This window comes from Lachnoanaerobaculum sp. (assembly GCF_057250505.1).
Window position 1 is genome coordinate 48122 of sequence record NZ_DBHIEQ010000009.1, and the last position, 46329, is coordinate 94450.

Here is a 46329-nt window from a genome sequence, read left to right on the forward strand (position 1 = left end):
TCAATCAGCCAATCACCGCCACGGGAAGAATCTCATCTACAGACCCGAACCTGCAAAATATTCCTGTAAGGACAGAGATGGGAAGCAAAATAAGAGATATCTTTGTACCTAAAGAAGGCTATGTGTTTGTGGATGCGGACTACTCACAGATAGAACTTAGAGTTCTGGCTTCAATGTCGGGAGATGAAAAGCTTATAGAAAGCTATCATATGGCGACAGATATTCATGCGGCTACGGCTGCCAAGGTATTTCATGTGCCTCTTGATGAGGTGACACCTGAACTTAGAAGAAATGCCAAGGCTGTAAACTTCGGAGTGGTATACGGCATATCGGCATTCGGACTCTCCGAGGACCTAAGTATTTCAAGGAAAGAGGCGCTTGATTATATCAACAATTATTTCAAAATCTATGAAGGTGTAAAGAAATTCTTAGACAAGCAGGTGGCTGATGCCAAGGAAAAGGGCTATGTAAAGACTATGTTCGGCAGAATAAGGCCTATACCTGAGATAAAAAGCTCAAACTTTATGACAAGATCCTTTGGTGACAGAGTGGCGATGAACTCGCCGATACAGGGAAGTGCTGCCGATATTATGAAGATTGCTATGATAAAGGTGGATGAGGCGCTTGATAAGAGCGGATATGATGCGGATATTGTACTTCAAATCCACGATGAGCTTTTGGTGGAAGTAAGAGAAGATGAGGCCGACAAGGTAAAAGAACTTGTGGAAAAGTCAATGAGAGAGGCTGTCAGTCTTAAGGTTCCGCTTGAGGTGGACGCACATATCGGCAAGACATGGCTGGAGGCAAAGTAATGAATATTTTGCTCTTGGGAGGTATCGGTTCAGGTAAAAGTGAAGCATTAAAGATACTTAAAGAAGAACATAACGCAAACATTATTGAGGCCGATAAGGTGGCACATTTTTTGTATGAAAAGGATAGGGCAGGATACACTGCCCTAAAGTCTTTATTCGGCGATACTATATTGGACGATAAAAAAGATATTGATAGAAAAAAATTAGGTGATATACTTTACTATGATAAAGACAAACTACGTAAAGTAGATGAAATAATACATCCGTTAGTAAATGCTGAAATAAAAAAAAGACTTTTAGATAACAGGTTGAATGTGGTGGAGCAGGCGCTTATGCCTGATGAAAACTTCTATGATTCTGTCTGGTATCTGTATACAGATATAGAGATAAGAATAAAAAGACTGATGTTATCAAGAGGTTTAAGCAGAGAAAGAATAGAGACAATAATATCAAAACAGCCTAAAGAATCTGATTTTGAGTCTATTGCCGATAAAATTATAAAAAATAACGGAGACAAGTCTGAATTGGAGAAAAATATAAGAGAGGCTTTGAGGTGACGTATTGAGACTGGTAAGCTTGGCAAGCGGTAGCGACGGAAATTCCACATATATCGGCAGTGAAAAGACGCATATATTGGTAGATGCCGGTATATCAAATAAGAAAATAGAGACAAGGTTAAATGAACTTGGGCTTTGCAGCAAGGATATCTCAGGAGTATTTTTGACACATGAGCACAGTGACCATATAGCGGGACTTGAAGTATTTGTAAGAAAAAATGAGATACCTGTTTTTGCATCAAGGGGTACACTTGATTATTTGAAGGACAGAGACAAATACTCAAGGATTTCAGATTATTTTAATATCGTAGATTCAAAAAATAATATCATTTTGGGAGACCTCAATATAAAGGCGTTTGATATTGACCACGACGCAAACGAGCCGTTCGGATACAGAGTGGAATGCGGTAATAAAAAGATAGCCGTGGCTACAGACCTTGGAAGATATACAAAGGATATTGTAAAAAATCTTTCAGACTTGGATGCACTGCTTGTAGAGGCGAACCACGATATCAGAATGCTTGAGACAGGTCCGTACCCTTATGAACTTAAGAGGAGAATCCTAAGCAATAAGGGGCATCTTTCAAATGAGAATTCAGGTAAGTTGATATGTGAGATATTAAATGATAAGATAAAAAAGATTTTCTTGGGACATTTGTCGGATAAGAACAATCTGCCTGAGCTTGCGCTTGAAAGTGTAAGGTTTGAAATTTTTGCAGATGACAGACACTACAATCCTAAGGATTTTGATATAGAAGTGGCAAAAAGAGATGCGCTCTCGGGAGTTTGCTACGTGTAGTGATATTTAGAAATGGAGAAGTTTATGAACAAGGTAATAATAACTGTAGTAGGTAAGGATACAGTAGGTATTATAGCGAAGGTATGTACATATCTGGCTGAGAATAAGATAAATATACTTGATATATCACAGACCATAGTAAGCGGCTACTTTAATATGATGATGATTACAGATATGGAAAATGCAAGTGTGGACTTTGAAAAAACAGTGGAAGATTTGGATGCTCTTGGGGACGGTATCGGGGTAAAGATAAAGGCACAAAAAGAAGAAATTTTTGAATCAATGCACAGACTCTAGGAGGAAACTATGTTTGATATGTTTGAAGTAATAGAGACCAACAACATGATAGACAAAGATCTGTTGGATGTCAGAACTATTACAATCGGTATAAGCTTACTGGACTGTATTGATACAGACCTTAATAAACTTTGTGACAATATTTATAATAAAATTACAAATGTGGCAAAGAACCTTGTAAAGGTGGGAGATGATATCTCAAGAGATTTCGGTGTGCCTATTGTAAATAAAAGAATATCGGTTACCCCTATGGCTTTAATAGGCGGCAGTGCCTGTAAGAGTGTAAACGACTTTGTTAAGATAGCAAAGACTCTTGATAAAGCGGCAAAGGATACAGGTGTAAATTTCCTCGGAGGATATTCGGCCGTAGTATCAAAGGGTATAACTGCGGCGGACAGACTTTTGATGGAGTCCATACCTCAGGCGCTTAATGAGACTGATTTTGTATGCAGCTCGGTAAACTTAGGTTCTACAAAGACAGGCCTTAACATGGATGCTGTCAGACTTATGGGTAAGATAGTAAAAGAAACAGCAAAGATTACAGCGGACAGAGATTCTATCGGATGTGCAAAGCTTGTGGTATTTTGCAATGCTCCTGATGACAATCCGTTTATGGCAGGGGCATTCCACGGGGGGACCGAGGCGGGGGGCGTTATAAATTTAGGGGTGAGCGGGACGGGAGTAGTAAGAGCGGCTCTTAAGCAAGCCAGAGACAAGGACTTTGAGGTACTTTGTGAGACTATAAAAAAGACCGCGTTTAAGATAACCAGAGTCGGACAGCTTGTGGCAAGAGAAGCTTCAAAAAGGCTCGGAATACCTTTCGGAATCATCGACCTTTCACTTGCACCTACTCCTTCAGTAGGTGATTCCGTAGCGGAAATCTTACAGGAGATAGGTCTTGAGAGAGTGGGAGCGCCGGGAACTACGGCGGCACTTGCTCTTTTAAACGATCAGGTCAAAAAGGGCGGTGTAATGGCTTCTTCATATGTCGGAGGACTTTCAGGTGCGTTTATACCTGTTTCTGAGGATCAGGGTATGATTGACGCGGTGAATGCAGGTGCTTTGACCTTAGAAAAGCTTGAGGCGATGACCTGTGTTTGTTCTGTAGGTCTTGATATGATTGCAATACCGGGAGATACTTCGGAAGAGACTATCGCGGGAATCATTGCGGATGAGGCCGCTATAGGTATGATAAATCAAAAGACTACAGCTGTCAGAGTAATCCCGGTTATAGGAAAGGGAGAAGGAGAAGTGGTTGAGTTCGGAGGACTTTTAGGTTACGCTCCGATAATGTCTGTAAACGGCTTTTCCTGTGAGAAGTTTGTAAACAGAGGAGGCAGAATACCTGCTCCTATACACAGTTTTAAGAACTGACATAAAACAAAGGCTGTTGCAAAAAGTGCAACAGCCTTTGTTTTACTTTATCATCTTAAATCCCGGGAAGTAGCGGAAGATTACCTTTGCGATTATCTTATCCTTGTGTACAAAAGGGTGGACCCAACGCCTTGAGTCCGCGGAATTGTTCCTGTTGTCTCCCATACAGAAGTATGAGTCTTCAGGTACTTCAAAGTGCATCGGTGCCTCAGGAATCATAGGCTCTTTTATATAATCTTCTTCAAGCGGAGTCTCGGAGTTGTTTAAGTATACCTTGCCGTCTTTTATATCAACAACATCTCCCGGCTCACCGATAATTCGCTTCACATAGTAAAGACTCTCATCGTCAGGGAACTTGAATATTATAACATCACCGCGCTTAGGCTCCTGGAAAAGATATGTAAGTCTGAAGCCGACCACTCTGTCACCTGTCATTATTGTGTTCTCCATAGATGCTGAAGGAACTCTTGAGTTTGCTATAATAAAGAGGTTTAGAACCAGCGCTATTACGGCAGCCACCACTATTATGGAAATCCAACTGAAGATTTCTTTTACAACATCAAAATCTGAATTCTTATTCATTATCTTCTCCAATCCGTTTTTAACATAGTCTTTAAAACTTCTACTATTTTACGCTAATTAAAAGTAGAATACAACCAAATGATAATATAATTATGAAAATAGTAATAAACATTTTTTTAAAAACGCAAGTATAAAACATTATATGATAATAATCACATTTATATTGAGTAGCTTATAACATTTGCTTTTAACTTTGGCAAAAGAATAGTATAATCTATATAAATGTTATGGAGAGGATAAGCGGCAGTATCTTATCTGAACTATTACTCATATTGTAGGAAGAAAGGTTAGGCTATGGATAAGAATTTATATGATTTGATGGATTGGGCAGCAATAGAAGAAATCACTTATTCTGAATGTGACAGACCGAAAAAGATTCTTGGTTCACATAAGGTGGAAAACGGTTTTTTGGTTCAGACTTTTATACCTCATGCAAAGAGTGTTGAATTGTTGATTGACGGCAATAAAAATCCTGTTGCTATGGAATGTGCGGATGAAGCGGGATTTTTTGCATGTCTTGTAGGTAGAAGCAAGGAGTTTAAGTATCAGTTTATAGTGACATATGATAACGATACCGTGCAAACAATCTATGATCCATATTCTTTTGACAGTATTTATACAGAGGAAGATTTGTCAAAGTTTGAGGCGGGAATAAACTATGAGATTTATGAAAAAATGGGTGCCAAGCATATGACGCTGTCAGGGGTGGAAGGCGTAAATTTCTCGGTTTGGGCGCCTGAAGCTATGAGAGTGTCTGTAGTAGGTGATTTTAACCTGTGGGACGGCAGAAGGCATCAGATGAACAAGCTTGGAGACTTCGGAGTATATGAACTGTTCATACCGGGGTTGAAAGCCGGAGACCTTTATAAGTTTGAAATAAAAACTATGAAGGGAGAGCCGATGTTGAAAGCGGATCCGTATGCTTTCTACTCCGAACTTCGCCCGAATACTGCAAGCATAGTAGCCGATATTTCAGGATTTGAATGGAGCGATGAGGACTGGATGAAAAACAGAGATGTATTCCAGTCCACAGAGACTGATAAATCTCCTGCAATGAATATATATGAGTTGCACCTCGGCTCATGGATAAGAAAAGAGATGCAGTATGATGAAAGCGGTGAAGAAGTAAACGGTTCGGTATTCTATAACTACCGTGAGATAGCACCGAAACTTGCCACCTATGTTAAGAAGATGAACTATACACATATAGAGCTTATGCCGATTATGGAACACCCTCTTGACGGAAGCTGGGGATATCAGGTGACGGGATATTACAGTCCTACAAGCAGATACGGTACTCCGGATGATTTTATGTATTTTATGAACTATATGCATAAGAAGAATATTGGTGTAATACTTGACTGGGTTCCGGCACATTTCCCGAGAGATCTGCACGGACTGGGTTGCTTTGACGGCAGCCATGTATATGAACATCCGGATCCTAGAAGAGGTTCACATCCGCACTGGGGTACTTTGATATACAACTATGCAAGACCGCAGGTCAGCAACTTCCTTATTGCAAACGCACTTTTCTGGGCTGAAAAGTACCATGTGGACGGTATAAGAATGGATGCGGTAGCTTCCATGCTCTACCTTGACTACGGCAAGAATGCCGGAGAGTGGTTGCCGAATATATACGGCGGCAATGAAAATTTGGATGCGATAGAGTTTTTGAAGCATCTTAATTCAATATACAAGAAAAAACATCCTTCAAGTCTTTTGATTGCCGAGGAGTCTACAGCATGGCCGAAGATTACAGGTGATTTAAAGGACGGCGGACTCGGATTTGACTACAAGTGGAACATGGGTTGGATGAACGACTTCCTTGAGTTTATGAAGCTTGACCCTTATTTTAGAAGCGGAGACTACAACGGACTTACATTCTCATTACTTTATGCATACAGTGAGAACTTTATATTGGTACTCAGTCATGACGAGGTGGTACACGGTAAGGCGACTCTTGCAGGAAAGATGCCGGGTGCAACTCAGGAGGAGAAGTTTAACAATCTGAGAGTGGCATACGGATTTATGATGACACATCCCGGAAAGAAGCTTTTGTTTATGGGACAGGAGTTCGGACAGATGAACGAGTGGAATGAGGATGTATCACTTGAGTGGAATCTGCTTGAGTATGAAAACCACAAAAAGATGCAAAGATACTCAAAGGCACTCAATAAGCTTTATCTGGACTATCCTGCACTGTATAAGCTTGACTACAATCCTGACGGATTTGAGTGGATAAACTGTACTTCAAAGGATGAGACAATTGTAGTATTCTTAAGAAAGACCGAAAAAGAAGAGGATACTCTGGTAGTGGTATGCAATTTCACACCGGTAGTATATGAAAGAGAAATAGGAGTTCCTTATAAGGGTACTTATACGGAGATTTTCAATTCGGATGATAAGAAGTTTGGCGGAAGCGGAGTAGGAAATAAGAGAGCGAAAAAGTCCGTTAAGAAAAAGGTGGACGGAAGAGAAAACTCCCTTAAGATTAAGGTTCCTCCAATGGCAATGGTAGTATTTAAGTGGGATAAATAGTGATTTTTAATATTTTTAAATTATGTAGAGCCGGGATTTGTCTGACAAGCGTGACGGATTCCGGCTTGCCGAGTATATCGGAAAGTGATGTGGCGGAATCTGTAGCCAATGATATTCAAAAGCTTAAGCCGAGTGTGATGATGGAAACCTTAAAGAAGTTCTATCCTTTCTTTCTTGCACTGGTATATGACATAGTAATAGTGATTATTACATTTTTTATAGCAAGTCAGGTTATCAGACTTTTATCAAAGATGCTTGATAAGTTCTTAAAAAAGATAAATATTGATATAGCCGTAAGGATATTTTTGTTGTCCACAATGAAAGTGGCACTGTATGCCTTGGTTGTACTGGGACTTGCGGAAAGAATCGGTATAAGCAGTGCGTCCATAGTGGCAATACTCGGTTCTGCAGGTGTTGCGATAGGTTTGGCATGGCAGGGCAGTCTAAGTAACTTTGCCGGCGGAATGATTATACTTTTCAGTCATCCTTTCAGCAGAGGAGATTATATCATTACCCCGAAGGCCGAGGGTATTGTAGATACCATAGGTATAATATATACGGTACTTTTGACACCGGATAACAAAAGAATATCCATACCCAACGGTGCGTTGGCAAATGATGTCATCACCAATGTTACGGCAAACGATATCAGGCGAATAGATATAAAGGTGGGAGTATCATATAACACCGATATCAGAAAAGCGAAAAAGCTTATAAAAGAAGCATTTGATGAAAACGGATTGATACTTAAGGACAAGGATATAGTTTCGTATGTGGATGATTTGGCATCTTCCGCCGTTATGCTTGGCGGTATGGCATGGTGCAATACAGGAGACTATTTGACTGCAAAGTGGGCAATAGTCGAAGAAATCAAGATAAAGTTTGATAAAAACGGTATCGAGATACCTTATGACCAGCTCGAAGTACATATAAATGAATCAAAGGGATCTACAAATCAGAACAAAGTAGAATTACTTTAGTGTAGTAGAGAAATAAAGTGTTGACAGATATACTTTAGTGTGCTACCATAAGAAAGTGTTAAGACAAAGCAACAAAGCAAAGAAAGTAATGAGGTGTATTATGAAGAAAATTTATTTGTTTGGAGTATTGGCGGCACTTATGTTGGCAGGTTGTTCTACCGCAAAGACAACCGAGAGCACATCTGCATCTGCAGAAACAAGTAAAACTGCAAGCGAGAGCAGCGAAGCAGTGAAAACGGACAGTAAGAATACTTTTACTGTAGGATTTGATCAGGACTTTCCTCCGATGGGATTTGTAGGAGATGACGGACAGTTTACAGGATTTGACCTTGAAGTGGCTGCCGAGGTTGCAAAGAGAATGGGCAAGGAGATAAAGTATCAGCCTATAGCTTGGGATGCAAAGGATATGGAGCTTTCATCAGGCACTATAGACTGTATTTGGAACGGCTTCAGTATACAGGGAAGAGAAGATAAGTATACATGGTCAAAACCTTATATGAAAAACGATCAGGTATTTGTAGTAAAATCCGATTCGGGTATAGATTCAATAGAGGATCTTGCAGGTAAGAAGGTTGAAGTACAGACAGATTCTTCAGCAGAGGCCGCATTAAAAGAAGACCCTGATATGGTAAAGACATTCGGAAACCTTCAGACTGTAGCTGATTACAACACCGGATTTATGGACCTTGATATGGGCGGCGTTGATGCTATAGCAATGGACAGTGTGGTAGCAAACTATCAGATTACAAAAAGAGGCGGAAACAGCTTTACAGTGCTTGATACACCGCTTGCAAGTGAAGAGTACGGTGTAGGATTTAAGCTCGGTAATGAGGCTTTGAGAGATGAAGTTCAGGCAAAGCTTGATGAGATGAAAGCCGATGGAAGCTTGAAGACTATTTCAGAGAAGTGGTTTGGTAAGGATGTTACTACTTTAGAGTAATGTAAGAGACGCTGACAGTTCATCTGCCGGCGTTTTTTATGCACAATATATCTTATAGGAGAATTTATGAATGTTCTTAATATTGCAGCAAAGCTTGCACCGGGTATGCTTGTAAGTATACAGATATTCCTGGTCACATTGATATTTTCGCTTCCGCTTGGACTTTTGGTTGCATTCGGAAGAATGAGCAAAATAAAAACGGTATCTTATCTGTGTAAGATTTATATATCTATAATGCGCGGTACGCCGCTTATGTTACAGCTTATGGTGGTGTATTTCGGACCTTATTATATCTTCGGAGTATCAATTTCGGGAAGCTATCGTATGGTGGCTACCATAATAGGTTTTGTAATAAACTATGCCGCATACTTTGCGGAGATATACAGAAGCGGAATCCAGTCAATGCCTGCCGGACAGTATGAAGCTGCAAAAATATTGGGATATAGTAAATCTCAAACCTTCTTTGTTATCATATTGCCGCAGGTGATAAAGAGAATATTGCCTTCTGTAACCAATGAGGTAATAACCTTGGTAAAGGATACTTCACTTGCATTTACAATAAGTGTGGCGGAGATGTTCACTATGGCAAAGGCGCTGGCAAGCAGTACTACAAGTATGTATCCTTTTGTATGTGCGGCACTGTTTTATTATATATTTAACGGTATCGTTGCATTTGTAATGGAGTTTATTGAGAAGAAATTGGAATATTATAAGTAGGTGATTATGTCATTATTAAGTATGAAGTCGGTAAAAAAGTCCTTTGACGGAGTGGAGATATTAAAGGATATTTCACTGGAAGTCGGTGAAGGTGAGATTTTAAGTATTATAGGTCCTTCAGGTTCAGGTAAGTCTACACTGTTACGCTGTGCCACACTGCTTGAAAATATGGATGACGGTGAACTTAGCTACAACGGAAATTCGGTTTGTAAAAGTGTGGCCGGAAAATCGGTTTATGAGAGTCCTGCAACTTTGAAAAAGATTTCAGAGTGTTTCGGGCTTGTATTTCAAAACTTCAATCTTTTCCCACATATGAATGTACTGCAAAATATCTGTGATGCACCGATAAGAGTACAAAGAAGAGATAAAGCAAGCGTGAAAAAAGAGGCTTTTGAACTACTTAAGAAAATGGGACTTTCAGACAGAGCCGATGCTTACCCGTATCAGCTTTCAGGCGGACAGTCACAGAGAGTGGCGATAGCCAGAGCATTGGCACTCAATCCGAAGATTTTGTTTTTTGACGAACCGACCTCGGCGCTTGATCCGGAGTTGACAGGAGAGGTTTTAAAGGTTATAAAGCCTTTATCGGATCTGAATATTGCAATGGTCATAGTCACTCATGAGATGGCTTTTGCAAAAGAGATTTCAGATAAGGTTATTTTCATGTCGGGAGGTGTTATAGTGGAATCCGGAACTCCGGATGTGGTATTTGCATCGGACAATGAAAAGACAAAGAACTTTATAGGGGCATTAAACAAATAGACGGAAGGTGAAGAAATGAAATATATAGTGGTACTTGGCGACGGAATGGCCGACAGAGATATAAAGGAGCTTGGCAATAAGACAATACTTGATGTGGCAAAAAAGCCGAATATTGACGGCCTAAAGGGCATAATGGGTATGGTAAAAACAGTTCCGGATACATTAAAGCCCGGTAGCGATGTGGCCAACCTTGCCGTAATGGGTTATAACCCTTTGGAGTGCTATACGGGGCGTTCTCCGCTTGAGGCCGTAAGTATCGGAATAAAGATGAAAGATAGTGATGTGGCAATCAGATGTAACCTTGTTACACTCTCGGATGAAGATGATATAACAAAAAGAAAGATGCTTGACTACTCGGCAGGGGAAATATCAACAGATGAGGCAAAGGAGCTTATAAAGTCTGTGGAAGAAGCGCTTGGAGACAGCGAGTTTAAATTTTATCCGGGAATCTCATACAGACATTGTCTCATTTGGGATAAAGGTCAGACAGGGCTTAATCTGACACCGCCACATGATATTTCAGACAGAGTTATAGGAGAGTATCTGCCGAATAATGATAAGATTTTTAATCTTATGGAAAAAAGCTATGATATATTAAAAAATCATCCTGTAAATATAAAAAGAATAAAAGAAGGTAAGAACCCTGCAAACTCCATATGGCTTTGGGGTGAAGGCAAGAAGCCTCGAATAGAGAATTTTAAAGAAAAGACAGGACTTAAGGGTGCTGTAATCTCCGCCGTTGACCTTATAAAGGGCATAGGAATCAGTGCAGGTATGGAAAGCATTGATGTGGAGGGTGCAACAGGTACTCTTGATACCAACTATGAGGGAAAGCTTGAGGCCGCTAAAAAGACATTGTTAAAAGACGGCAACGACTTTGTGTATATTCACCTTGAAGGACCGGATGAATGTGGACATCACGGTGATATAGAGGGTAAGATTTTAGCGGTTGAAAGAATTGATAAGAATATAGTGGGACCGCTTTGTAAGGCACTAAGGGATGCCGGTGAGGATTTTGCAATGCTTATAATGCCGGATCACCCTACTCCTATTGAGACCAAGACTCACTCATCAGATCCTATTCCTTTTAAAATCTACAGATCAAATGATGAGAAGGGAAGTTTAGAGGTATATAGCGAAAAGAACGCTGCAAGGAGCGGCATATTTATAGAAGACGGATACACTTTATTGACAAAATTTATAAATAATGATATACAGAATCTATAGATAAAATATTAACTGTTAATAACGGAGGGCAGGTATGGAAAGAAATAAACTTAATGTAGCGTTCGGATTTGGAATATTTGGTGTTTTTTTCTTAAGCGGTATAATATTGTTAAGTACCAACTTTATCAGCCGGTCATTGACATTTGTAGTAATGAGCAATATGAATTATATGACGGATATTCCTGCTATAAATGAACCGATATTATTTGTATTAAGCATTGTATGTTTCATTGTATCATTTATAGCAATGATAAAGAGTATATTGTTGTTAAAAGAAGGATGCTGATATTTATATACTTGATATATAGTTTTTATTACTATATACTAATGTTATGGAAACCAATATTGAAATTATAAATGATATGATAAAGCATTTTGAAAAGCTTGATATTGTAAAGTCTGAGGATATTCCCGACATATCGCTTTATATGGATCAGATGACAAGTTTCATAGATGAGAAGTTGAGAAGTTTTAAAAAAGAGGAGGATGATAAGCTTCTTACAAAGACTATGATCAACAACTATACCAAGAACAAGCTTTTGCCGCCTTCAGATAAGAAGAAGTATACAAAGGACCATGTGATGCTGCTTATCCTTATATATTTTTATAAAAATGTGCTTTCATTTGCCGATATAAAGAGTCTGTGCGACCTAAGTATATATGACAGTTTTGAAAAAGAGGACGGCTCACTTTCAAAGCTGTATGATATTTTGGTAAGTATGGAGTCCGATAAAAAAGATGCGATTATATCCGATTTAAGGGATAGACTTGAGTCTGCGAAGAAAAAGTCAAAAGACTTTAACAGTGAAAGTGTTGAGTTATTCACATTTTTATCGGATATTGTATTAGAAGTATATTTTAAACAACATCTTATTGAGTATATTTTAAATAAATTATAATGCAAGCGTCAAAATATCTTTATTTCTATATATACTTATATAAAAATAACATATAAAAGATATGAATTAGTAAGAAAATTTTAACTATACATGAGACCTTAAATTAAATATACTTAGAGTACAAAGACAGCTTGACTGTGAAAATATAAGGAGGAATGTATGAGGTTAGCTAAGAAATTGGCGATTTTCGGGACGGTCTTAGTATGCTCATTTGCGGCTATGCCTGTATATGCGGCGAATAAGACCATCAGTTCAGTTGGAATAAAAGTAAATACGGATTTGGATATAGGAGACAATACAGACACACTCAGTATCAACTACGGAGGCAATTCAGGCGGAGATATTAATGTATATACCGCATCGGACAGGTTCAATGTGGTGGATGCGGAGATTACAAGCGGAAAGAAGCGGCTTAATATAGGAGATGAGATAAAGCTTAAGATTACACTTGAGCCTGCAAGCGATTATTCCTTTAAGGGGACTTATTCATCATCCAATATAAGCGTTACCGGAGGTAAGTATCTTTCATCTTCAAAAAAAGACGGTGACTTGGTTGTGGCTGTTAAGTTAAATCCTATAAAGGGCACATATGAGCAGCCAGAGGATGTGGAGTGGAAGGACAGCGGCATAGGTATTGCCAAATGGGATGAGCCTTCGGGAACTTCAGGATATTACGAGTTGATACTGCTTCGCGGAAGCACACAGGTTACAAAGGTGGAAAATTTCAAGGGTAACAGCTACAGCTTTAGAAACGATATGACACAAAAAGGTACATATAAGTTCAAAATCAGAACCGTAAGTCATGGTGACGACTACGGCAGAAGTTCGGACTGGGTGACTTCAGATGAGTTTTATCTGGACGAGAGCAATGTATCAAAGGGCAATAACAGCTCTTCAAATCAGGTCGGAAACAGTGTAGGCTGGAACAAGTCGGGAGATACATGGTATTTCAGATTCCCTGACGGAAGCCTTAAGACAAACGGATGGGAATATATAGGAGATAAGTGGTATCTTTTTGACGACTCGGGCAGAATGCTTACAGGTTGGCAAAAGAGAGACGGTGAGTACTACTATTTGAACTCATCAGGTCAGATGACGATGGGATGGCAGCAGTCAAACGGCAAGTGGTATTACTTAAACGCGGAGGTGCCGAGAGGTAAGATGTTAAGCAACACATGGCTTCACAGCAGTGACGGCAAGTACTATTACTTGGACAGTAACGGTGCTATGTGTGAGAAGTGGACACAGATTGGCGGAAACTGGTATTATTTCTATCCGGGTTCGGGATTTATGGCTACAAACACTACAATTGATTCATTCAGACTGGGCGCAAACGGTGCCTGGATAAGATAAAAACGGGGCGAAAGCCCCGTTTTTTATAAATCTTTGAAATGAAATTCTTTTTTACCGTCTGCATAGTCGGCTACAATATCGCCGTTGCCGTAAAGCTTATACTTGTAGGTGCAAAGTCCTTCAAGACCTACAGGTCCTCTGGCATGGAGTTTTCCGGTACTGATTCCGACCTCGGCACCGAAACCGTATCTGAAACCGTCTGCAAATCTGGTTGAGCAGTTTTTGTATACATTTGCGGAGTCGACTCTGTTCATAAAATAGTCGGCATTTGAATCTATATTTGTGAGTATGGCGTCAGTATGATGTGAGCCGTAGGTATTGATATGATTTATCGCCTCGTCAATGTTACCAACCGTCTTTACATTGACAGTCTTTTCAAGGTACTCGGTATGAAAAGAGTTGTCTGTAGCAAGGACTGCATTATCAAATTTATCTATGATATTCTCATGTGCAAATACCTTGATTTTCGCATCGTTAAATGCTTTATTTAAGCTCGGGAAAAGCTTATCTACAGCATTTTTGTGAACCAGTATTGTCTCTGTAGTATTGCAGGCTGAAGGATACTGAGTCTTTGCATCCACCAAAATTTTTACGGATTTGTCAAGGTCAAACTCTTCGTCCACATAGGTGTGGCATATTCCGTCGGCGTGTCCCATTACAGGAATACTTGTGTTGTCCATAATATATTTTACAAAGGAATTTGAACCCCTCGGTATAAGCAAGTCCACATATTCATAACAGGAAAGCAGCTCGCTTACATCACTTCTGGCCTCAAGCTGAACAAGTGCATGCTCAGGAAGGTTTGAATCTTTGACGGCTCTTTTTATACTTTCAAATAAAGCTCTGTTTGTAAGCAAAGCCTCGCTGCCGCCCTTAAGTATGGCTGCATTACCGCTCTTTATGCAAAGTGAAGCAATCTGAACCAATGCATCAGGTCTTGCCTCAAATATAACACCTATAACACCAATAGGAGTGGTGGTTCTTGTAAGTACCAATCCCTCATCAAGTTCTCTTTTGAGAGTGATCTTTCCGATAGGGTCGGCCATCTTTATAAGGTCGTTGATTCCCGCTATAACGGTATCCATCTTATGCTCGTCAAACAAAAGCCTTGACAGGATGGAAGATGAGATATTTTCAAGACGGGCGTTTTCGATATCTCTCTTATTTTCATCCAATATATGTTCTTTATCTTTTTTGAGATTCTCAATAATATTTTTTAAGCAGGTATTTCTCATCTCATTGCTGCTTGCCATAAGCAAAAATGAGTCCGCTTTTACTTCTTTTGCAATTTCTTTCATAACTCTCCTTATTTAAAAACTGATTGTACCAGCACCATATAAAGTATTGTACCGGCGGATATGGATAAAATCATCTGTCTTTTCCAAAAATGAAGAAAAACTATAACTGCAATACATATGGCCTCGGGGATTGCGTGGTTGTCATTAAATACCGACACATCCTTAAGCGAATATACCACTAAAAGTCCAAGTACTGCAGCCGGAAGCACTTTTCCGAGGTACTTTATATATTTCGGAGTTTCCTTATTTGCAGGAAAAGCGATAAATGGCAAAAATCTTGTAATCATAGTCGCTATTGCCACGACTGCAATTATAATTATATGTTGTATTGTATTCATTTATCACTAAACCTTCCTCGCATCAGTGTCAGAGCCGCCAATATAATCAACATTGACGGTATTATAAAGTTGGTACCTTTGAATATAATCAGGCAAATAAACGATACACTCAGTCCTATAATTGAAGCGGTGTGATTTTTTTCTTTAAGCCAATTCTCCAAAAATATTACGACAAAGAGTGCGGTCATAACAAATTCAATGCCTTTTGTATCAAAAGGTATAAAGCTTCCGAAGATGCCTCCCAATGTAGCGCCGGCGACCCAATAAAATTGGTTTAATAAGGTCACAAAGAACATAAACCACCCCTTGTCAATACCTTTAGGTATGTCGACAGTGGCGTTGATAGAAAATGATTCGTCACACATTCCGTATATCAGGTAGTATTTTTTAAGACCGGGTATATTGTACTTTTCAAGCATGGACAGCCCGTAGAACAGATGCCTTGCATTTATCATAAGCGTGAGGAAAAATATATTTATAGGGTCAAAGTTGCCAAGCAACCATGAAACGGTGGCAAACTCTACAGAGCCGGCAAATATTATAAAGCTCATAAACATCGGGTACAGGAAGTTAAATCCTGAGCGATTCATATATATGCCGTAGGCGGTACCTAAAAATAAAAATCCTGCCAAAATAGGTATAGTATTCGGAAAGGCTGCAAAAAATGCCGACTTTATTTGTTTTTGCATATAACTCCTAAAAACAAAAATGCATACCCATATGCGGGTATGCACTGTTTGATTTATTTCTTTAAATCCTCAACAATCTTATCAGCCATAGCGACTACTTCATCATACTGTGCATCTTTTAAAAGTGACTTTATACTGATTGTTTCATCCGCTATATTCACCTTCTTTAACTGGCCGATTATTTCACGCATTCCCTTACCGGCTGTAAGCGCCCAAGATCCGTTCTCAACTACGAACACATCTCTGTTTTGGAAGTTGTGTGCTACAAGGTCCATAAGGAAGTTCTCCATAGGTGTGAATATACCGCCGTTATAGGAAGAAGCGGCAAACACAAGAACCTTTGCCCTGAACGCCTCTGACAGCAGGTAAGAAACATCAATTGAAGAAATATCATATACCTTGGTATTTCTTACACCTCTTTGTGCCAAAAGAGTGGCAAGCAAGGTCGCAAAATCTTCAGTATGTCCGTATACGGAACCTGAGTAGATTACAACTTCGTTATCTTCAGGAGTATATGAACCCCAAGTCTCGTACTTCTTTATACAAGCCTGAATATCTTCTTTTGTTCTGAATACCGGACCGTGCAGTGAACAAATAATCTCAATATCCAGATCTGAAAGTTTCTTTAAGATATTCATAACCTGTAGACCGAATTTGCCGACAATATTTGCGTAGTATCTTCTTGATTCGGAATTCCACTCAGACTGATAGTTCAGCTCATCTGCAAAAATATTTCCTGACAATGCACCGAAACTTCCAAAAGCATCTGAAGAAAAGAGTACTTTCAGCTTTTCATCATATACCATCATTACCTCAGGCCAGTGAACCATCGGTGCAAAGAAGAACTTGAAACTATGCTCACCTGTGCTTAAACTGTCACCTTCTTTTACTTCGTGGAATCTGTGATCAAGTGAAAAGTCGAAGAACTGACCTATCATAGCCTTGATTTTTGCATTACCTACTATCATCATATCGGGATGCATATTCAAAAGGTCGCCAAGTGTTGCGGCGTGGTCAGGTTCCATATGTGTTATTACCAGGTAGTCAAGGTGTCTGTCACCAAGTGTTGCTTCCAGATTTTCAAAGAATAAGCCCTCAACCGATCTGTCTACGGAATCAAAGAGTATGGTCTTCTCATCCAGTATAAGATATGAGTTGTAAGCCATTCCATAAGGAATAGGATAGGCATTCTCAAAAAGTCTCTGTCTTCTGTCACTGGCTCCTACATAATATAAATTATCCTTAATACATTGTTCCTGATGCATAATTCCTCCATATACAACATAGATATAAATATCTTTCCATTTAATTAACCTACTATAGTATAAAGCAAAAGTTTTTATTTGCAAGATATTTATCGTATACAATTTTATAAAATTTTATTTTTATAGGAATGATTTTTGTTTTTATGCTTTGCTATATTATATGAATATGGTATAATGGTGAACGGAAAATACAGGAAAATACATACGGAGGTTTTCACATGGCAAATAAGTGGGTATACCTTTTTACAGAAGGTAACGCAACAATGAGAAATCTTTTAGGCGGTAAGGGAGCAAACCTTGCAGAGATGACAAATCTCGGTTTGCCTGTACCACAGGGATTTACAATTACAACAGAGGCTTGTACACAGTACTATGAGGACGGCGAGAAGATTAACGATGAAATCATGGGCCAGATCATGGATCACATCAACAAGATGGAAGAGATCACAGGAAAGAAATTCGGTGATAAGGAAAATCCGCTTTTAGTTTCAGTTCGTTCAGGTGCAAGAGCATCTATGCCCGGTATGATGGATACTATTCTTAACCTTGGTCTTAATGAAGAGGTTGTAGAGGTTTTGGCTGAGAAGTCAGGCAACCCTAGATGGGCATATGACTGCTACAGAAGATTTATCCAGATGTTCTCGGACGTAGTTATGGAAGTAGGTAAGAAGTATTTTGAAGCTCTTATCGACGAGATGAAGAAGGAAAAGGGTGTTAAGCAGGACGTAGAGCTTACAGCTGAAGACTTAAAGGAACTTGCAAATCAGTTTAAGGCAGAGTACAAGGCAAAGATCGGAGAGGAGTTCCCTTCAGACCCTAAGGTACAGCTTGTTGAAGCTATCAAGGCCGTTTTCCGTTCATGGGATAACCCTCGTGCAAATGTATATCGTCGTGATAATGATATCCCTTATTCATGGGGTACAGCAGTTAACGTACAGATGATGGCATTCGGTAACATGGGTGACACATCAGGTACAGGTGTTGCATTTACAAGAGATCCTGCTACAGGTGAGAAGAAGCTTATGGGTGAGTTCCTTATGAACGCACAGGGCGAGGACGTTGTTGCAGGTGTTCGTACACCACAGCACATCGACCAGTTAAAGCAGGTAATGCCTGAAGTTTATGATCAGTTCGTAAAGATTTGTCATACACTTGAAGATCACTACAGAGATATGCAGGATATGGAGTTTACTATCGAGGACAGAAAGCTTTATATGTTGCAGACAAGAAACGGTAAGAGAACAGCATTTGCAGCACTTAAGATCGCATGTGACCTTGTAGATGAGGGCATGATTGACGAGGCCAAGGCTGTTTCTATGATAGAGCCTAGAAACCTTGACACACTTCTTCACCCTACATTCGATCCTGAGGCACTTAAGAAGGCTACACCTATCGGTAAGGGTCTTGCAGCTTCACCGGGTGCGGCAAGCGGACAGATCGTATTCACAGCTGAAGAGGCTAAGGAATGGGCAGATGCAGGAAAGAAGGTTGTTCTTGTAAGACTTGAGACATCACCTGAGGATATCGAAGGTATGAAGGCTTCACAGGGTATCCTTACAGTTCGTGGCGGTATGACATCACACGCAGCCGTTGTTGCTCGTGGTATGGGTACTTGCTGTGTATCAGGTGTGTCAGAGATTGTTATGGATGAAGAGAACAAGAAGTTCGAGCTTGGCGGAAAGACATTCCACGAGGGAGACGTTATCTCATTTGACGGTACAACAGGTAATATCTATGACGGCGCTATAGCTACAAGAGAAGCTCAGATAGCAGGTGAGTTCGGAAGAATAATGAGCTGGGCAGACAAGTACAGAAGACTTAAAGTTCGTACAAATGCGGATACACCACATGATGCAAAGAAGGCAAGAGAGCTTGGTGCTGAGGGTATCGGTCTTTGCCGTACAGAGCATATGTTCTTTGAGGGCGACAGAATAGACGCATTTAGAGAGATGATCTGTTCAGATACTGTAGAAGAGAGAGAGAAAGCTCTTGAGAAGATCTTACCTGTACAGCAGGGAGATTTCGAGAAGCTTTATGAGGCTCTTGAGGGTAACCCTGTTACTATCAGATTCCTTGATCCGCCTTTACATGAGTTCGTTCCTACAGAGGAAGCTGAGATTGAGAAGCTTGCACATACTCAGGGCAAGAGCGTAGCACAGATTAAGGCTATCATCGCTTCACTTCATGAGTTCAACCCTATGATGGGACACAGAGGTCTTCGTCTTGCAGTTACATATCCTGAGATTGCAGTTATGCAGACAAAGGCAGTTATCAGAGCCGCTATCAACGTAGCTAAGGCTCATCCTGATTGGAACCTTAAGCCTGAGATCATGATTCCGCTTTCATCAGACTCTAAGGAGCTTAAGTTCGTTAAGGATATCGTTGTAAAGACAGCTGACGAGGAGATTGCAAGAGCAGGCTCAGACATCAAGTACGAAGTAGGTACAATGATCGAGATCCCTAGAGCATGTCTTACAGCTGACGACATCGCTAAGGAAGCTGAGTTCTTCTGCTTCGGTACAAACGACCTTACACAGATGACATTCGGTTTCTCAAGAGATGATGCAGGTAAGTTCCTCAATGCTTACTATGACAAGAAGATCTTCGAGAACGATCCGTTTGCTAAGCTTGACCAGGTAGGTGTAGGCAAGCTTATGAAGATGGCTATCGAGCTTGGTAAGAAGACAAGACCTGAGCTTCACGTAGGTATCTGCGGCGAGCACGGTGGAGATCCTTCATCAGTTGAGTTCTGCCACAGAATCGGTCTTGACTATGTGTCATGTTCACCGTTTAGAGTGCCGATTGCAAGACTTGCAGCAGCACAGGCAGCTATCGCTGAGATGAATAACAAATAATATATAGAAATACAGTTTGGAGCAGACGCGAGAGCGTCTGCTCTTTTTTGGTTCTTTGTCAAGTTTTGGGGTGGGTTGATTTTCAGCTCACTTTTTATTTTACAAAATGTTTTAATAAATAATATCACCTTACAACTCATCTTAAAAAACAATTCTTAAATGAATCTCAATATTTTTTTATCGAATAACAATATATTTTTATTGCTAAACATTAAATCATATGTTATCATGTTCCCAGTATTAATGAATTTTTTACAGCTTGTAAATATCTATATGTAAAGTAGGAGGTTGTGATGAATTGGACACAAAATAAAAGTATAGCTTTATCTAAGGTATGTGTATTTGTTTTTGCCATATTGGGTATACTGCTTAATATTTACATACACCATGATATAAAATTTATTATCTTAAGGCGCATTTATATTCCTCTTTCCAAGGAAGAACTTATCGGAAAGTATATCATTTTCAGTATGATTGCTGTTTACATACTTGATATACTTGCCTATACCGCACTGTTTCTCCTATATAAGCTCTTATGTAATATACATAAGTCTAAAGTATTTATAGCAGAAAATGTCAAGTATCTTAGAATGCTTTCATGGTGCTGTTTTATTGTCTCATTTGTATGCTTTATGTTAACATTTTTCTATCTACCTTTTGTATTACTTGTTACAGGCTCTGCATTTATGGCTCTTATACTGAGAGTAGTTAAGAATGTCTTTACAGAGGCTATAGAAATAAAGCAAGAAAATGAGTATACCATATAAGGAGAAAAGTTATGATTATGGTAAATATAGATGTGGTAATGGCAAAAAGGAAGATGTCTGCCGGAGAGCTTGCCGAGCGAATAGGTATCACAGCTGCCAATTTGTCCATTCTTAAAAATAATAAAGCCAAGGCGGTACGATTCTCCACTTTGGAGGCTATATGCAGAGAACTTAACTGCCAAGTGGCAGATATACTGGAATACATACCTGACGAAAACTAAAGGAGGTCTTTAACATGAGCGAAAATTTATCAGATAATTATACAGCTATAAATTCAGATAATGATATAACTGCAAATGCAAACAATAATGTATCTGACAGTTCAAACAACACTGCAAGTGCAGGCAATAATATAGCTGACGGTTCAAACAACACTGCAAGTGCAGGCAATAATATAGCTGACAGTTCAAACAATACTGCAAGTACTCTCACAGTCGGCATTAATATGGAGTCTGAAACTTCAAATAAGACTCCAATAAAAAAAGAGCCTAAATATAAGTTTGAAACGTTAGATATAATAATGCTGCCCGTTGTATTTATACTCGCATTTTTATGTATAAAATATTATAACTTAAATACAGGTATGGTAACTTTAGGTTTGGGAGCTACCTTATACATAGTACTTTATGTTATCTCAGTGCTTGCATATGCTAAATTAAAGGCTGTTAAGTTCAATAGTGAAAGTATTATTTTATCGGTACTTATGATACTTTTAGCCATAAGCTTTACTGTTTTTTATAACTATTCCCTTAATATATTTATGCAAATAGCTATGAATTTTATGCTTATTTACCTTCCTGTAACGGTATTTAACAAGCTTATAAAAAGCGAAACTTCAGCGCTTATATTATATGACTATATCAATGCACTTGTATTTATTCCTATACATAATGCTACTTCTTTTTGGATTTGCATGTTTTCAAAGAGGGGAAAAAGCACTTCAAGTACAAAGACTAAGTACTTTTTGCATATTTTTCTCGGACTTTTGGTTGGTACTCCGTTTATAATGATTGTCATTTTACTGCTTTCAAGTGCAGATGCTACTTTTAAAAATATTTTTGACCATTTATTCAACTTCGATATCAATGTTCCTGAAAATATAGGAACTCTTATATGGTCACTACCTATGGCAACCTACCTGTACGCACTTATCTACGGAAGTTCCATAGAGGATAATTCAAAGTCCTTTAATATAGATAAGTTTAATAAAACCATGGATAATGCAGCTTTCATACCAAGACTTAGTTTATATATCGTTAATGCAGTTATTTGCTGCTTTTATATTCTTTTTATAGGAATACAGGCTATATATTTTATAGATATTTTAGGCGGTTCTTTGCCGGCTGATTTTACCTATTCAGAATATGCAAGAAGAGGATTTTTTGAACTTCTGGCTGTTGCCTTAATCAATATAGTATTTATTGCGGTAGCTAAAATTTTTTCAGTTAAAAATGAAAATAATAAGTATTTGCGTATTCATATAATCCTAAATTCAATATTAACATTGGCACTTATATCGGTTGACTTTGCCAAGATGTATCTGTATATAAGCACTTATGGACTTACAACACTGCGCATAATTCCAAGTGTATTTATGATTTTCTTATGTTTTGTATTTGCCTTTATCATAATGGGAGAATTTAAGAAGAGCTTTCCTGTTACCAAATTAAGTTTCTATGCAGGAAATATACTTTTTGTACTTCTTTGTCTTGCCAATATAGACGCAGTGGTTGCCGGGTATAATCTTAATGCCTATATGAACGGTAATCTGCCATACTATGATATATATGATCTTAGGGAAAGTGATATGGCTGCAATGCCTGTTATTTACAAGGCTTGGAAAAACAGTTCCGATAAAGAACTTAAAGATAAGCTACACTTCTGCGCAGAAGGTATCATGGAGTATTATTCTTTTGATATAGATGAACCTATCAGTTATAATTACTCCAGAAATAAGGCTTTTGAAATAAAAAAACATATGAATCTAAATTAAGGTTCTTTGTCAAGTGCTGGGGTGGGTTGATTTTTCAGCCCACTTTTTATATTTGAATTTTTTGAACTTAGCATTTTACCTGGCATTATATATTTAAAGCCTGATAAATATTTTTTTGCACAACAAAAAGACCTCGTCCCCAGACATTTTTTAAGCCGTCACCATTAAAATTCTATTCCTAAAATATGTAAAGTTACGTACACCATAAGATACTCTTTTAAGTACCTTTATCTTGTTATTAAACCCTTCTGTAGGCCCATTTGATATATGTCGATACTTAAGTGGATTTAAGATGTATTTGTAATTATTTCTAAATGCTGTGATTGCCGCATTAAACTCTTTTATGCCGGAACTTTCCACTTCAAGCAGCCATTCGCGAAGTAGCACTCGTTGCTTTGAGTATGATTTTTCATCAAGTAGCTTAATAAACAACTCTTTTATGAAGTGTGCTTTCCTTCTCCAGAGCCCAATATACCTGCCTTATAAAGTGGTACCTGTCAACAACTATCTTAGCATTTGGAAAGTATGTTTTAGCTATATCTATGAAAGTCTTATTCATATCACATGAGAAATATTTTACATTCATGCGTTTTGACTTATCAAGAGACTTAAAGTATTCAACCAAACATGCACTCTTTATTGAGTAGAGTATATCAAGAACTTTGTGTTTTATAGGATTCACAACAATAGTTTGATACTTTTCGGTTCCGGCATTTCCTTTAAACTCATCTATTGATATAGCTTCCCCAATTCTATCAGATGAATTGTTAAGTGTACCAAGTATCTTATATACAGTGTGAGTAGAAACATTAGCTTTGTCGGATGCCTCTGCAATAGTTATTGCACTACGGAAAGAATGAGCAATGAACTTGGTCAGCCTTTCTTAATAAAAAATTAAATACGATTGTAATGAGGACTAGACACAAGAAATTCATGTTTAAATTTGGTAAAATTTGAAGTAAATGTTCAGAATATCTGAACAAGAACAAAGAACCGGTTTGGAATATCCGAAAAGTAGAGCAAATCTACTTTACAGGTGCTTCCATTCTATTTTGTACTATTTGGTAATCAAAAAATATTTTTTTGTTTTGAGCATTTACATATAGAATAAAATATGGCATTATTATTTCAAATCAAAAACTAAATATTTGATTTGAAATAAAGGAGATAACTGTATGCATCAAATAATGTTAAAAATGAAATTGGCAAATCCTAATCCGACAGGTTCTTTAAAGGATCATTTGAAATTCCTTAAAGCCAAACTTGATGAAATGAACTCTCTTGAGAGTAATTATAATCAAAAAAAGGTGACAGTAGTTGAACCGTTTGAAAATGACGACACAGTTGTTTTAAAAGTAGAAACTGAACTTGAATTAAGTTCACCTGGTAGAGCATTTACAGGACTTTCAAGATCATTATTAAATGAAAATTCAAATGAATATGACAGTTTTTTTAAAGAGAATTTATGGCATGGAAGATTGTTCTCATTTGAAAGAGTATATAAAGACTATAAAGTGATTGATAATATTTCAGACACGGATTTTTTGGTTAGAGTATTACTATTAACACAAAAACCTAAAAGTCTTTTAACACAAACAGAAAGAAATATTCTGTCACAAATGAAAATACTTGCAACTAATTTAACAAATGATTTTTCAAAAGGAGAAAAGGAATGATTACTTTAAATTCAAATGAAATGAAAGTATTATGGAGTAAAAAGTGCAAAGAAAGCATAGGTTTTTAATACCAAAAATAAAATTTGAAATTAGAGAGGAGTGAGATTTTGCGTTTATTAACATTGAATATTAATATGTTTAACTATCAAATTGACAATAGTTTTTATGACTATTTACATGATATAAACCCGGATTTAGCAATTATCCAAGAGGTTAGATTTAACAGGTTAAACGAGAAAAAGTATTCAACTATATTGCCTAAGGGTTATGATAATTGTAATATTAAATCTAAAATTCATTTAACAGTAGCATTTTACAAAAAAGACTGGAAAAGAGATGATACTGCTGATTTTAAAAGATATAATTATTCGCATATAAGGTTAAAGAAGAATAAATGTGTAGTATTAGGCGTGCATACACCTAAAATTGAAATAGGAGAATATGATATAGATTTTTTTGAAAAAAATTATTATGCTGATATTGTTTGTGGAGATTTAAATGCGAGTTCAAAACGCAAGGAATCCTTAAATTATGAGCTTTATCAAAAATTGATTGGTAGTGGCTATTATGATTTGTGGGAAAAGGCTTTATGTAATAAAAAAGCGTATTATTATAACTATAAAGGCAAAAAATTTCCTGCTGACAAAAAAGAATTTTTTAGAACCTATTCGGGTAATACACATATTGATTATGTATTGGGAAAGTCTGATTTGGAAATCAAGGAAGTAATAATTGATTATAGAACATTAGCTTTTACAGATCATACTGGTATTATTATTGATGTTGAAGAGAGTAAATGAGCATCATCGTTCTAATAAGTAGTTCATGAGCTTGTTAAATTACAATTTATGGGACTCTCATATGAAAGGACACCGTCATATGCCAGGTATTCAGAGATGGTTAAACTGCCATAAAGATATTAAAATACATGAGAGGTTGTCTTTAACTTAGAGCATGGTGATATAACCCTTGTATGAATAAGCTGTGTAATTAGTTCAAATAAAGAGAACTGAAAACGCATTTGAGAAGCAAGTATATCAATAGTTTCATTAACATAAAGAAAATACTTTATATTGTTTAGATGAAAATGTTTTGTTTTTATATTATGGTGATCTTGTTACATTGACAAGTAACGACAATGTAGTTACAATATTGATATAAGAACGGAGGTAGTACATATGGAGAAATCGGCAACATTGAACTTAAGAGTAAATCCGACACTGAAAAAAGACGCGGAGTCTGTACTTGGACGTTTGGGGGTTCCTATGTCTATAGCTGTAGATATGTTCCTTAACCAAGTTGTATTGACCGGAGGCATTCCTTTCGCCATAACTTTACCAAGTGCACCTGAGAGTATTGATACTACTAAAATGAGAGCAGACGAGATTCATGATAAGATACAAAAAGGCTATGAGTCTTATAAAGCAGGCAGAACACAGAATGCGGCTAAGGCTTTTGAAAAATTTAGAGAGAGTCATAATTGATGGTAAAATATAGAGTTGATATTATAGATGAAGTACTAAGATATAGAGATGACTATTTAAGCAGGAGTGGAGATAGTAGTGAGTAGAAAATTTGACGATTTCTTAAATGAACAACTTAATGATGTTGAAATTAGAAGCGAATATGAAGCGTTGCAACTGGAACATGCCTTGATACGGGCTATGATTGATGTGGGACAGGAGTCTGGAATTACACAGAAGGAACTTGCTAAGCGAACAGGAATTGTATAAGGAGATATAAATAAATCCGAATTATTTGTGGTACAATATTTAATTTTAAAACCGTTATATGAATCTCTAAAATTAATCCATGATATTATAATCTAATTTGATACATCTAAAAATAGGCATACTTTCCACAGTTAGAATTTTTAAGTAGTTATCAATCTGTAAAAGTTTATTAGTAGTTGTTATTTCGATTGTATATATCTTGCTGAATAGATTAATTTTGTAGAAAGTTTTAGCAATCCTGAATGGATATTATCAATGGGTTGTTTTAGCATATTTACAGATAATTCCAATGGTTTAAACCAATTAAATATGTTATAAGAAAGTGCATGTGTCAGTATCATATTCGCATTTGCAATTCTTTTATATCTGCCGACAGAAGTAAAATCAAAGCCTGGTTTACTTTATAAAGCTTTATTTCAAGCCTCTATTACAATAGGGCTCGATTATATATCAGGTATGACTCCATGTTTGTAATAATGAATGTAGGCTATTTTTTTTTAGGATTTTCTATTAATAATCTAGACTAATGCATAAAGCATAATAAAATAAATCATTTACAGACTTGACAAAATCGGAAAAATATGATGCCACACTTGTTTGTTTATGGTATAATAAAGCATAATGTAACCAAAGGGAGGAGAGGAATGACTAATAGAGCTGCGATGGATGAGGTGACATTTCTTAATTTCTATAGAGAGAGTGTATCATGTTATTCAAAAAGGGCGAAGCGTAAAATATGTAGTGCATTAGAGAAAGATGGCAAAATAACATTTGAATCTCAAATGAGTATCCAAACGGCTGGCAATAGTCCAATTTATTTTGAGAAAGCAGATGTTGACGCTATTATTTCGAAGACAACCATGACACCAGATTTTATGGGCTTTTTTGAAGAGTGGGAATATACTAAATTATATAAGTATTCTGTACCGGTTTTTTTTGAAACCGAAAAAGAGATTGAGGGAAGTTTAAAAAATATTGGAATTAAGAAATTCGAAAAGAATAGTTTTTCAACGGATTATATTTTAAAGACTTTACTTTTAGATGCCGATCCAATGTGGTACGAAAGTGGTGGAAAATATTTTGTCAAGTTTGTATTACAAAAATCATGTTTTCAGGGTGATGATTACGAGCAAATAGATTATAGATATCCAATTGTCATTTATATTGATAAAAACATTGGAGTGCTAGAAGTAAGATATGATGCTGTAAAATATAGTGCTCAGCAAACTGAAAGTAATATCTATGCGAATTTAGTAAGTACATGTTTAAAATGGCTTGTAGAGAAACTGGAATTTAAGTTGTTTTTGTGTGAACATGCAAATACCATAGATGTTATTAATGATAAATCGGATTCTTCTGTAAGAATGTATAGACAGATGATGGCTTTAAAATCAGGAGGCTCAGCAGAGTTAAAAGCTGCAGAGAGTAGAGATGCTGTTTTACCATTTGTAGGTGAACTTCGAGAACTTATAGAAGAGAATGTAGATTTGTTTAATAACGAAGCAAAAGGGGTAATAGAAAAATATTTGAATGATATAGAATTGACAGCAAGTTATCCTTATATTTATATCAAATGGGAAAATGCAGTTGAATCTCAGAGCTATATTGTGAAAATAACCTTTGATTATTTGAACCAAAAATATACATTGCTACAGCATTTGACAGGGACATGTAGCGATATAGGAATGGAGCGAATGAACAATGCAATTAAATATCTTTGTGAAAGCAGCTCCTTTACTAAAGGAGAAGAAATTAAATATTAATGTAGATACTTTTATAGATTTTTTAGCTCATTATAGTTCTAAGGATTGGATTTATCCAACTGCTATACATAGGAAATTGAAATATGATATAAAAGATATCTATGATGCCTTAGAATTACTTAGAGAGGCTGGTTATATAGAGCAGTACTTGGAAATATACTGTCCAGGGTGTCAACGCTATACCGGACAATACTATAAAACTATAGGTGAAATTCCTGATGAAATCTATTGTATAAATTGTGATGAAGAAATAGAAAATCCATTGGAACATGCATCTGTGGTTTATAGGGTATTGTAGTTATGGCAGATTTTCAAAATATAGACAGTTATAAATTGGCAGAGGAGTTATTAAATGAGCACGGTTTTGACATTCCGAGTTTTTTATACTATGAATGCCATAAAAATCCAGGTTTTTTACAAATGAGTGATGATAATCATGAAAAATTTTGTTCTTTGTATGATGAAATTTTTACGCCTTCCTCTACAACAAAAAGTAAGGGGAATAAATTAGAGGAGCTTACGGCGGTCTTGTTTGCAAAGGCATTTCCTAATATTTTTGATGTAAAGAAGAATTGTAGAACAAGTTCGAATGAAGTAGATTTGTTAGTCAGCTGGAAAGCTGCTGCGAGTAGAATAGGTTTAACGAACGATTTTGATGGACTCGGGAGTACTTTTTTATGTGAGTGTAAAAATTATGAAGGTAAAGTAAATGTTACATATGTTGGAAAATTTTTTTCATTGATGAGTTACACAGATACAAAGTTTGGAATCTTGGTAGCGTGGGACGGAGTTACTGGAAAGGGATGGTCTGATGGATTGGGACTTATAAAAAAATTAGCACTTGCAGAGAAAAGGTATATTATAGTTCTCACAAAGGAAGATTTTTATGATATTTATCAAAGAAATAAGAATGTATTTGAACTATTAAGAGATAAGTATCAGTCATTAAAACATGACATAATGTATGACAAGTACGTATCTAAGCATAAAGCAGAGGGAAAATTATAAATTTATAAAAGTAGTATTAGAAGCACTTGCGTTTTGTGAGTGCTTTTTGGGTTATATATTACCAATCTCAACTTTTTGCTTATATTTCTTATACCATATCCCCATTTAAAAGTTGAGATTTTATTTTCAACAAACAGATGTTAGAATAAAACATGGTAACTCCATTCGAATAGAGGTTATGAGGATTATATGTTCCACATAGAATAAGTTAGAGGTATAAGTAAAGGTGAATTGCAAAGGATAATCAAAATCTGATGCCCCACAGATCCAATAATAGCAATTGATTCCCCCTGTCTACCCGAAATTTCGGGTAGAATATTCATAAAGTTGAGTTTATAATATTGTTAGGTATTGTTGAAAACGAAAGAGGAAGATAAGATGTATAAATCAATAGATTTATTTGCAGGTATCGGGGGGATAAGGCTCGGCTTTGAACAGGCATTTAAAGGCGATATCAAAACGGTTTTTGTAAGTGAGTGGGATAAGAAAGCGGTTGAAACTTACAAGGCAAATTATAATGACGGTATAGATGTGGTTGGCGATATTATAAAAGTTGATGAGAGAGATATACCGCCACATGATATATTACTTGCAGGGTTTCCATGTCAAGCCTTTTCTCTTGCAGGGCAGAAGAGAGGCTTTGAAGATGCAAGAGGAACTCTTTTTTTTGATGTCGCAAGGATTGTAAAATACCATAAACCTAAAGTTGTATTCTGTGAAAATGTGAAGAATCTTGTAAATCATGACAGAGGTCGTACATTTGATGTTATAAAATCTGTTTTGGAGGATTTGGGATATAAAGTGTTCTATAAAGTCCTCAACAGTAAAAACTTCGGTGTACCGCAAAACAGAGAAAGGATATATATTGTAGGATTCAGAAATGATATAGCACCGGAAGATTTTATATTTCCTGAGAAAACGGATGATACCAAGGTGATAAAAGATATAATGGAAGAGCATGAAGTATCACCAAAATATTATATATCCACTATTTATCTGGATTCGTTGAAAAGACATAAGGCAAGACATGCTTCCAAGGGGAACGGATTCGGATATGAAATCAGAGAATTGGACTCAGTAGCGGGAGCTATTGTTTGCGGCGGTATGGGAAGAGAAAGAAACTTGATAATTGATGATCGTTTAACCGACTTTACTCCGGTTACACATATAAAAGGAAGTGTCAACAAAGAATATATTCGTAAGATGACACCGAGAGAATGGGCAAGACTTCAGGGATTCCCCGATAATTTTAAGTTTGTAGTTGCCGATACACATTTATATAAGCAGTTCGGAAATTCCGTTACAGTACCTGTGATACGTGCAATTGCCGAAAAGATAAAGGCACATCTTGAAAAAGAAAATACGAAAACAAAGAAAAGTGAAGAAAAATTTGAACAATTGGCTTTTACATGGAGGTAAGTATGCTTAAGGGAAATAAGGGGGAATGGTCTGAAGTATATGTCCTTTTAAGACTATTGGCTGACGGGAAGATATATGCTGCGGACAGTGAATTGAATAAACTTGAGGATGTTTATTTTCCTATTATTAAAATAATCAGAGAAGAAACCAAGGGTGAAATCAAAGAATATACCGTCGGAGAAATTATATCTATTTATATTAACGGGTCAAAAGTGAAAGAATTGCCTGCGACAGAGTTTGAATCTGAGTCAGAGAATCTGTTGAATGAGATTAACAGTAAAGACTCTAAAGGGGCTTTCTCGGTAGAAAGCACGCAGAATTTCATGGATAAAATTTTGTGTTATAAGCTTTCGGCACCTGCAACGGATAAAAGTGATATCACGGTAAAAATAGTTGATGTAAACACAGGATACAGTCCTACTGTAGGATTCTCAATAAAATCCGAATTGGGCTCATCTCCGACCTTGTTGAATGCAGGAAAGACCACAAACTTTATTTATAAAATAGCACATAATTATCCTGATTTGATAAGAGAAGCGAATGAGATATACAAGGTGTCAGGCGGCAAAAATCATACAGATGTCAGAGGGCGTATAAGTAAGATAATTAAGGAAAACGGAACTCTTGAATACCGAAAGATGAACAATCAGATTTTTGAGGATAATTTGGTTCTTATTGACAGTAATATGGATAAAATTATTGCCGAGACACTTTTATATTTTTATAAAGACGGAATTAGTAACTGTAATGAGATGGTTGAAAAGCTTGAACAGGAAAATCCTATGAACTACGGTAATGTAAATGCCTATAGATATAAGTTCAAAAAGTTTTTGACGGCTGTAGCATTGGGAATGAAACCTGCTACAGTTTGGGATGGTTTGGATGAGGCTACAGGTGGATATATTGTAGTTACAAAAGAAGGTAATGTTCTCGCATATCATATATACAACAGAAATTACTTTGAAGAGTATTTGTTAAGTAATACAAAGTATGAAACAGCATCCACATCAAGATATGATTTCGGGGAAGTGTACAGTGAAAACGGCGAAGACTTTATAAAACTTAATTTACAGGTGAGATTCAGATAGTGAAGAAGAGTAAACCTATGACCAGAAGTGAAAATATGGCAAGAGTTAAAAGCAAGAATACAAAACCTGAAGTTTATTTGAGAAAGCTTTTGTGGCACAGGGGGTTAAGATACAGATTAAATTATAAGAGCTTACCCGGAAGTCCTGATATCTATATTCCTAAATACAAGGTTGCCATATTTGTGAACGGATGCTTTTGGCACATGCATGAAAATTGCAGGTATGCATCCATTCCTAAGAATAATCACGATTTTTGGAAAAACAAGTTGGAGGGGAACGTTCAAAGAGATAAGCAAAACTACATTAAACTTGAGAGCATAGGTATTAATGTCATAGTGGTGTGGGGATGTGAAATCAAGCAGATGATGAAAGATAAGGTGATAGAAAAGGAAAGAGCAGATTATCTCGCCAATAATATTTTTTCTACGCCAAAACACTAATAATGGCGAGATTATTCTCGCCGGTATCCGATTTTCATAGCCAAATATGCAAAAATGGCTATGAAAAGCTATTATATAAAATTGATTTTGTTGATACACTGTGGCAATACCGAAGGAGTAAATATATGACAATGCTGATATACTGTTTTACTTTATATTTATATTTTTAACTATTGTACTTTTAGTATTAAAAATCTCAAAATATAAAAGAGACTCTAAAGTGGTAAAAGTTATAAAATATATACTCGCTATTCCTGTCGTCATTTTAAATATGTTGATTTTTGATGATTTTAATATTTCACTTCAGCTTTTTTAAGATGAAAATAAAACAGATAACAAAAAGTGGGTATATGTATGACAGATTTACAAAAAAGATATGAAGAATTAAAAAAACAAAACTTCCACGACGGCGAAAGAGTAAAATTTATTGCAGATTTAGGCGAAAGTGAAGAAATAGAATATCATTATCAATTAATCTGCAAAGACCAGGATGAAGGTATTAACTTGAATCTGTCTGGCAGTTTTTACAAACATAATAAAGAAGGCTTAGAGTATTTGTTTACAGTTTTAGATAATGAGAAAGAAGGATGTCTAAAAGTTTTTGCTGCATACCTTATGGCTAAAACACTTTCAAAATTAAGACATAGAGATTTTTACACAGGATTTTGCAGCAGACTTATTCCTGTTATGACTGCACTTATAGAAACAACTAATAATTCGCTCCGTGGAAAAGTTATTATAGCTATTGGATGGATAGGATCTTCAAATGAGATTGAAATTTTGACAAAACAGATGTTGAAAGATAAAGACAGTCTTTGTAGGGCATGGTCTGCATCAAGTCTTATGTAAATATCATTTCATGGAGTTGAAAAAGAGTTGCTTCAGGAAAAAACGAAGGCATGCCTGGCTTTGGCAATTGCAAACGAGACTGATTTATATGCCTGCAGTATTATGATAGAGTCCGCTCAGATATTATTCGGGGAAAAGTGGATAAGCTCATCTGCTGTAGAAGATGTGAACGTAGAAAAAATAGAAAAGGCAAGAAAATAGGAGGTGAGATTTCTGAAGAGGTAGAAATAAAAATAAAAAATACAAATTTTGGTAAAGATATTGAATGGTAAGTTGTATATTTATATATTATGAAAGTTTTGTATAATGAGATAAGATTATTTTATTTGGAGAGATTGTAATGATTGAGATGGTGACAGATAAGCATTATGATGCAATAGTATCATTGTTTGAAGAAGCACAGAATGAAATAAAAATTATAAGCCCTTTTTTATCTGAAAAGACAGCAGAATTGCTATGTAATGCAGCTAGAAGAGGGATAGTCTGCTCATTTATAACAAGATTATATCTCCAAGATTTCTTAGATGGTTCTAATACACTTGACGGATTACAAAAAATGTTAAGTTCGGGAGTAAAGTTACATGCACTCATTGGTTTACATACCAAGCTTTACCTTTTTGATTCAGATGATGCAATAGTGGGAAGTGCTAATTTTACAGAGAGTGGCTTGACTAGAAATATTGAGCTGTCTATACATTTGAATAGAGAAGTAACTATTAACAGCTTGCATGAATACTATGATGATATAGCTGCCAGAATAAATGCTGCTAAGGATGGCTGTATTACTCAAGATATACTAGATGATTATAAATTAAGGTATCAAGAGAATAAAAAATCCTTAGCCAAGGTTGATGGAGGGAAAAAAATTGTAACAACGATTTATGGTGCTGCCCTTGATACAAATGCGAAACGTATTAAGGAAGATAGAAATGAGGCGTATAATGAAATCGATAGTAATACTTCAGAACGACTTACAGATCCGGTTTATTCTGCGTTGGGTGGGAAAAAATCAATAGTATCATATAAAAGTTTAAAAAATATATTATTAAAATTCTCTGCTTCAGCCAATAACAGAGCTGATGGAAAAGAACCGATGTATATGTATGCTTTTGATGACAATGGGAAAAAATATATATTTCGAATTTTTCAGAGGTAAGAGCAAAGAGTGCAAAAACTGTAGAAGATGGAGATGAAACCTTCTTTTGTGTGCACTCTTATGATAAAAGAGGCAAGGGGTGCCCTTTAATTGTGGGAAAAGGATATTTTAAAGCATTTAACTCGAATAATGATGCCAGAAAAAAATATGGAATAAGCAATTTGATTGGCTTAAAAAATATCCGATTTATTGTGTTATATCAGAAGCAAAGATTATAGATGCTCCTATCAATTGTGGTATTCCACTTCGTGAAGTTACGGATGCTCTAGGATATAAGACATATATTCATACTAGAGATAATCCGGATAAATATACTAATGAAAAAGTAGCAAAGGCTCATAGACAGCAAGCTATGCTTGCATTGTCTCATGAAGAGAGGGTGTATATTGATAAAAGATTAGAAGAGATTGGAAAACAGTATGGTTGGAAAATGTATAGGTCAGAATAGTGAAAACTATTATAAATTATTTTTAAAATATACTTGATATTATTCATGAAAACTATGCATATATAGAATTTAAAAAAATGATATTTTGACACTACACAACCAGCTATATTCTTATTCATATGTAAACTATAAGGGGAAATTTAAGACTCTTGACAATACTATTATGGAAGTGGATGCGCTAGGGAACAGGAAAGTGAGATTTCAGCCGGTAAGCAGTTTTGAAACAGAAATGTATTTTGATAAAATGGTTGAGGTTTATAAGAAAGCAGTGAAAGCAAATATTCCGGCATTAATTTTAATACCTGTACTTATACATGATTTTTTATGTATTCATCCTTTTGATGGCGGTAACGGAAGGATGAGCAGATTACTGACATTACTTTTACTTTATAAGTTCGATTACTTTGTTGGAAGGTATATAAGTATAGAGATGCTGATTGAAGAGAGCGAAGAGTCTTATTATGAAGAGTTGCAAAGATCAAGTGAAAAGTGGCATACAGGTGAAAATGATGAAATTCCATTTATAAGATATATGCTTGGAGTTTTATTAAAAGCGTATGAAGAATGTGATGACAGATTTAACCTTATTGGAAATGAAAAATTGACATCACCGGAAAGAGTATTAACGGTTATTCAAAGGTCATTAGAGCCGCTTTCTAAAAAGGATATTATGATACTTTGTCCTGATATATCGCAAAGGACCATAGAACGTGCTTTAAAGGAATTACGGGACAATGGGAAAATAAAACATACAGGTAACGGGCGCTCAACAAAATATATTAAGGTTTAGATTAATTGTTATTTAGTTGCCTGAAAATGTTATATTTTTAGAAAAAACTCTATAATAAGATATACCAAATTAGAATAAAAATATGGAGTACTATAATGGATTTACAAAAAAGATATGAAGAATTAAAAAAGCAAAACTTCCCCGACGGCGAAAGAATAAAATTTATTGCGGATTTAGGTGCAAGTGAAGAAATAGAATATCATTATAAACTGATTTGCAAAGACCTGGATGAAGGTACGAACTTAAATCTCTCAGGTAGTTTCTATAAACATGATAAAGAAGGATTGGAGTTTCTGTTTGAAGTTTTGAATAATGAAAAAGACGAGAGTTTAAAAGTATTTGTCGCATACCTTATGGCCGAAACTCTTTCAAAACTGAGACATAGAGATTTTTATCCGGAACTTTGTAATAAGCTTATTCCGATTATGACTTCGCTTATAGAGATAAATGATGCTTTGCTTCGACAAAAGATCATTATAGCTCTCGGATGGATAGGATCTTTAGATGAGATTGATATTTTGATAAAGCAAATGTCGGAAGATAAAGACAGTCTTTGCAGAGCGTGGTCGGCATCAAGCCTGATGCAACTGTCATTTCACGGGGTTGATAAGGAAGTGATTCAGGAAAAAACAAAGTCATGTTTTGCTTCTTCGATTGAAGCAGAGACTGATTTACATGCCTGTGGCATTATGATAGAGGCGGCGCAGATTCTATTTGGAAAGAAATGGATAAGCCAATCGGCTGTGGAAGATGTGGACGCTGAGAAAATAGAAAAAGCTAAGAAGCCGGCGGTAAGATTTTTGAATAAATAGAAGGTCGGAGATATAAATTGCACATTAATGTACGTGATATTACAAATTAAATTTGACGAAATCTTATTTTTTCTGTATAATACCTTTCGTCTTTACAGACAGTGACTTTAAAGGGCGGCATAAGCTACCCTTTTCTTTATGTTTTATGAGAAGGAGGGATATTTATTAAAAGGATAGGAAGATTAGGAATAATATTTGCACTGTTGTTTACAATATTGGTTGCAACAGGGTGTTCAAAGGAAGTGGAAAATAACAATATTCATCTGGCGACAGGCGGAACGGGAGGTACATATTTTGCCTACGGTAATGCATTAAAGGATGTGGCAAAGCAGGACAGCAATATTGATATGAGCGTACAGATGAGTGCAGGTTCGGCAGCCAATATCAGACTTATTGAGAATAATATAGTGGATATGGCGATAGTACAAAATGATACACTCACGGATGCTTTTAGCGGCAAGGGAGAGTTTGAAGGCAATCCTATAAAGAAGACCAAGGCGGTAGCGGGACTTTATACCGAGAGTTATCAGATAGTGGTCAACAAAAAGCTGCAGTTGAAGTCGGTTGAAGAACTTAAGGGCCTTAGAGTTTCGGTAGGTGAAGAAGGCTCAGGTGTATTAAAGAATGCAAAGAATATATTGAAAGCTTACGGACTTACCGTTAACGACATTGATGTAAGATATCTTTCATTTGACGATGCGGCAACAGCATTAAAAAACGGTGAGCTTGATGCGTTCTTTGTTACGGCGGCTACTCCTACAAAGGCGATTTCGGATCTGGCAGATGCCAATGTACCTATAGATATACTCTCACTGGATGACAGAGCTGTGAGATTTTTGGAAAACAGCTATGACGGTTACAGTGTTACTACAATAAAATCAGGAACATATAAGGGTATCAACAAGGATATCACAACTGTAGGTGTGATGGCGGTCCTTGTGGCAAATGAAAATGTAAGTGCAAATCATATTGATGCAATTTTAAATTTACTTAAGACACACCATGACAACTTTAATAAGATTTCAGGTGATACTTTAAATATATTTGATGAAAGTACATTAAACAGCATTGATACCCCTTTCCATAAGGCGGCGGCAAAGTGGTACAGTGACAACGGTATAACGGGAGTGAAGGCTGAGATTAAGGCCGATACTTCAGCCAGAAAGACATTAAACCTTGATATGTACCAGACTGTGGCGGTGGCCGTACTGGCACTGTTTATAGGTGTGTTGCTGAAAGAGAGAATAAAATTCCTTACAACATTCTGTATACCTGCACCTGTGGTGGGAGGAATGATATTTGCCATAATATTCTGCATACTTTATGCATCCGGTATTATGGAAATAAACTTTGATGAGACATTGAGAAATGTCTGCATGGTAATGTTCTTTACCTCAGTAGGTTTTCAGGCAAATATGAAGGTGTTAAAGAGCGGCGGAAAGGGAACGTTTATCTTCCTTATTTTGGTATTTTTACTCATAATACTGCAGAATACTTTGGCTGTGGGACTTTCAAGGGCAATCGGAATAAGTCCGCTTATAGGTATGTGTACGGGTTCAATACCTATGATCGGAGGACACGGTACTGCCGGAGCGTTCGGACCTTTGCTTGAAGATATGAATGTTGAAGGTGCGACCACACTTGCTACGGCGGCGGCTACATTCGGACTTGTGGCAGGTTCACTGATGGGTGGACCGCTTGCAAACAGTCTGATAAAAAAGAAGAATCTTACAGATACGGTAGTATATGAAGATGACAGTATGCTTGTGGAAGAGGAGATAAAGCATAGAAGAGAGGTTTCCATGTACGCTCCGGCGGTATATCAGCTTACACTTGCAATGGGTATCGGAACTGTCATATCATTTGTACTTTCAAAATCAGGTATGACCTTCCCTGTATATATCGGTTCTATGATAGTTGCGGCTGTAATGAGAAATATAAGCGAATATACGGACAGCTTCAGAATACATATGGGTGAGATAAACGATCTTGGAAGTATCTGCCTTTCATTATTCTTAGGTGTAGCGATGATTACACTTAAGCTTTGGCAGTTGGCTGCACTTGCTCTGCCGCTGTTTATATTGTTGGCAGGACAGACAGTGCTTATGTTTGTATTTGCAAGATTTATCGTATTTAAGTTTATGGGTAGTGACTATGATGCGGCGGTGCTTGCGGCAGGAACCTGCGGTTTCGGTATGGGTGCGACTCCGAACGCAATGGCAAATATGCAGGCTGTAACCGAGAAGTATTTACCTTCGGTAAAGGCATTCTTACTTGTGCCGATAGTTGGAAGTATGTTTGCAGACTTTTTGAACAGTCTTACAATTACATTCTTTATAAATTTCTTAAGCTGATTTCAGGCTCCCTACGGGGAGTCTTTATTATTTTAGTATAAAATGGCTAAGATTTTAGTTGAAATTTTTGTGTCAAACTATTATAGTTTATTTAACACTATTGTAAAAATTTATTGAAAACTTAAGGGGGTCAATATTGAAGGGGAGAGTAACAATACCTACAGATGTAGATATAATTAAAGAGACAAAAAAGATTATGAAGCTTTGGGGAGCCGATGCCGTAAGAGACTGTGACGGTACGGATATGCCTAAGGAGATAGAAGAGCTTGACGCAAAAATTTATGCCACATATTATACAACCAGAAAAGATAATGCATGGGCAAAGAAAAATCCTGATGAAGTTCAGCAGATGTATGTGATGACGGATTTCCACATGGCTGATGACAGTGTTCTCAGAATCAATCTGATGGAGGGACTGCATAAGGACTTGTTGAAAGTAAATGACCATGACGATATAAAGAGATGGTGGGAAGTCATGGACAGGACTTTGGGCAGGTCGCTTGGAAGTAAGGAATGGCATTATGAAGACGGTGAAGTGGTTATTAAGGCAAAGAAATATCACGAGTATACTGTAAGCTTTCTGGCATATATTATATGGGACCCTGTGCATATGTACAATGCGGTGACCAACGGTTGGAAAGATTTTGAAAAACAGATAACTTTTGATGTACGCCAACCGAAGACCCGTGAATATTCAATGAAAAGACTCAGAAAGTTCTTGGAAAATCATCCCAAAGTCGATGTAATCAGATTTACGACATTTTTTCATCAGTTCACACTTATATTTGACGAGCTTGCAAGACAAAAGTATGTGGATTGGTACGGATATTCAGCCTCTGTAAGTCCTTATATATTGGACCAGTTTGAAAAAGAAGTTGGATACAGATTCAGACCTGAATATATAATAGATCAGGGATATATGAACAATACCTACAGAGTACCAAGCAAGGAATATTTTGACTTCATAGATTTCCAGAGAAGAGAAGTGACGAAGCTTGCAAAAGAGATGGTGGATATAGTACATGAGTACGGTAAGGAAGCCATGATGTTTTTGGGTGACCACTGGATAGGTATTGAGCCGTATATGGATGATTTTAAAACTATCGGTTTGGATGCCGTGGTAGGAAGCGTGGGCAACGGTCAGACTCTCAGGCTTATAAGCGATATTAAGGGGGTCAAATATACCGAGGGCAGGCTTTTGCCTTACTTTTTCCCAGATACTTTCCATCCGGGCGGCGACCCTGTAAAAGAGGCTATGAAAAACTGGATTACGGCAAGAAGGGCAATTCTCAGAGTACCTGTGGACAGGATAGGATACGGCGGATATTTGAAACTGACTTTGGATTTTCCTGATTTTATAGACTATGCAAAGCTTGTATGTGACGAGTTCAGAGAACTTTATAAAAATGTCAAGGGATGCAGGGCGTATTCTTTTAAAAAGGTTGCAGTTTTAAGCAGTTGGGGCAGATATAAAGCATGGGGCAATCATATGGTACATCATGCAATATATCACAAGGAGAATGAAGCGTATGCAGGTGTAATAGAGTCACTCAGCGGTGCGCCTTTTGATGTAAGTTTTATAAGCTTTGACGATATAATAGAAGACTGTGATATACTCAAAAATTTTGATGTGATTATAAATATAGGTGACGCACAGACGGGTCAATGTGGCGGAAGATACTGGAAGGATGAGATGATTTTGTCGGCAGTCAGAGAGTTTATCTGTAGCGGCGGCGGTTTTATAGGAATCGGAGAACCGAGCGGATATCCTTATCAGGGAAGGATTTTACAGCTTGCCACTCAGCTTGGAGTGGAACTTGAAAACGGATTTACTCTGGGCAGGGGTAAGTACAACACCGAGGTAACACCGCATTTTATAACTGAGGGTATAGACGGTGATATTGATTTCGGAGACAGGCTGCATCAGATTTATGCACTTGAAGGAACCGATATTTTGGCAAAGAAGGGTAAGTTTGTAGAGCTTGCCGCAAATGAATGTGAAAACGGAAGATGTGTATATATAAGCGGTCTGCCGTACAGCCTTGCAAACACAAGATTACTTTACAGAGCGATACTTTGGGCTTCACATAATGAAGAGAATATTCACAAGTGGTTTAGCAGCAATGAAAATGTGGAAGTGAACGCTTATCCTGAGAATAATAAATTCTGTGTGGTAAATAATACTTACAATGAGCAAAAGAGTACCATATATAAGGGAGATAAGAGCAGTTTTGATATTGTACTTGCTCCGAATGAGATAAAATGGTTTGAGATAGAGGGAAAATAATTATGGCTTTAGCAGAAGTTGTTAAGCAGTATAGCGGTATCGGCAATCTGAAAGGGGACTGTGAGTACGGCAACGGACATATAAACGATACCTATTTGCTGGAATATGACAACAGAAAAGTTATTTTGCAAAAGGTAAACAAGTCAATCTTTAAAGAGCCGAAAAAGCTTATGGAAAATATATATCTTGTAACTTCATTTTTGAAAGATAAGATAATAAAAAGAGGCGGAGATTACACACGAGAGACTCTAAATCTTATAAATACAGATGACGGAAATTATTTTTATGAGGACAGTGAAGGCGATATCTGGAGAGCATATGACTTTATAAGAGATACCGTATGTTATGAGAAGGTGGAGTCGGCAAATGAATTTTATGAGTCGGGGCTTGCTTTCGGTAATTTTCAAAATCTGCTGGCGGATTTTCCGGTAGATAAGCTTTTTGAAGTTATAAGGGATTTTCACAATACACAAAAAAGATATGAAACCTTTATAAATCAAGTATCTGAAGACCCTCTTAAAAGAGCTGCGGATGTACAAAGAGAGATAGAATTTTTCAATGACAGAGAAAAGTATACTAAAATATTCAATGAAGCCATAAAGAATAAGGAAATCTCTTTGAGAGTAACACATAATGATACAAAGCTTAATAATATTTTGTTTGATAAGTATACCAAAAAAGCTTTATGTGTGATAGACTTGGATACTATAATGCCGGGTGTTGCAGATTTTGACTTTGGAGATGCGATAAGATTCGGGGCAAACAAGGGGCTTGAGGATGAGCCTGATTTGTCAAAGGTCGGACTTGATATTGAGCTGTTTGAGGCTTTTACAAAGGGATTTTTAAAGGCTTGCGGCAATAGTCTGAATAAAAAAGAGATAGAACTTTTGCCGATGGCGGCAATTGTGATGACTTATGAATGCGGCATAAGATTTTTGGGGGACTATATAGCGGGAGATAAGTATTTTAAGATTTCAAGGAAGAATCATAATCTTGACAGGGCAAGGACTCAAATGAAATTGATTTCGGATATGGAGTCAAATATGGATGAGATGAAAAAGATTGTAGAAAAATATATTCAGTAACAGTTCTGTATCGGATGGGATTGAAGATGTTTGATAAAAAAATTTATTTATGCGGCTTTATGGCAAGCGGAAAGACTACTGTCGGCAAGGCTTTGTCAAAAAAATTGAATATTGATTATGTTGATACCGATGAGCTTTTGGTAGAGACTTACGGTCAAAGCATTCCTGAGATATTTGAAAAATACGGTGAGGAGTACTTTAGAGATCTTGAACATAATATTGCAAAAAAGACTGCGGATATGAAGTACGGAGTTGTATCGACAGGCGGAGGAATGCTCACCTTTGACAGAAACGGAGAAATCATAAAAAAGAGCGGTATTATCATATGTCTTGTAAGAGATTTTGATGTAATATATCAGGAGATAAAGTCGGATAAGAGAAGGCCGCTGGCGCAGACAAAGACCAAGGACGAGTTAAGAGATATGTATGATAAAAGAATATCAAAGTATCAAAAGTATGCAGACTATACAGTAGTCAATGCCGGAAGTATAGACGACTGTGTAAAAAAAATAATATCGATTATTGACGAGAATTAAAATCCAGTATATACTATTACGAAAGTATGTTCGAATACTTTGTTAGTAATGGAGATTTTAATGGAAACTAAATATATAAAGATAAGAGGTGCCAATGAGCACAATTTGAAAAATATATCGGTAGATATACCGAGAGGAGAATTGGTGGTTTTGACAGGGCTTTCCGGATCGGGAAAGTCCTCTTTGGCGTTCGATACCATCTATGCTGAAGGTCAAAGAAGATATATGGAGTCAATGTCTTCATATGCGAGGATGTTTTTGGGACAGATGGAAAAGCCTGATGTGGAGAGTATTGAGGGACTTTCTCCCGCAATATCTATAGATCAGAAGTCCACCAACAGAAACCCGAGGTCTACTGTAGGAACCGTTACGGAGATATATGATTATCTAAGACTTTTGTATGCAAGGATAGGAATACCTCATTGTCCGAATTGCGGTAAGGAAATATATAAGCAAAGCATTGACCAGATGGTGGACAGAGTAACGGAACTTCCCGAAAAGACAAAGTTTATGATACTTGCACCTGTGGTAAAGGGAAAAAAGGGAAGACATGAAAAGGTGCTTGAAAGTGCCAAAAGGTCAGGATATGTGCGTGCATTGATTGACGGAAATATGTACGAACTGAGCGAGGAGATCAGCTTAGAGAAAAATATCAAGCACAGTATCGACATTGTAATAGACAGGCTTTCTGTAAAAGAAAATATAGAAAAGAGACTTACGGATTCACTTGAAGCCGCATTAAACCTTGGAGGAGGCTACGCCACAATTGATGTGATAGGAGGAGAACCTATCAAGTTTTCACAAAACTTTGCCTGCCCTGACTGCGGTATCTCTATTGATGAAGTGGAGCCGAGGACATTCTCATTCAACAATCCTTTCGGCGCCTGCCCGGACTGTGCAGGTCTTGGCTATACTATGGAATTTGATGAAGATCTTATGATTCCCGACAAGTCACCTTCTATAAATCAGGGTGCAATAGTGGTACTGGGATGGCAAAGCAGCAATGACAAGAAAAGCTTTTCAAATGCAATGCTGAGGGCGCTGGCAGAGAAGTTTAAGTTCAGCCTTGATACACCTTTTGAAGACTATCCTAAGGAAATACATGACATATTGATTTACGGAACTAGTGAGCAGGTTGATGTGGCTTATACAGGACAAAGAGGAAGCGGAGTATATCCTGTAATCTTTGAAGGCCTTATAAAGAACATGGAGAAGCGTTACAGGGAGACTTATTCGCAGAGTGCAAAGGAAGAGTATGAACAGTATATGAAGATTGCACCTTGTAAGAGTTGCGGCGGTAAGAGACTGAAAAAGGAAGCGCTTGCAGTGACTGTAGGGGATAAAAATATCTATGACGCCACAGATGAGTCCATAACGGATTTCAGAGATTTTATAGACGGACTTAAGCTTACAAAGATGCAGGAAGCTATAGGTTCGCTGATTTTAAAGGAAATCAGAGCCAGAGTCACCTTCCTTATAGATGTAGGACTCGACTATTTGAGCCTTACCAGGGCTACAGGTACTCTTAGCGGAGGTGAAGCACAAAGAATCAGACTTGCTACCCAGATAGGTTCGGGACTTGTAGGAGTGGCATATATACTGGATGAGCCGAGTATAGGACTCCACCAAAGAGATAACGATAAGCTGCTTGCCACCTTGAAGCATCTTAGAGATTTGGGCAATTCAGTACTTGTGGTAGAGCATGACGAGGACACCATGATGGAAGCGGATTATATAGTGGATATAGGTCCCGGAGCGGGAAGTCACGGCGGAGAGGTGGTTGCTACAGGTAATGCCAAGGAGATAATGGCAAATCCTAATTCAATTACAGGTAAGTATCTTTCAGGTGAGATAAAGATACCAGTGCCGGAAAGTAGAAGAACGCCCACAGGTTGGCTTACTGTAAAGGGAGCGGCGCAGAATAACCTTAAGAATATAAATGTAAAGATACCTACAGGTGTGATGACCTGTGTTACAGGAGTCTCAGGCTCCGGCAAGTCATCTTTGGTAAATGAGATAGTATATAAGGCACTTGCAAAGAAACTTAATCGTGCCCATACAATCCCGGGCAAATATAAGTCGATAGAAGGTATCGAACAGCTTGATAAGGTCATTGCTATCGACCAGTCACCTATAGGAAGAACTCCGAGGTCAAATCCGGCCACATATACAGGTGTATTTGATATGATCAGAGACCTCTTTGCTGCAACTCAGGATGCCAAGATGAGAGGTTATAAGAAGGGCAGATTCAGCTTCAATGTAAAGGGCGGAAGATGTGAGAGCTGTTCAGGTGACGGTATTATAAAGATAGAGATGCATTTTTTGCCTGATGTGTATGTACCATGTGAGGTATGTGGCGGAAAGCGTTACAACAGAGAGACTTTGGAAGTAAAGTATAAGGGAAAGTCCATATATGATGTACTTGATATGACTGTGGAGGAAGCTTTGACCTTCTTTGAGAATGTGCCTACCATAGCCAGAAAGATACAGACATTATATGATGTAGGCCTTTCCTATATCAAACTCGGTCAGCCTTCTACGGAGCTTAGCGGAGGAGAGGCACAAAGAATCAAGCTTGCAACGGAGCTTTCAAAGAGAGCTACAGGAAAGACCATATATATTTTGGACGAGCCTACTACAGGTCTTCATTTTGCAGATGTACATAAGCTTGTTGAGATACTTAGAAGACTCTCCGACAGCGGAAATACCGTACTTGTAATAGAGCACAACCTTGACGTTATAAAATGTGCGGACTATATAATAGATATAGGACCTGAAGGAGGTGCAGGAGGCGGCGAGGTGGTTGCTACCGGTACCCCTGAGGAAATAGCCGAAATAGAAAAATCATATACAGGCAAGTATGTAAAGAAATACTTGTAAGAGAAAAACACAGCCGATGGCAGGCTGTGTTTTTGCTTACAGTAAAAATTAGATATCCAAAGCCGCCACCAAAGTGTAATCGTCAGGATTCTTAAAATCCGCTTTTATATCTGAAGTGTCAAATCTCCAATTTTCGATTCCTGAATACTTTGACGCCAGTATTATATAGAAGTTTAACATTGCGGCACCAAGACCCAATAAGTTGTCGTCATCCGGAACTACATTATCAAGTTGGTTGAATAAGTAGATATGTGTACCGTTTATTACAAAGCGATAGTTTTGGTGATTCAAAAAGCTTGGTGAAAGGCTGGCCGCATATACCGCATCGGCGATAACAGGGTCGGAGTATTCGTCATCGAAATTGTAAGCTGTGTTAAAGTCACTGTCAAAAGCCAATGCTGTAGCGGCAATCTTAGGAGCTATATGTCCTGCCTTATTGCTTATGCTTACATTTGAAGGTGAGTGTATATCAAGTTTTGTGGTATCTCTCTCCTTCTTTCCGTATCCGAAAGCAATTACCGTAGCTACAGCCAAGTCGGAGTTGATAAGCAAAACTTTCTTTATTATTTCGCTGTCGTCGCTTGTTAAAAAGCATGAAGACAATCCCATCTCTTCAAGCTTTAATACAAGGTTTTCAGCCATAAAGCCTGCATTTATAAGGTAATTATCCTTTTCCTGTGACAGTATGGTTATATATGCAGGGGCATTGAAGGTGTTTCCGCGATAGCCTGCAACACCTGAGAGTCTGCTTGCTGTGTCATCATCGGCTGAAACGAGTATCTGCACATCCACATCAATAAGCTTTTGTGAAGAGTTAAAAAAGCTTATTAACTCATCTATTTTGCTCTGCTCAACTTTTTTCTTATGAAAATCTCTGATAGAGTTCCTGTTTTCAATAAGTTCTAAATAATTCATACATTTATTCCTCCGTGGTATAAATTTCAAAAAATAAACTATATATAT

General features: G+C 37.2%; 44 protein-coding genes and 1 pseudogene. 38 read left to right on the forward strand and 7 right to left on the reverse strand.

What is annotated here, in order from left to right:
* From ACO6FI_RS05565 to ACO6FI_RS05585, 5 genes are all read left to right on the forward strand, one after another.
* The coding region (locus ACO6FI_RS05565; RefSeq protein WP_485456482.1) for a DNA polymerase at window positions 1–812 on the forward strand (812 nt) is incomplete at its 5' end.
* On the forward strand, window positions 812–1369 hold the full coding sequence (gene coaE, locus ACO6FI_RS05570; RefSeq protein WP_485456483.1) for a dephospho-CoA kinase: 558 nt from the start codon (window positions 812–814) through the stop codon (window positions 1367–1369). The genes ACO6FI_RS05565 and coaE, both read left to right, overlap by 1 nt.
* Window positions 1370–1373: 4 nt before the next feature.
* The gene (locus tag ACO6FI_RS05575; RefSeq protein WP_485456484.1) at window positions 1374–2168 is read left to right on the forward strand and encodes an MBL fold metallo-hydrolase; all 795 of its coding nucleotides are present in this window, start codon (window positions 1374–1376) and stop codon (window positions 2166–2168) included.
* 24 nt (window positions 2169–2192) lie between these two features.
* On the forward strand, window positions 2193–2465 hold the full coding sequence (locus ACO6FI_RS05580; RefSeq protein ID WP_242867617.1) for an ACT domain-containing protein: 273 nt from the start codon (window positions 2193–2195) through the stop codon (window positions 2463–2465).
* Window positions 2466–2474: 9 nt separating this feature from the next.
* A complete protein-coding gene (locus tag ACO6FI_RS05585; protein WP_485456485.1) occupies window positions 2475–3839 on the forward strand; it encodes a DUF711 family protein in 1365 nt (454 codons plus the stop codon).
* 42 nt (window positions 3840–3881) lie between these two features.
* Here ACO6FI_RS05585 and lepB read toward each other — a convergent pair whose 3' ends face one another.
* A complete protein-coding gene (lepB, locus tag ACO6FI_RS05590) occupies window positions 3882–4421 on the reverse strand; it encodes a signal peptidase I (RefSeq protein WP_485456486.1) in 540 nt (179 codons plus the stop codon).
* A 294-nt stretch (window positions 4422–4715) separates the two neighbouring features.
* Here lepB and glgB point away from each other — a divergent pair, with 294 nt between their 5' ends.
* The 9 genes from glgB (at window position 4716) to ACO6FI_RS05635 (ending at window position 13837) form a co-directional block, all read left to right on the forward strand.
* Window positions 4716–6959, forward strand: coding sequence for a 1,4-alpha-glucan branching protein GlgB (gene glgB, locus ACO6FI_RS05595; protein WP_485456487.1), 2244 nt, complete (start codon window positions 4716–4718; stop codon window positions 6957–6959).
* Window positions 6959–7939, forward strand: a complete 981-nt coding sequence (locus tag ACO6FI_RS05600) for a mechanosensitive ion channel family protein (RefSeq protein ID WP_485456488.1) — start codon at window positions 6959–6961, stop codon at window positions 7937–7939. Before glgB ends, ACO6FI_RS05600 begins: the two co-directional genes overlap by 1 nt.
* A gap of 100 nt (window positions 7940–8039) precedes the next feature.
* Window positions 8040–8879, forward strand: coding sequence for an amino acid ABC transporter substrate-binding protein (locus ACO6FI_RS05605; protein WP_485456489.1), 840 nt, complete (start codon window positions 8040–8042; stop codon window positions 8877–8879).
* 66 nt (window positions 8880–8945) lie between these two features.
* Complete coding sequence (locus ACO6FI_RS05610; protein ID WP_485456490.1) at window positions 8946–9596, forward strand: amino acid ABC transporter permease; 651 nt, start codon at window positions 8946–8948, stop codon at window positions 9594–9596.
* A gap of 6 nt (window positions 9597–9602) precedes the next feature.
* Window positions 9603–10358: an amino acid ABC transporter ATP-binding protein gene (locus tag ACO6FI_RS05615; protein WP_485456491.1), complete on the forward strand. Its 756-nt coding sequence runs from the start codon at window positions 9603–9605 to the stop codon at window positions 10356–10358.
* A gap of 15 nt (window positions 10359–10373) precedes the next feature.
* Window positions 10374–11585, forward strand: coding sequence for a cofactor-independent phosphoglycerate mutase (locus tag ACO6FI_RS05620; protein WP_485456492.1), 1212 nt, complete (start codon window positions 10374–10376; stop codon window positions 11583–11585).
* 34 nt (window positions 11586–11619) lie between these two features.
* Window positions 11620–11871, forward strand: coding sequence for a hypothetical protein (locus ACO6FI_RS05625; protein WP_485456493.1), 252 nt, complete (start codon window positions 11620–11622; stop codon window positions 11869–11871).
* 46 nt (window positions 11872–11917) lie between these two features.
* Window positions 11918–12484: a DUF1836 domain-containing protein gene (locus ACO6FI_RS05630; RefSeq protein ID WP_485456494.1), complete on the forward strand. Its 567-nt coding sequence runs from the start codon at window positions 11918–11920 to the stop codon at window positions 12482–12484.
* A 159-nt stretch (window positions 12485–12643) separates the two neighbouring features.
* Window positions 12644–13837, forward strand: a complete 1194-nt coding sequence (locus tag ACO6FI_RS05635; RefSeq protein ID WP_485456495.1) for an N-acetylmuramoyl-L-alanine amidase family protein — start codon at window positions 12644–12646, stop codon at window positions 13835–13837.
* A 23-nt stretch (window positions 13838–13860) separates the two neighbouring features.
* Here ACO6FI_RS05635 and ACO6FI_RS05640 read toward each other — a convergent pair whose 3' ends face one another.
* The 4 genes from ACO6FI_RS05640 to ACO6FI_RS05655 are packed head-to-tail and all read right to left on the reverse strand — an operon-like array spanning window position 13861 to window position 17427.
* The gene (locus ACO6FI_RS05640; protein WP_485456496.1) at window positions 13861–15135 is read right to left on the reverse strand and encodes a glutamate-5-semialdehyde dehydrogenase; all 1275 of its coding nucleotides are present in this window, start codon (window positions 15133–15135) and stop codon (window positions 13861–13863) included.
* A gap of 8 nt (window positions 15136–15143) precedes the next feature.
* Complete coding sequence (locus tag ACO6FI_RS05645; RefSeq protein WP_485456497.1) at window positions 15144–15473, reverse strand: branched-chain amino acid transporter permease; 330 nt, start codon at window positions 15471–15473, stop codon at window positions 15144–15146.
* Complete coding sequence (locus ACO6FI_RS05650) at window positions 15470–16162, reverse strand: AzlC family ABC transporter permease (RefSeq protein ID WP_485456498.1); 693 nt, start codon at window positions 16160–16162, stop codon at window positions 15470–15472. The genes ACO6FI_RS05645 and ACO6FI_RS05650 overlap by 4 nt, the downstream gene beginning before the upstream one ends.
* A 53-nt stretch (window positions 16163–16215) precedes the next feature.
* Complete coding sequence (locus ACO6FI_RS05655) at window positions 16216–17427, reverse strand: FprA family A-type flavoprotein (protein WP_485456499.1); 1212 nt, start codon at window positions 17425–17427, stop codon at window positions 16216–16218.
* Between the two features lie 218 nt (window positions 17428–17645).
* Here ACO6FI_RS05655 and ppdK point away from each other — a divergent pair, with 218 nt between their 5' ends.
* The 4 genes from ppdK (at window position 17646) to ACO6FI_RS05675 (ending at window position 23042) form a co-directional block, all read left to right on the forward strand.
* Complete coding sequence (ppdK, locus tag ACO6FI_RS05660; protein WP_485456500.1) at window positions 17646–20282, forward strand: pyruvate, phosphate dikinase; 2637 nt, start codon at window positions 17646–17648, stop codon at window positions 20280–20282.
* 293 nt (window positions 20283–20575) lie between these two features.
* Window positions 20576–21049, forward strand: a complete 474-nt coding sequence (locus ACO6FI_RS05665) for a DUF2975 domain-containing protein (RefSeq protein WP_034212775.1) — start codon at window positions 20576–20578, stop codon at window positions 21047–21049.
* An 11-nt stretch (window positions 21050–21060) separates the two neighbouring features.
* Window positions 21061–21270, forward strand: coding sequence for a helix-turn-helix domain-containing protein (locus ACO6FI_RS05670; protein WP_007590663.1), 210 nt, complete (start codon window positions 21061–21063; stop codon window positions 21268–21270).
* Between the two features lie 14 nt (window positions 21271–21284).
* Window positions 21285–23042 (forward strand): DUF4153 domain-containing protein, encoded by a 1758-nt coding sequence (locus ACO6FI_RS05675; protein ID WP_485456501.1) that lies wholly within the window; start codon window positions 21285–21287, stop codon window positions 23040–23042.
* 150 nt (window positions 23043–23192) lie between these two features.
* On the opposite strand, the pseudogene ACO6FI_RS05680 reads toward ACO6FI_RS05675, so the two are convergent.
* A pseudogene (locus ACO6FI_RS05680) lies at window positions 23193–23724 on the reverse strand (transposase).
* A 493-nt stretch (window positions 23725–24217) separates the two neighbouring features.
* On the opposite strand from ACO6FI_RS05680, the gene ACO6FI_RS05685 reads away from it, so the two are divergent.
* The 20 genes from ACO6FI_RS05685 to uvrA all read left to right on the forward strand — a co-directional run bounded on the left by ACO6FI_RS05685 (window position 24218) and on the right by uvrA (window position 45366).
* Window positions 24218–24718, forward strand: coding sequence for a hypothetical protein (locus ACO6FI_RS05685; protein WP_485456502.1), 501 nt, complete (start codon window positions 24218–24220; stop codon window positions 24716–24718).
* A gap of 107 nt (window positions 24719–24825) precedes the next feature.
* A complete protein-coding gene (locus ACO6FI_RS05690) occupies window positions 24826–25518 on the forward strand; it encodes an endonuclease/exonuclease/phosphatase family protein (protein WP_485456503.1) in 693 nt (230 codons plus the stop codon).
* A 378-nt stretch (window positions 25519–25896) separates the two neighbouring features.
* Complete coding sequence (locus tag ACO6FI_RS05695) at window positions 25897–26202, forward strand: type II toxin-antitoxin system RelB/DinJ family antitoxin (protein WP_485456504.1); 306 nt, start codon at window positions 25897–25899, stop codon at window positions 26200–26202.
* Between the two features lie 78 nt (window positions 26203–26280).
* Complete coding sequence (locus tag ACO6FI_RS05700) at window positions 26281–26451, forward strand: hypothetical protein (protein WP_485456505.1); 171 nt, start codon at window positions 26281–26283, stop codon at window positions 26449–26451.
* Between the two features lie 644 nt (window positions 26452–27095).
* On the forward strand, window positions 27096–28214 hold the full coding sequence (locus ACO6FI_RS05705; RefSeq protein WP_007590681.1) for a hypothetical protein: 1119 nt from the start codon (window positions 27096–27098) through the stop codon (window positions 28212–28214).
* The gene (locus tag ACO6FI_RS05710) at window positions 28153–28512 is read left to right on the forward strand and encodes a hypothetical protein (protein ID WP_007590683.1); all 360 of its coding nucleotides are present in this window, start codon (window positions 28153–28155) and stop codon (window positions 28510–28512) included. Before ACO6FI_RS05705 ends, ACO6FI_RS05710 begins: the two co-directional genes overlap by 62 nt.
* 2 nt (window positions 28513–28514) lie before the next feature.
* Entirely contained in the window at window positions 28515–29222 is a 708-nt protein-coding gene (locus ACO6FI_RS05715) for a restriction endonuclease (protein WP_485456506.1), read from the forward strand.
* 378 nt (window positions 29223–29600) lie between these two features.
* Complete coding sequence (locus ACO6FI_RS05720; protein WP_485456507.1) at window positions 29601–30641, forward strand: DNA cytosine methyltransferase; 1041 nt, start codon at window positions 29601–29603, stop codon at window positions 30639–30641.
* Window positions 30642–30643: 2 nt separating this feature from the next.
* Window positions 30644–31729, forward strand: coding sequence for an HpaII family restriction endonuclease (locus ACO6FI_RS05725; protein ID WP_485456508.1), 1086 nt, complete (start codon window positions 30644–30646; stop codon window positions 31727–31729).
* On the forward strand, window positions 31729–32169 hold the full coding sequence (locus tag ACO6FI_RS05730) for a very short patch repair endonuclease (protein ID WP_485456509.1): 441 nt from the start codon (window positions 31729–31731) through the stop codon (window positions 32167–32169). The genes ACO6FI_RS05725 and ACO6FI_RS05730 overlap by 1 nt, the downstream gene beginning before the upstream one ends.
* Window positions 32170–32523: 354 nt before the next feature.
* Window positions 32524–33018, forward strand: coding sequence for a HEAT repeat domain-containing protein (locus ACO6FI_RS05735; RefSeq protein ID WP_485456510.1), 495 nt, complete (start codon window positions 32524–32526; stop codon window positions 33016–33018).
* Between the two features lie 27 nt (window positions 33019–33045).
* On the forward strand, window positions 33046–33219 hold the full coding sequence (locus tag ACO6FI_RS05740; protein WP_485456511.1) for a hypothetical protein: 174 nt from the start codon (window positions 33046–33048) through the stop codon (window positions 33217–33219).
* A 139-nt stretch (window positions 33220–33358) separates the two neighbouring features.
* The gene (locus tag ACO6FI_RS05745; protein WP_485456512.1) at window positions 33359–34174 is read left to right on the forward strand and encodes a phospholipase D family protein; all 816 of its coding nucleotides are present in this window, start codon (window positions 33359–33361) and stop codon (window positions 34172–34174) included.
* Window positions 34175–34707: 533 nt separating this feature from the next.
* Window positions 34708–35412 carry a Fic family protein gene (locus ACO6FI_RS05750; RefSeq protein WP_485456513.1) on the forward strand — a complete coding sequence of 235 codons (705 nt, stop codon included), beginning with the start codon at window positions 34708–34710 and terminating at the stop codon, window positions 35410–35412.
* Between the two features lie 95 nt (window positions 35413–35507).
* Window positions 35508–36224 carry a HEAT repeat domain-containing protein gene (locus ACO6FI_RS05755; protein WP_485456514.1) on the forward strand — a complete coding sequence of 239 codons (717 nt, stop codon included), beginning with the start codon at window positions 35508–35510 and terminating at the stop codon, window positions 36222–36224.
* Between the two features lie 203 nt (window positions 36225–36427).
* On the forward strand, window positions 36428–38578 hold the full coding sequence (gene gltS, locus ACO6FI_RS05760) for a sodium/glutamate symporter (RefSeq protein ID WP_485456515.1): 2151 nt from the start codon (window positions 36428–36430) through the stop codon (window positions 38576–38578).
* Between the two features lie 136 nt (window positions 38579–38714).
* Entirely contained in the window at window positions 38715–40865 is a 2151-nt protein-coding gene (gene gnpA, locus ACO6FI_RS05765; RefSeq protein ID WP_485456516.1) for a 1,3-beta-galactosyl-N-acetylhexosamine phosphorylase, read from the forward strand.
* 2 nt (window positions 40866–40867) lie between these two features.
* Window positions 40868–41950: a phosphotransferase enzyme family protein gene (locus tag ACO6FI_RS05770; protein WP_485456517.1), complete on the forward strand. Its 1083-nt coding sequence runs from the start codon at window positions 40868–40870 to the stop codon at window positions 41948–41950.
* A gap of 26 nt (window positions 41951–41976) precedes the next feature.
* A complete protein-coding gene (locus ACO6FI_RS05775) occupies window positions 41977–42486 on the forward strand; it encodes a shikimate kinase (RefSeq protein WP_485456518.1) in 510 nt (169 codons plus the stop codon).
* Between the two features lie 60 nt (window positions 42487–42546).
* Window positions 42547–45366 carry an excinuclease ABC subunit UvrA gene (gene uvrA, locus ACO6FI_RS05780; protein WP_485456519.1) on the forward strand — a complete coding sequence of 940 codons (2820 nt, stop codon included), beginning with the start codon at window positions 42547–42549 and terminating at the stop codon, window positions 45364–45366.
* A gap of 48 nt (window positions 45367–45414) precedes the next feature.
* On the opposite strand, the gene ACO6FI_RS05785 is transcribed toward uvrA, so the two are convergent.
* Complete coding sequence (locus tag ACO6FI_RS05785; protein WP_485456520.1) at window positions 45415–46281, reverse strand: nitroreductase family protein; 867 nt, start codon at window positions 46279–46281, stop codon at window positions 45415–45417.
* Window positions 46282–46329 lie beyond the last annotated feature (48 nt).

Excerpts from the sequence above, each read along its gene's own strand:
- coaE (WP_485456483.1), top strand. The coding sequence starts at position 812 with ATGAATATTTTGCTCTTGGGAGGTATCGGTTCAGGTAAAAGTGAAGCA.
- ACO6FI_RS05580 (WP_242867617.1), top strand. The coding sequence starts at position 2,193 with ATGAACAAGGTAATAATAACTGTAGTAGGTAAGGATACAGTAGGTATT.
- ACO6FI_RS05585 (WP_485456485.1), top strand. The coding sequence starts at position 2,475 with ATGTTTGATATGTTTGAAGTAATAGAGACCAACAACATGATAGACAAA.
- lepB (WP_485456486.1), bottom strand. The coding sequence starts at position 4,421 with ATGAATAAGAATTCAGATTTTGATGTTGTAAAAGAAATCTTCAGTTGG.
- glgB (WP_485456487.1), top strand. The coding sequence starts at position 4,716 with ATGGATAAGAATTTATATGATTTGATGGATTGGGCAGCAATAGAAGAA.
- ACO6FI_RS05605 (WP_485456489.1), top strand. The coding sequence starts at position 8,040 with ATGAAGAAAATTTATTTGTTTGGAGTATTGGCGGCACTTATGTTGGCA.
- ACO6FI_RS05610 (WP_485456490.1), top strand. The coding sequence starts at position 8,946 with ATGAATGTTCTTAATATTGCAGCAAAGCTTGCACCGGGTATGCTTGTA.
- ACO6FI_RS05615 (WP_485456491.1), top strand. The coding sequence starts at position 9,603 with ATGTCATTATTAAGTATGAAGTCGGTAAAAAAGTCCTTTGACGGAGTG.
- ACO6FI_RS05620 (WP_485456492.1), top strand. The coding sequence starts at position 10,374 with ATGAAATATATAGTGGTACTTGGCGACGGAATGGCCGACAGAGATATA.
- ACO6FI_RS05625 (WP_485456493.1), top strand. The coding sequence starts at position 11,620 with ATGGAAAGAAATAAACTTAATGTAGCGTTCGGATTTGGAATATTTGGT.
- ACO6FI_RS05630 (WP_485456494.1), top strand. The coding sequence starts at position 11,918 with ATGGAAACCAATATTGAAATTATAAATGATATGATAAAGCATTTTGAA.
- ACO6FI_RS05635 (WP_485456495.1), top strand. The coding sequence starts at position 12,644 with ATGAGGTTAGCTAAGAAATTGGCGATTTTCGGGACGGTCTTAGTATGC.
- ACO6FI_RS05640 (WP_485456496.1), bottom strand. The coding sequence starts at position 15,135 with ATGAAAGAAATTGCAAAAGAAGTAAAAGCGGACTCATTTTTGCTTATG.
- ACO6FI_RS05645 (WP_485456497.1), bottom strand. The coding sequence starts at position 15,473 with ATGAATACAATACAACATATAATTATAATTGCAGTCGTGGCAATAGCG.
- ACO6FI_RS05650 (WP_485456498.1), bottom strand. The coding sequence starts at position 16,162 with ATGCAAAAACAAATAAAGTCGGCATTTTTTGCAGCCTTTCCGAATACT.
- ACO6FI_RS05655 (WP_485456499.1), bottom strand. The coding sequence starts at position 17,427 with ATGCATCAGGAACAATGTATTAAGGATAATTTATATTATGTAGGAGCC.
- ppdK (WP_485456500.1), top strand. The coding sequence starts at position 17,646 with ATGGCAAATAAGTGGGTATACCTTTTTACAGAAGGTAACGCAACAATG.
- ACO6FI_RS05665 (WP_034212775.1), top strand. The coding sequence starts at position 20,576 with ATGAATTGGACACAAAATAAAAGTATAGCTTTATCTAAGGTATGTGTA.
- ACO6FI_RS05670 (WP_007590663.1), top strand. The coding sequence starts at position 21,061 with ATGATTATGGTAAATATAGATGTGGTAATGGCAAAAAGGAAGATGTCT.
- ACO6FI_RS05675 (WP_485456501.1), top strand. The coding sequence starts at position 21,285 with ATGAGCGAAAATTTATCAGATAATTATACAGCTATAAATTCAGATAAT.
- ACO6FI_RS05685 (WP_485456502.1), top strand. The coding sequence starts at position 24,218 with ATGCATCAAATAATGTTAAAAATGAAATTGGCAAATCCTAATCCGACA.
- ACO6FI_RS05695 (WP_485456504.1), top strand. The coding sequence starts at position 25,897 with ATGGAGAAATCGGCAACATTGAACTTAAGAGTAAATCCGACACTGAAA.
- ACO6FI_RS05705 (WP_007590681.1), top strand. The coding sequence starts at position 27,096 with ATGACTAATAGAGCTGCGATGGATGAGGTGACATTTCTTAATTTCTAT.
- ACO6FI_RS05710 (WP_007590683.1), top strand. The coding sequence starts at position 28,153 with ATGCAATTAAATATCTTTGTGAAAGCAGCTCCTTTACTAAAGGAGAAG.
- ACO6FI_RS05715 (WP_485456506.1), top strand. The coding sequence starts at position 28,515 with ATGGCAGATTTTCAAAATATAGACAGTTATAAATTGGCAGAGGAGTTA.
- ACO6FI_RS05720 (WP_485456507.1), top strand. The coding sequence starts at position 29,601 with ATGTATAAATCAATAGATTTATTTGCAGGTATCGGGGGGATAAGGCTC.
- ACO6FI_RS05725 (WP_485456508.1), top strand. The coding sequence starts at position 30,644 with ATGCTTAAGGGAAATAAGGGGGAATGGTCTGAAGTATATGTCCTTTTA.
- ACO6FI_RS05735 (WP_485456510.1), top strand. The coding sequence starts at position 32,524 with ATGACAGATTTACAAAAAAGATATGAAGAATTAAAAAAACAAAACTTC.
- ACO6FI_RS05745 (WP_485456512.1), top strand. The coding sequence starts at position 33,359 with ATGATTGAGATGGTGACAGATAAGCATTATGATGCAATAGTATCATTG.
- ACO6FI_RS05755 (WP_485456514.1), top strand. The coding sequence starts at position 35,508 with ATGGATTTACAAAAAAGATATGAAGAATTAAAAAAGCAAAACTTCCCC.
- ACO6FI_RS05770 (WP_485456517.1), top strand. The coding sequence starts at position 40,868 with ATGGCTTTAGCAGAAGTTGTTAAGCAGTATAGCGGTATCGGCAATCTG.
- ACO6FI_RS05775 (WP_485456518.1), top strand. The coding sequence starts at position 41,977 with ATGTTTGATAAAAAAATTTATTTATGCGGCTTTATGGCAAGCGGAAAG.
- uvrA (WP_485456519.1), top strand. The coding sequence starts at position 42,547 with ATGGAAACTAAATATATAAAGATAAGAGGTGCCAATGAGCACAATTTG.
- ACO6FI_RS05785 (WP_485456520.1), bottom strand. The coding sequence starts at position 46,281 with ATGAATTATTTAGAACTTATTGAAAACAGGAACTCTATCAGAGATTTT.